This window comes from Streptomyces sp. NPDC045956 (assembly GCF_056430705.1).
This window is the reverse complement of sequence record NZ_JBWKKZ010000004.1, coordinates 108,569-164,917: the sequence shown is the minus strand read 5'-3', so window position 1 is coordinate 164,917 and position 56,349 is coordinate 108,569. Positions and strand designations below refer to the sequence as shown.

At 73.1% G+C, this 56,349-nt stretch carries 55 protein-coding genes (2 of these 55 only partly in view); 32 read left to right on the top strand and 23 right to left on the bottom strand.

The window, feature by feature from the left end:
• Positions 1-97, bottom strand: the 5' portion of a protein-coding gene (gene xylA, locus AC07FV_RS12935; protein ID WP_383637032.1) for a xylose isomerase. It extends 1,067 nt beyond the left edge of the window; only the first 97 of its 1,164 coding nucleotides appear in the window; it begins with the start codon at positions 95-97; its stop codon lies beyond the left edge, outside the window.
• 164 nt (positions 98-261) lie between these two features.
• Here xylA and xylB point away from each other — a divergent pair, with 164 nt between their 5' ends.
• From xylB to exaC, 5 genes are all read left to right on the top strand, one after another.
• The gene (gene xylB / locus AC07FV_RS12930) at positions 262-1,707 is read left to right on the top strand and encodes a xylulokinase (protein WP_479086883.1); all 1,446 of its coding nucleotides are present in this window, start codon (positions 262-264) and stop codon (positions 1,705-1,707) included.
• Positions 1,708-2,223: 516 nt separating this feature from the next.
• The gene (locus tag AC07FV_RS12925) at positions 2,224-3,432 is read left to right on the top strand and encodes an ROK family protein (RefSeq protein ID WP_383637039.1); all 1,209 of its coding nucleotides are present in this window, start codon (positions 2,224-2,226) and stop codon (positions 3,430-3,432) included.
• 346 nt (positions 3,433-3,778) lie between these two features.
• Entirely contained in the window at positions 3,779-4,384 is a 606-nt protein-coding gene (locus AC07FV_RS12920) for an N-acetylmuramoyl-L-alanine amidase (RefSeq protein ID WP_479086881.1), read from the top strand.
• A 144-nt stretch (positions 4,385-4,528) separates the two neighbouring features.
• Entirely contained in the window at positions 4,529-5,788 is a 1,260-nt protein-coding gene (locus AC07FV_RS12915; RefSeq protein WP_479086879.1) for a GAF domain-containing protein, read from the top strand.
• 135 nt (positions 5,789-5,923) lie between these two features.
• Positions 5,924-7,447 carry an acetaldehyde dehydrogenase ExaC gene (gene exaC, locus AC07FV_RS12910; RefSeq protein ID WP_479086878.1) on the top strand — a complete coding sequence of 508 codons (1,524 nt, stop codon included), beginning with the start codon at positions 5,924-5,926 and terminating at the stop codon, positions 7,445-7,447.
• Between the two features lie 4 nt (positions 7,448-7,451).
• On the opposite strand, the gene AC07FV_RS12905 is transcribed toward exaC, so the two are convergent.
• The 4 genes from AC07FV_RS12905 to AC07FV_RS12890 all read right to left on the bottom strand — a co-directional run bounded on the left by AC07FV_RS12905 (position 7,452) and on the right by AC07FV_RS12890 (position 12,866).
• Complete coding sequence (locus AC07FV_RS12905) at positions 7,452-8,489, bottom strand: porin PorA family protein (RefSeq protein WP_479086876.1); 1,038 nt, start codon at positions 8,487-8,489, stop codon at positions 7,452-7,454.
• A 47-nt stretch (positions 8,490-8,536) separates the two neighbouring features.
• Positions 8,537-9,013 carry a (2Fe-2S)-binding protein gene (locus AC07FV_RS12900; RefSeq protein WP_479086875.1) on the bottom strand — a complete coding sequence of 159 codons (477 nt, stop codon included), beginning with the start codon at positions 9,011-9,013 and terminating at the stop codon, positions 8,537-8,539.
• Positions 9,014-9,029: 16 nt separating this feature from the next.
• Positions 9,030-11,384: a molybdopterin cofactor-binding domain-containing protein gene (locus AC07FV_RS12895; RefSeq protein WP_479087359.1), complete on the bottom strand. Its 2,355-nt coding sequence runs from the start codon at positions 11,382-11,384 to the stop codon at positions 9,030-9,032.
• 258 nt (positions 11,385-11,642) lie between these two features.
• Positions 11,643-12,866 carry an oxygenase MpaB family protein gene (locus AC07FV_RS12890; RefSeq protein ID WP_479086873.1) on the bottom strand — a complete coding sequence of 408 codons (1,224 nt, stop codon included), beginning with the start codon at positions 12,864-12,866 and terminating at the stop codon, positions 11,643-11,645.
• 135 nt (positions 12,867-13,001) lie between these two features.
• On the opposite strand from AC07FV_RS12890, the gene AC07FV_RS12885 reads away from it, so the two are divergent.
• The gene (locus AC07FV_RS12885; RefSeq protein ID WP_479086871.1) at positions 13,002-13,685 is read left to right on the top strand and encodes a TetR/AcrR family transcriptional regulator; all 684 of its coding nucleotides are present in this window, start codon (positions 13,002-13,004) and stop codon (positions 13,683-13,685) included.
• Positions 13,686-13,899: 214 nt separating this feature from the next.
• Positions 13,900-14,934 carry a phosphotransferase family protein gene (locus tag AC07FV_RS12880; RefSeq protein WP_479086869.1) on the top strand — a complete coding sequence of 345 codons (1,035 nt, stop codon included), beginning with the start codon at positions 13,900-13,902 and terminating at the stop codon, positions 14,932-14,934.
• Positions 14,935-15,155: 221 nt separating this feature from the next.
• Here AC07FV_RS12880 and AC07FV_RS12875 read toward each other — a convergent pair whose 3' ends face one another.
• Complete coding sequence (locus tag AC07FV_RS12875) at positions 15,156-16,196, bottom strand: LacI family DNA-binding transcriptional regulator (protein ID WP_479086868.1); 1,041 nt, start codon at positions 16,194-16,196, stop codon at positions 15,156-15,158.
• Positions 16,197-16,428: 232 nt separating this feature from the next.
• Here AC07FV_RS12875 and AC07FV_RS12870 point away from each other — a divergent pair, with 232 nt between their 5' ends.
• From AC07FV_RS12870 to AC07FV_RS12850, 5 genes are all read left to right on the top strand, one after another.
• Positions 16,429-17,514, top strand: coding sequence for a DNA polymerase III subunit beta family protein (locus tag AC07FV_RS12870; protein WP_479086867.1), 1,086 nt, complete (start codon positions 16,429-16,431; stop codon positions 17,512-17,514).
• A 211-nt stretch (positions 17,515-17,725) separates the two neighbouring features.
• The gene (locus AC07FV_RS12865) at positions 17,726-18,760 is read left to right on the top strand and encodes a LacI family DNA-binding transcriptional regulator (RefSeq protein ID WP_479086865.1); all 1,035 of its coding nucleotides are present in this window, start codon (positions 17,726-17,728) and stop codon (positions 18,758-18,760) included.
• A gap of 224 nt (positions 18,761-18,984) precedes the next feature.
• Positions 18,985-20,124, top strand: a complete 1,140-nt coding sequence (locus tag AC07FV_RS12860; RefSeq protein ID WP_479086863.1) for a glycoside hydrolase family 12 protein — start codon at positions 18,985-18,987, stop codon at positions 20,122-20,124.
• A 190-nt stretch (positions 20,125-20,314) separates the two neighbouring features.
• The gene (locus AC07FV_RS12855) at positions 20,315-21,409 is read left to right on the top strand and encodes a lytic polysaccharide monooxygenase (RefSeq protein WP_479086862.1); all 1,095 of its coding nucleotides are present in this window, start codon (positions 20,315-20,317) and stop codon (positions 21,407-21,409) included.
• Positions 21,410-21,543: 134 nt separating this feature from the next.
• A complete protein-coding gene (locus AC07FV_RS12850) occupies positions 21,544-21,933 on the top strand; it encodes a luciferase domain-containing protein (RefSeq protein WP_479086860.1) in 390 nt (129 codons plus the stop codon).
• Positions 21,934-21,984: 51 nt separating this feature from the next.
• On the opposite strand, the gene AC07FV_RS12845 is transcribed toward AC07FV_RS12850, so the two are convergent.
• Complete coding sequence (locus tag AC07FV_RS12845; RefSeq protein WP_479086859.1) at positions 21,985-23,577, bottom strand: DHA2 family efflux MFS transporter permease subunit; 1,593 nt, start codon at positions 23,575-23,577, stop codon at positions 21,985-21,987.
• A 159-nt stretch (positions 23,578-23,736) separates the two neighbouring features.
• The gene (locus AC07FV_RS12840) at positions 23,737-24,207 is read right to left on the bottom strand and encodes a MarR family winged helix-turn-helix transcriptional regulator (RefSeq protein ID WP_479086857.1); all 471 of its coding nucleotides are present in this window, start codon (positions 24,205-24,207) and stop codon (positions 23,737-23,739) included.
• Between the two features lie 119 nt (positions 24,208-24,326).
• Here AC07FV_RS12840 and AC07FV_RS12835 point away from each other — a divergent pair, with 119 nt between their 5' ends.
• On the top strand, positions 24,327-24,695 hold the full coding sequence (locus tag AC07FV_RS12835) for a DUF779 domain-containing protein (RefSeq protein ID WP_479086855.1): 369 nt from the start codon (positions 24,327-24,329) through the stop codon (positions 24,693-24,695).
• 24 nt (positions 24,696-24,719) lie between these two features.
• On the opposite strand, the gene AC07FV_RS12830 is transcribed toward AC07FV_RS12835, so the two are convergent.
• From AC07FV_RS12830 to AC07FV_RS12805, 6 genes are all read right to left on the bottom strand, one after another.
• A complete protein-coding gene (locus AC07FV_RS12830; RefSeq protein ID WP_356606513.1) occupies positions 24,720-24,914 on the bottom strand; it encodes a hypothetical protein in 195 nt (64 codons plus the stop codon).
• Positions 24,915-25,071: 157 nt separating this feature from the next.
• The gene (locus AC07FV_RS12825) at positions 25,072-25,935 is read right to left on the bottom strand and encodes a phosphatidylinositol-specific phospholipase C/glycerophosphodiester phosphodiesterase family protein (protein ID WP_479086853.1); all 864 of its coding nucleotides are present in this window, start codon (positions 25,933-25,935) and stop codon (positions 25,072-25,074) included.
• Between the two features lie 183 nt (positions 25,936-26,118).
• Complete coding sequence (locus AC07FV_RS12820) at positions 26,119-27,207, bottom strand: acyl-CoA dehydrogenase family protein (RefSeq protein ID WP_479086852.1); 1,089 nt, start codon at positions 27,205-27,207, stop codon at positions 26,119-26,121.
• Positions 27,204-28,385, bottom strand: coding sequence for an acyl-CoA dehydrogenase family protein (locus AC07FV_RS12815; RefSeq protein WP_479086850.1), 1,182 nt, complete (start codon positions 28,383-28,385; stop codon positions 27,204-27,206). Before AC07FV_RS12815 ends, AC07FV_RS12820 begins: the two co-directional genes overlap by 4 nt.
• Positions 28,382-29,353 carry an NADPH:quinone oxidoreductase family protein gene (locus AC07FV_RS12810; RefSeq protein ID WP_479086849.1) on the bottom strand — a complete coding sequence of 324 codons (972 nt, stop codon included), beginning with the start codon at positions 29,351-29,353 and terminating at the stop codon, positions 28,382-28,384. The genes AC07FV_RS12815 and AC07FV_RS12810 overlap by 4 nt, the downstream gene beginning before the upstream one ends.
• Before the next feature lie 105 nt (positions 29,354-29,458).
• Positions 29,459-30,034: a helix-turn-helix domain-containing protein gene (locus AC07FV_RS12805; protein WP_479086847.1), complete on the bottom strand. Its 576-nt coding sequence runs from the start codon at positions 30,032-30,034 to the stop codon at positions 29,459-29,461.
• Positions 30,035-30,111: 77 nt separating this feature from the next.
• On the opposite strand from AC07FV_RS12805, the gene AC07FV_RS12800 reads away from it, so the two are divergent.
• The 6 genes from AC07FV_RS12800 to AC07FV_RS12775 all read left to right on the top strand — a co-directional run bounded on the left by AC07FV_RS12800 (position 30,112) and on the right by AC07FV_RS12775 (position 36,494).
• The gene (locus AC07FV_RS12800) at positions 30,112-31,107 is read left to right on the top strand and encodes an NAD(P)/FAD-dependent oxidoreductase (RefSeq protein WP_479086845.1); all 996 of its coding nucleotides are present in this window, start codon (positions 30,112-30,114) and stop codon (positions 31,105-31,107) included.
• Positions 31,108-31,304: 197 nt separating this feature from the next.
• The gene (locus AC07FV_RS12795; RefSeq protein WP_479086844.1) at positions 31,305-32,843 is read left to right on the top strand and encodes an ATP-dependent DNA ligase; all 1,539 of its coding nucleotides are present in this window, start codon (positions 31,305-31,307) and stop codon (positions 32,841-32,843) included.
• Positions 32,840-33,319: an NUDIX hydrolase gene (locus AC07FV_RS12790; protein ID WP_479086843.1), complete on the top strand. Its 480-nt coding sequence runs from the start codon at positions 32,840-32,842 to the stop codon at positions 33,317-33,319. The genes AC07FV_RS12795 and AC07FV_RS12790 overlap by 4 nt, the downstream gene beginning before the upstream one ends.
• 108 nt (positions 33,320-33,427) lie before the next feature.
• Positions 33,428-34,813, top strand: coding sequence for an NADP-dependent succinic semialdehyde dehydrogenase (locus AC07FV_RS12785; RefSeq protein WP_479086842.1), 1,386 nt, complete (start codon positions 33,428-33,430; stop codon positions 34,811-34,813).
• 25 nt (positions 34,814-34,838) lie between these two features.
• A complete protein-coding gene (locus tag AC07FV_RS12780) occupies positions 34,839-35,075 on the top strand; it encodes a DUF6213 family protein (RefSeq protein ID WP_030969080.1) in 237 nt (78 codons plus the stop codon).
• A gap of 198 nt (positions 35,076-35,273) precedes the next feature.
• Positions 35,274-36,494, top strand: a complete 1,221-nt coding sequence (locus AC07FV_RS12775) for a cytochrome P450 (RefSeq protein WP_479086840.1) — start codon at positions 35,274-35,276, stop codon at positions 36,492-36,494.
• 164 nt (positions 36,495-36,658) lie between these two features.
• On the opposite strand, the gene AC07FV_RS12770 is transcribed toward AC07FV_RS12775, so the two are convergent.
• A complete protein-coding gene (locus AC07FV_RS12770) occupies positions 36,659-37,885 on the bottom strand; it encodes an acyl-CoA dehydrogenase family protein (protein WP_356606491.1) in 1,227 nt (408 codons plus the stop codon).
• Positions 37,886-38,054: 169 nt separating this feature from the next.
• On the opposite strand from AC07FV_RS12770, the gene AC07FV_RS12765 reads away from it, so the two are divergent.
• On the top strand, positions 38,055-38,711 hold the full coding sequence (locus tag AC07FV_RS12765; RefSeq protein WP_479086838.1) for a TetR/AcrR family transcriptional regulator: 657 nt from the start codon (positions 38,055-38,057) through the stop codon (positions 38,709-38,711).
• Between the two features lie 88 nt (positions 38,712-38,799).
• Here AC07FV_RS12765 and def read toward each other — a convergent pair whose 3' ends face one another.
• The gene (gene def / locus AC07FV_RS12760) at positions 38,800-39,339 is read right to left on the bottom strand and encodes a peptide deformylase (RefSeq protein ID WP_479086837.1); all 540 of its coding nucleotides are present in this window, start codon (positions 39,337-39,339) and stop codon (positions 38,800-38,802) included.
• 168 nt (positions 39,340-39,507) lie between these two features.
• On the opposite strand from def, the gene AC07FV_RS12755 reads away from it, so the two are divergent.
• From AC07FV_RS12755 to AC07FV_RS12735, 5 genes are all read left to right on the top strand, one after another.
• Entirely contained in the window at positions 39,508-40,746 is a 1,239-nt protein-coding gene (locus tag AC07FV_RS12755) for a MurT ligase domain-containing protein (protein ID WP_383637136.1), read from the top strand.
• Between the two features lie 23 nt (positions 40,747-40,769).
• Positions 40,770-41,498 (top strand): type 1 glutamine amidotransferase, encoded by a 729-nt coding sequence (locus tag AC07FV_RS12750; protein ID WP_479086836.1) that lies wholly within the window; start codon positions 40,770-40,772, stop codon positions 41,496-41,498.
• A gap of 256 nt (positions 41,499-41,754) precedes the next feature.
• The gene (locus AC07FV_RS12745; protein WP_356606481.1) at positions 41,755-42,780 is read left to right on the top strand and encodes a 6-phosphofructokinase; all 1,026 of its coding nucleotides are present in this window, start codon (positions 41,755-41,757) and stop codon (positions 42,778-42,780) included.
• Between the two features lie 215 nt (positions 42,781-42,995).
• Positions 42,996-43,946 (top strand): cytochrome c oxidase assembly protein, encoded by a 951-nt coding sequence (locus tag AC07FV_RS12740; protein ID WP_479086835.1) that lies wholly within the window; start codon positions 42,996-42,998, stop codon positions 43,944-43,946.
• 91 nt (positions 43,947-44,037) lie between these two features.
• A complete protein-coding gene (locus AC07FV_RS12735) occupies positions 44,038-44,208 on the top strand; it encodes a membrane protein (RefSeq protein WP_019327487.1) in 171 nt (56 codons plus the stop codon).
• Positions 44,209-44,231: 23 nt separating this feature from the next.
• Here AC07FV_RS12735 and AC07FV_RS12730 read toward each other — a convergent pair whose 3' ends face one another.
• Genes AC07FV_RS12730 through AC07FV_RS12715 form a run of 4 tightly spaced genes read right to left on the bottom strand, consistent with a single transcriptional unit; the run spans position 44,232 to position 48,313 of the window.
• On the bottom strand, positions 44,232-45,437 hold the full coding sequence (locus AC07FV_RS12730; protein WP_479087358.1) for a sensor histidine kinase: 1,206 nt from the start codon (positions 45,435-45,437) through the stop codon (positions 44,232-44,234).
• A gap of 8 nt (positions 45,438-45,445) precedes the next feature.
• A complete protein-coding gene (locus AC07FV_RS12725; RefSeq protein WP_479086834.1) occupies positions 45,446-47,176 on the bottom strand; it encodes a sodium/solute symporter in 1,731 nt (576 codons plus the stop codon).
• 16 nt (positions 47,177-47,192) lie between these two features.
• Positions 47,193-47,552, bottom strand: a complete 360-nt coding sequence (locus AC07FV_RS12720; RefSeq protein WP_356606921.1) for a hypothetical protein — start codon at positions 47,550-47,552, stop codon at positions 47,193-47,195.
• A gap of 2 nt (positions 47,553-47,554) precedes the next feature.
• Positions 47,555-48,313 carry a LytR/AlgR family response regulator transcription factor gene (locus AC07FV_RS12715; RefSeq protein ID WP_479086833.1) on the bottom strand — a complete coding sequence of 253 codons (759 nt, stop codon included), beginning with the start codon at positions 48,311-48,313 and terminating at the stop codon, positions 47,555-47,557.
• A 77-nt stretch (positions 48,314-48,390) separates the two neighbouring features.
• Between AC07FV_RS12715 and AC07FV_RS12710 the strand changes: the two genes are divergently transcribed.
• The 3 genes from AC07FV_RS12710 (at position 48,391) to rocD (ending at position 51,088) form a co-directional block, all read left to right on the top strand.
• Positions 48,391-48,906, top strand: coding sequence for an Lrp/AsnC family transcriptional regulator (locus AC07FV_RS12710; RefSeq protein WP_383637148.1), 516 nt, complete (start codon positions 48,391-48,393; stop codon positions 48,904-48,906).
• 125 nt (positions 48,907-49,031) lie between these two features.
• A complete protein-coding gene (gene ddaH / locus AC07FV_RS12705; RefSeq protein ID WP_479086832.1) occupies positions 49,032-49,871 on the top strand; it encodes a dimethylargininase in 840 nt (279 codons plus the stop codon).
• On the top strand, positions 49,868-51,088 hold the full coding sequence (gene rocD, locus AC07FV_RS12700) for an ornithine--oxo-acid transaminase (protein WP_479086830.1): 1,221 nt from the start codon (positions 49,868-49,870) through the stop codon (positions 51,086-51,088). The genes ddaH and rocD overlap by 4 nt, the downstream gene beginning before the upstream one ends.
• A gap of 18 nt (positions 51,089-51,106) precedes the next feature.
• Here the strand turns inward: rocD and AC07FV_RS12695 are convergent, their stop codons facing one another.
• Complete coding sequence (locus tag AC07FV_RS12695; protein ID WP_479086828.1) at positions 51,107-51,562, bottom strand: RpiB/LacA/LacB family sugar-phosphate isomerase; 456 nt, start codon at positions 51,560-51,562, stop codon at positions 51,107-51,109.
• A 220-nt stretch (positions 51,563-51,782) separates the two neighbouring features.
• Between AC07FV_RS12695 and proP the strand changes: the two genes are divergently transcribed.
• A complete protein-coding gene (gene proP / locus AC07FV_RS12690) occupies positions 51,783-53,219 on the top strand; it encodes a glycine betaine/L-proline transporter ProP (protein WP_479087357.1) in 1,437 nt (478 codons plus the stop codon).
• Between the two features lie 121 nt (positions 53,220-53,340).
• Here proP and AC07FV_RS12685 read toward each other — a convergent pair whose 3' ends face one another.
• Positions 53,341-53,685 carry a GNAT family N-acetyltransferase gene (locus AC07FV_RS12685; RefSeq protein ID WP_479086826.1) on the bottom strand — a complete coding sequence of 115 codons (345 nt, stop codon included), beginning with the start codon at positions 53,683-53,685 and terminating at the stop codon, positions 53,341-53,343.
• Positions 53,686-53,707: 22 nt separating this feature from the next.
• A complete protein-coding gene (locus AC07FV_RS12680) occupies positions 53,708-54,694 on the bottom strand; it encodes a pirin family protein (RefSeq protein ID WP_479086825.1) in 987 nt (328 codons plus the stop codon).
• An 87-nt stretch (positions 54,695-54,781) separates the two neighbouring features.
• On the opposite strand from AC07FV_RS12680, the gene AC07FV_RS12675 reads away from it, so the two are divergent.
• From AC07FV_RS12675 to AC07FV_RS12665, 3 genes are all read left to right on the top strand, one after another.
• Positions 54,782-55,264, top strand: a complete 483-nt coding sequence (locus AC07FV_RS12675) for a carboxymuconolactone decarboxylase family protein (protein WP_479086823.1) — start codon at positions 54,782-54,784, stop codon at positions 55,262-55,264.
• A 127-nt stretch (positions 55,265-55,391) separates the two neighbouring features.
• Positions 55,392-56,114, top strand: coding sequence for a lysophospholipid acyltransferase family protein (locus AC07FV_RS12670; RefSeq protein ID WP_384690946.1), 723 nt, complete (start codon positions 55,392-55,394; stop codon positions 56,112-56,114).
• A gap of 67 nt (positions 56,115-56,181) precedes the next feature.
• A protein-coding gene (locus AC07FV_RS12665; RefSeq protein WP_479086822.1) for an NAD-dependent epimerase/dehydratase family protein crosses the window boundary here: on the top strand, positions 56,182-56,349 show its beginning. Its footprint extends 867 nt past the window's final position; only the first 168 of its 1,035 coding nucleotides appear in the window; the start codon lies at positions 56,182-56,184; its stop codon lies off the right edge, out of view.

Genomic DNA, 56,349 nt, shown 5'->3' with positions numbered 1-56,349 from the left:
CCCGCCGGGTGGCGTCACCGAAGGGGTCCCGGCCCTGCCAGCCGACCGTCCACAAACCGAACGTGAACCTGTCCTCGGGAGTGGGCTGGTAGTTCATTCCGCGGCTCCTCACTCGCTGCCGATCACTCGCTGCCGACTATTTCGTCATGGCGCTTTACAAATTAGTATGCACACACGCTCCTGGGAAGGGACAAGGTGTCCCCCGACGGGTACGAGCAGTCCGGTCGGACCCCGCGGAGCCGCGGAAGAGGGAGAAACCCGATGTCAGCAGCCGAGGGTCCGCTCGTCGTGGGTGTGGACACGTCCACCCAGTCCACGAAGGCACTGGTCGTCGACGCCGCCACCGGCCGGGTCGTCGCCAGTGGCCAGGCGCCCCACACCGTGTCCTCCGGGGCGGGCCGCGAGAGCGATCCGCGTCAGTGGTGGGATGCCTTGCGCGAAGCGCTGCACCAGTGCGGCGACGCCGCTCGCGAAGCGGCCGCGGTGTCGGTCGGCGGACAGCAGCACGGACTGGTCACCCTGGACGCCCAGGGGGATCCGGTGCGCCCGGCCCTGCTGTGGAACGACGTGCGTTCGGCCCCGCAGGCCCGTCGGCTGATCGACGAGCTGGGCGGCCCCGGGACGTGGGCGGAGCGCACGGGCAGCGTGCCGAGCGCCTCGTTCACGGTCACCAAGTGGGCCTGGCTGGCCGAGCACGAGCCGGATGCGGCCCGCGCGGTCAAGGCCGTTCGACTCCCCCACGACTACCTCACCGAGCGCCTCACCGGTGAGGGGACCACCGACCGCGGCGACGCGTCCGGAACCGGTTGGTGGGCCTCCGGTACGGAGGCGTACGACGAGGACATCCTCGCGCGCGTGGGGCTCGATCCGGCGTTGCTGCCCCGTACGGTGCGGCCCGGCGAGGTGGCCGGCACCGTGCGCGACGGTCACGACCTGCCGTTCTCCAGGGGCACCCTGGTCGCCGCGGGCACCGGCGACAACGCGGCCGCCGCTCTGGGCCTCGGGCTCCGCCCCGGCGTCCCGGTGATGAGTCTCGGCACGTCCGGCACCGTGTACGCCGTGTCGCGGCACAGGCCCGCCGACCCGACCGGCACCGTGGCGGGCTTCGCCGACGCACGCGGAGACTGGCTGCCACTGGCCTGCACCCTCAACTGCACGCTCGCCGTCGACCGCGTCGCTGCCCTGCTGAACCTGGACCGGGAAGCCGTCGAACCGGGCACCGAGGTCACCCTCCTGCCCTACCTCGACGGCGAACGCACACCGAACCTGCCGCACGCCTCCGGCCTCCTGCACGGCCTGCGCCACGACACGACCGCCGGCCAACTGCTCCAGGCCGCCTACGACGGTGCGGTGCACTCGCTGCTCGGGGCGCTCGACCTCGTCCTGGACTCCGACGCGGACACCTCGGCCCCCCTGCTGTTGATCGGCGGCGGCGCCCGCGGGAGTGCGTGGCAGCGGACCGTACGACGGCTGTCGGGCCGGCCCGTGCAGATCCCCGAGGCGAAGGAACTGGTCGCACTCGGCGCCGCCGCACAGGCGGCCGGCCTGCTGACCGGCGAGGACGCCGCAGCGGTCGCCCGGCGCTGGAACACGGCCGCGGGGCCGGTGCTGGACGCCGTGGAGCGGGACGAGGCGGCGCTGGCGAGGATCTCCGGGGTGCTTTCCGACGCCGCACCCCTGCTGGAGCGGACCGCGGAAACCCGCTGACGGCGCGCTGCACGTGGGCGCCGCCGACGAGCCCCCAGCCGTTTCCCGGCATGCGGCGCGCGCCCCGAGCCCGCCGGCGCAGGCCGTGCCCGCGGACGGCCACCGGCGGAGCCGCCCCACGGCCGACGGGCGGCAGGCGGCAGGCGACAGGCGACAGGCGACAGGCGGCAGGCGGCAGGCGGCAGGCGGCAGGCGGCAGGCGGCAGGCGGCAGGCGGCAGGCGGCAGGCGGCAGGCGGCAGGCGACGGGAGGTTCGCCGACGGGACGTTCGCCGACGGGACGTTCGCCGACGGACACATCGGACGATGGCGGGGATCACACAGACTGCCGTCGGTCCGCGGGCGCGGGCGTGTGACGATGACCGGACCGGCCGAGGACCGGCCGCTTCTGCCGAGCCCGGCCAGACCCACCGGACCGACCGAAATCCACTGGACCCGACCAAGGCTCAGCGGACCCGACCGCCCTCGACCGATACTGACAGGAACCGACCGGGACCGACCAAGGACTGACGGAGGCATGACCGCACCCCCGCACGAAGACCGTCCGGCACGCGCCGGGCGCCCGCTGCCGGACACCCAGCAGGGCATGCGTCGCCGCAACCTCGCCCGGGTGATGCACACCGTCAGTGCCGAGGGCCCGCTGTCCCGAGCCGCCGTCGCCTCACGCATCGGGCTCACGCGGGCCGCCGTGTCGACGCTGGTGGACGAGCTCATCCGCTCGGGCCTCCTGGAGGAGCTGGGCCCCGAGCGGCCCGGCCGGGTGGGGCGGCCCGGGTCGGCGCTCGCCGTCAGCGCACAGGGCCCGGCGGGCATCGGTGCCGAAGTCGGCGTCGACCACCTCGCGGTCTGCGCGGTCGACCTGCGCGGCCGGGTGCGGTCCCGGGCCGTGCGGTACGGCAGCAACCGGGGCCGTTCGCTGGAGCCGGTGGCCGAGCAACTCAACGGTCTGGTGCGGCAGGTCGTGTCGGAGGCCGAGTCGGAGGGGCTGTGGCCCGCCGGTCTCGCGGTGGCCGTGCCGGGTCTCGTGGCCCGGGACGCGCGGACCGTCGTACGCGCTCCGAACCTGGACTGGCACGACGCCGACCTGGGCGTTCTGCTCCCCGCCGACCTGCCGCTGACCGTGGACAACGAGGCCAACTTCGGCGCGCTCGCCGAGCTCTGGCTCGGGGGCGGCACCCCGCGGGACTTCCTGCACGTGTCGGCCGAGATCGGCATCGGTGCCGCGGTGGTCGTCGACGGGCGGCTGCTGCGCGGTACCCGTGGGTTCGCAGGGGAGCTGGGCCACGTCCCGGTCCGGCCCGACGGACCGGAGTGCGCCTGCGGCGGGCGGGGGTGCCTGGAGCAGTACGCCGGCGAGAAGGCGGTACTGCGCGCGGCCGGGGTGGAGCCGGGCGAGGACCGCGTGGGACTGCTCGCAGGGCGCGCGACGGAGGGCGACGAGGCCGTGCGGCGAGCCCTGAGCGACGCGGGCAGGGCACTCGGCATCGCGCTGACCGGCGCGGTGAACCTGCTGGACCCCGAGAGCGTGGTGCTGGGCGGGGCACTGGCCGGACTCGCCCCCTGGCTGCTGCCCTCCCTGCGCGACGAACTCGCCCGCCGCACGGCCGGACCGGCCTGTCCGGTCTCCGTGTCGGAGCTGGGCCCCCAGGGCCCGCTGCTCGGCGCCGCGCACTCGGTGGTACGGGCGGTCCTGGACGACCCGGCGGTGGTGGCGGAGCGGGCCTGAGCCCTATCCGAGAACGGGGCTCCCTCGCCGGCCCCGGCCCCCTGCTCCTGCGCCTGCTCCTGCGCCTGCTCCTGCGCCTGCGCCTGCTCCTGCGCCTGCGCCTGCGCCTGCGCCGACCCGACACAGGCCGCTCGCCCTCCCCGCCCCGTCCCGCGCCGCCCCGCTCAGCCGTCCCCCGCCACGCCCTCTTCACTCGATCGAGTGAGCGAGATGTCCACAAGGAGGCGTCCGTCCACGGAACGGCGCGGCGCTCTCCTGCGCAACCTCCGCCGCCCGTACGGTGATTCGCACCGACAGATCTCACACGGGGGCCGCGCTCGCCCCCACCCCACGAAAGGGCAGCCCCATGGAAAGGGAAAGGACCACACCTGTTCCGACCAGGCGGAGGCTCCTGAAGGGAGCCGCGCTCGCCACCGTCCCGTTCGCCCTGCTCTCCGGCACCCGGGCCGCCGCCCGACCCACCGCCGTCGACTACCCTGCCGCCGAGTGGCAGCCGGCGAGCACCTCCAACCACACCCCGTCGAGCCGGCCCACCACCTATCCCGTCGACTACGTGGTCGTCCACGTCACGCAGGAGACGTACGCCGACACCCTCTCCATCTTCCGCAACCCGGAGAAACAGGTCTCCGCGCACTACGTCGTCCGGTCCGCCGACGGGCACGTGGCCCAGTGCGTCCGTGAGGCGGACGTCGCCTGGCACGCGGGGAACTGGGACTACAACACCCGCAGCATCGGCATCGAGCACGAGGGGTGGGTGGACCGGCCCGAGTACTTCACCAACGCCCTGTACGAGGAGTCCGCCCGGCTCACCGCGGCGATCTGCACCAGGTACGGCATTCCCAAGGACCGCAGCCACATCATCGCCCACCACGAGGTACCGGGCAGCGATCACACGGACCCGGGGCCCCTGTGGGACTGGACCCGTTACATCAGACTGGTCAACTTCGCCTGACTCGGGCGCTGTTCGCCGCCTCGTCGCCACCTGTTCCGCGTCCGGTGTCCCCATCCGGGTGTGATGGCGCTGGTCGAAAAGGTTGTCCGCGCCTGCCCACGGAGTGACGATGTCCCCACCGCATCACTCCCCGGGGAGGCCGAGTTGACCGATTCGTGGCTGGCTCTGGAGCCGGGGGCCGACCCCGTCGAACGCGCGCGGGCGCTGCGGCGGGCGCACGCGACCTTCACCGAGGCGGGGACCGTGCCGCGTCCCGTGCGCCCGGTCGTGGCGGAGTCGTGGCGGCGCTCGGTCCGGGCGGGCGTCGGCCCGGACAGCAGCGCGCACGTGGAGCTCACGGACGGCGATCTGGGCGCCTACCGGGCCGAACATCCGCTGGCGCGGGTGATGCCGCTCATCCGCGAGCTGCTGGGCGCGTTCGCCTCCGACGGCGAGCATCTGCTCGCCGTGTGCGACGCGCACGGCAGGCTGCTGTGGGTCGAAGGTCATCCGGCCACGCGACGCCTGGCGGGGCGGATGAACTTCGTGCCCGGCGCCCGGTGGGCGGAGTCCGCGGTCGGCACGAACGCACCGGGCACGGCGGTGGCGGTCGGCCGTCCGGTCCAGGTCTTCGCGGCCGAGCACTTCGTCCGGCGGGTCCAGCCGTGGACGTGCGCCGCGGCTCCGGTGCACGATCCCCGCACCGGGCGGGTGCTCGGCGCGGTGGACATCACCGGCGGGGACGGCTTGGCGCACCCGCACAGCCTGGGCTTCGTCCAGGCGGTCGCCCGTGCCGCGGAGTCGCAGCTGGCGCTGCTGGCCCCGGAGCCACCGGAGGACCGGACGGCTCAGCTGACCGCGCTGGGCCGGGACGAGGCGCTGCTGAGCGCGGGAGGCCGCACCGTCCGGCTGAGCCGGCGGCACAGTGAGATGGTGCTGCTGCTGGCCCACCACCCGGACGGCCTGACCGGCGACGAGTTGCTGTGCGCGCTCTACCGGGACGAGGCGGTGCCGCCGGTGACCTTGCGCGCCGAACTGGCGCGGCTGCGTGCGCTCCTGGGGCCGGGTCGGCTGGCTTCACGGCCGTACCGGCTCACGATGCCCGTCGACTCCGACGCCGCCGTGGTCGAACGGCGCCTGCGGGCCGGTGCGGTGACGGCGGCCGCGACGGCGTACGCCGGGCCGCTCCTGCCCGGTTCCCAGGCCCCGGCGGTGACCCGGCTCAGGCGCCGGCTCGCCGACGGTCTGCGCGCCGCGCTGATCGCCTGCCGCGATCCCGACCTGTTGGCCGACTGGGCGCACGCGCCCTGGGGCGAGGACGATCTGGACGTCTGGCGGGCGCTGGTCGCGGCCCGGCCGACGGCCGCGGCCCTAGCCCGGCTGGCCGCGCTGGAGTCGGAGCTCGCGGCGCCCGGGGCGTGGTGAAACGCTCACCGGGCGCGGCGGGCCGCCGCCCTCGGAGGGAGTCGCCGCCGCGCAACGTCCCCGCAACGTCCCGCCTCCTAGCCTCACGGGCGGAGCTGTCCAACGGCGGGCAGCGCTGGACGAGGGAGGCACAGGATGACCCGTTACGCGGCGCCCGGCACCGAGGGCGCGATCGTCTCCTACCAGTCGCGCTACGACCATTTCATCGGCGGCGCGTACGTCGCGCCGGCGCGGGGGCAGTACTTCGAGAACCCCTCGCCGGTGGACGGCCGGCCCTTCACGGAGGTCGCGCGCGGTACGGCGGAGGACGTGGAGCGCGCACTCGACGCCGCGCACGAGGCCGCGCCCGGCTGGGGCCGCACATCGGTGACCGAACGCTCCGACATCCTGCTGCGGATCGCCGATCGCATGGAGGTGAACCTGGAGAGCCTGGCGGTCGCGGAGAGCTGGGAGAACGGAAAGCCGGTGCGCGAGACGCTGGCGGCCGACATCCCGCTCGCCATCGACCACTTCCGCTACTTCGCGGGCGCGGTCCGCGCCCAGGAGGGCTCGATCGGCGAGATCGACGACGACACGGTCGCGTACCACTTCCACGAGCCGCTGGGGGTCGTCGCGCAGATCATCCCGTGGAACTTCCCGATCCTGATGGCGGTCTGGAAGCTCGCGCCCGCTCTCGCGGCCGGCAACGCGGTGGTCCTGAAGCCCGCCGAACAGACCCCGGCCTCCATCCACTACTGGCTGAGCCTGGTCTCCGACCTGCTGCCGCCCGGCGTCCTCAACGTCGTCAACGGCTTCGGCGTGGAGGCGGGCAAGCCGCTCGCGTCCAGCCCGCGCGTGGCGAAGGTGGCGTTCACCGGGGAGACCACCACCGGGCGGCTGATCATGCAGTACGCGTCGGAGAACATCAAGCCGGTCACCCTGGAGCTGGGGGGCAAGTCGCCGAACATCTTCTTCGACGACGTCTGGGCGCGGGACGACGACTTCCGTGACAAGGCACTCGAGGGCTTCACGATGTTCGCGCTCAACCAGGGCGAGGTGTGCACCTGCCCGTCCCGGGCCCTGATCCAGCGCGGCAACTACGCCGACTTCCTCGAGGCCGCCGTCGCGCGCACCGAGCTGATCAGGCCGGGCCACCCCCTGGACACCGACACGATGATCGGCGCTCAGGCGTCCAACGACCAGCTGGAGAAGATCCTCTCCTACCTGGACATCGGCCGCCAAGAGGGTGCCAAGGTCCTCACGGGCGGCGAACGGATCGAGTACGACGGCGAGTTGAAGGGCGGCTACTACGTCCAGCCGACGATCTTCGAGGGCCACAACCGGATGCGGATCTTCCAGGAGGAGATCTTCGGCCCGGTGGTGTCGGTCACGTCCTTCGACGACTTCGACGACGCCGTCAGGACCGCCAACGACACCCTGTACGGGCTGGGTGCCGGCGTGTGGACCCGCGACATGAACACCGCGTACCGCGCGGGCCGCGCGATCCAGGCGGGCCGCGTCTGGACGAACTGCTACCACGCCTACCCGGCGCATGCCGCCTTCGGCGGCTACAAGCAGTCCGGGATCGGCCGGGAGAACCACAAGATGATGCTGGAGCACTACCAGCAGACGAAGAACCTCCTGTGTTCCTACAGCCCCAAGAAGCTCGGCTTCTTCTAGCACCTCATGTCGGGTCGCCGGGAGGGGCGTTCCCCTCGGCGCGGTGTCGGCGCCGGGCGAGAACGGCGGCGGTCGTGACGAGCGCGACCGCGACGGCGAGCAGGGTGAGCGGCGCCGTGACCGTCATCAGGGTCAGCAGCCGGCCGGCCGTGGACGCCTCGTCCGCGAGGTCCGCGGAACTGTCGGGGGTCACCTCGAAGGTGAGGGCGGACACCGGCAGCAGAGGCGCCGTCGTCGCGCCCGGTGTCCCGGTGGCCGCCAGGATCGTACGGTCGACGGTCTGGTCGATGGCTATCCCGGTCTGCCGGTCGATGTGGGCCACCAGCTTCGACCGGCAGACGTAGGTGAGGGGAACGGGGTCCGGCAGCGCGGCCAGGGCCTCGGGGGTGAGGCGGGCCCGGGCGGCGGGATCGAGCGCGGGCCCGAGGCCGGCGACGAGCTTCCTGGGCAGCGCCTTCGGCAGCGGTGCGAGCACTTCCGGGTCCTTGACGGGTGCCGAGACCGTGATCTCGTAGACGTTCACCGTGCGGCCCTCGCGCTGCGCGGAGCCCGTGTAGCGAACGGGCACGATCGAGCGTGTCGTGGAGTCGTAGTAGGTGTGGGAGTCGTCCCGCGCCGCGTCCGGCGGGAAGGCGGAACTCAACGCGCCCCGCGAGGGCTCGACGGGCGTCGCGGACGGTGGGGCCGTGCCCTCCCTGCTCCGCCGGTCCACGGCGTAGGTCTTCGAGCTGGGGAGGGACCGTCCGTCGGCGGTGACGGTCAGCGTGTCCTCGACGAGCGCGGTGTCACCGTGGGTGGAGACGGCGCGCACGCGCCGCTCGACGCTCACGGGGACGTCCGGTCTCAGCGCGTGCGCGGTGTCCCCCGTTCCCAGGGCCTCGGCGTCCAGCAGGGTGGCGCGGCCCGCGTAGTGGACCGTCTGGTCGGTGTCGTCGGGCAGTTTCGTCGCGGCGGGGGCGACGACGAAGCGCACGATCGCCGCCGCCGCGAGCAGTACGGCGGCCACGGTGACGAGTACGAGTGGTGTACGGCGGGCGGACACGGGGCCCTCCCTCTCTGTCGGGTCTCTGTCGGGTCTCCCGCTGCGGGTCACATGGCGCGGGCGCCTGCCCTGATCGCTTCACGGATGCGGGGGTAGGTGCCGCAGCGGCAGATGTTGCGGATGCCGTCCAGGTCTGCCTCGGTGACCGAACGGCCCTCCTCCCGGACGCGGCGGACCAGCGCGACGGCGGCCATGATCTGGCCGGGTTGGCAGTAACCGCACTGCGCCACGTCCAGGTCGATCCACGCCTCCTGCATGGGGTGCAGGTCCGCCCCCACCGTGGCGGGCAGGCCCTCGATGGTGGTGACCTCGTCGGTGGGCCGCAGGTCTTTCACGGGGATGGCGCAGGGGTTGGCGGCCCGGCCGTTGAGGTGGCTCGTACAGGCTTTGCAGACGTTGATGCCGCAGCCGTACTTCGGCCCGGTCACGCCGAGGATGTCCCGGAGGACCCACAGCAGCCGTTCGTCGTCCGCGGCCTCGACGGTGACCTGCTCGCCGTTGAGGAGGAACGTGTGCTCAGGCACGGGAACTCCCAGGGGTTCAGCGGACGTGGTCCAGGCCGTCGGTGGGTGAGGCCGGGACGGGCGGGACGGTGGGTTTGGGGACGAAGGAGAGCGTGCCGTGGTTGACGGGGAAGACCGTCGGCATCGTCCCGGTGGCGCGGCCGTACGCGCAGGCGACCGCGGCCGTCGAGGCGGCCACGCCGAGTTCACCGGCGCCGCCGGGCCGGTCGCCGGTGGCCGGCATCACGATCACCTTCAGCTCGGGGGGCGTGTTCCACTGGCGGGTGTAGAAGTAGTTGTCCCAGCTGGCCTCCAGGAAGGCGCCGTCGCGCAGGTGGAGGCTGGAGGTCAGGGTCAGCGCGATCCCGTCCATGAGGCAGCCCGTCATCTGGGCCTCGAGCCCGCGGGGGTTGACGGCCAGACCGACGTCGACGACGATCACCGCCTTGGTGACCCGGGGGCCGGTGACGCCGTCGCGGACAGGCCGCTCGACCGTCTCGGGGCGGCAGTCGATCTCGACGAGCACGGCGCTGGCGGAGTGGTACTCGGAGTGGAAGGCGATGCCCTGCGCCGTCCCGGCGGGCATGCTCCTGCCCCAGTCCCCCGCCTCGGCGGCCTGGTCCAGTACGGCGCGGGCGGCGTCGTCCCGCAGGAAGTCGCGGCGGAACCGGTAGGGGTCCTTGCCCATCCGGCCGGCCAGCCGGTCGACGAGGAGTTCGCGGGCGCAGGTGACGTCCGGGGAGTAGACGTTGCGCATGCTGCCGGTGTTGAAGCCCCTGTCCGTCTCGCTCAGCAGGCGGCTGTTGACGCCGAAGTCGTAGGGCATCGACTGGGAGAGCTGGAAGAAGGTCTCCGCGAAGCCGATGTCGCCCACCGGCAGTTGCGCGGCCAGGGCGGTGAAGATCTCCCCGAGGCCGTGGCCGAGGTCGGTGGCGACGCTGGTGTGCCGCTGCCGGTAGCCGAGCACGGTGCCGCCGAGGTAGGCGATGCGCACCCGTGAGGTCGCCATGGGGTGCGTCCGCCCCTGGCGGGAGTCGTCCGCGCGGTGCCACATGAGCTTCACCGGCTTGCGGATCCGCTGCGAGACCTCGGCGGCCTCCAGCGCGGCGTCGAAGAAGAGCTTGCGGCCGAACGAGCCGCCTCCCTCGGTGACGTGCACCTTCACCGCGCTCGGCGCCAGGCCGAGCCGGGCGGCGATGGCCTGCTTGGCGACGATCGGGGCCTTCAGACTCGACCAGATCTCGGCGCGGTCGGCGCGGACGTCGGCTATCGCGGCGTTCGGCTCCAGCGCGCTGTTGCTGCGGAAGTGGAAGGTGAACTTCTCTTCCACGTACGGCGTCAGCGGCGGTGGCCCGAGCGGCAGTTCGGCCGCCGCCAGCGACCTGAGCACGGACGCGTCGGACTTGCCCTCGGCGCTGCCGGGCCTCCACTGCACCCGCAGCGCCCGTACGGCGTCGATGCACCGGCCGAAGGTGGTCGCGCGCACCGCGACCCCGGTCGTGATCGCCACGACGTCGGTGACGCCGGGCAGGGCGAGGACCTCGTGCAGGTTGGACACCGTGCCGACCCTGCCGTTGATCGTCGGGGGCCGGCACACCATGGTCGGCAGGGCGTCCGGGACCTCCAGGTCCAGCGTGAACGTCTTGCGTCCGGTGACGGCCGCCAGGGCGTCGAGGCGGCCGTGCGGCTTGCCGATGACCGTGAACAGGTCGCGTGGCTTCAGGGTCACGGCGACCTGCTCGGTCCGCACGCCGGCGGCCTTGCGGGACAGGGGCCCGATGTCGGTGCTCCGGTTGCCGGGGCCGGTGACGCGTCCCCCCTTCAGGGTCAACCGGGACGCGGGGACCCCCCATTCCGCGGCCGCCGCCGCGAGCAGCCGGTTCCTGGCCAGGGCGGCGGCGACCCGGATCGGGGTGTAGGTGGAGAAGGTGGTGTTCGATCCGCCGGTGAGCTGGTTGAAGAGCAGTTCCGGCCGCGCGTCGGCCAGGGTGATGTGCACCTGTGCGAGCGGTACGCCGAGTTCCTCGGCGATCAGCATGGCCGTCGACGTGGTGATGCCCTGCCCCACCTCGGTCCGCGGCAGGGCGAAGGAGACGGTGGAGTCCTCGTTCACCTCGACCCTGATCAGGCCGGACGTCGGCAGGGCGGCGGCGGTCATCACGTCGTTCAGGTCGATCAGTTCCGTGATCTCGGGCGAGGGGATCCCGGGTGAGGGGGTCTCCCGGGAGGCGGCCGCCGGTGGCGGGGCGCCCGCCGCGCCGGCCCGGGGGGCGGGGACGAGGTGGGCCGCGGTCGTCAGGGTGGGCGCGGCCAGCACCCAGCCGAGGAAGCGCCTCCTGGCGAACGGCTGTGCCTCCGAGCCCTGCCGCGGCGCACGGTCGGCGGCGGTCACCGGCGGGCCCCCGCGCTCCGCGTCGACGGCCGTGCCCGCCCGCCGGCCCGGTCGGGGCGCGACCCGCACGTTCGGGTGGTGCGCGACCCGCACGTTCGGGTGGTGCGTGATGTCGTCATCGTCTCGACCCCGGATTCGTGGTGAGGAGTCACGCCGGCCCCCGAGTGGGGCGACCGGTGGCGGCGGACTCGGCGGTGGCCAGTGCGGTGGTGCGCGGGGAACGTCGCGACGACATGCCCCGCGCACCGGTGGTCAGGCTCAGGAAGGACGGTTGGCGTCGGGTATCTCCAGGTCGATGGGCCGCCCCTCGGAGAGGAAGAGCAGGACGAACTTGCGGATCGCCTCCTCCACGGCCCAGGCCGCCTGCGGGATCAGCGGCAGGGGGATGAGCCCCTCGCGGAAGGCCACCAGCAGTGGCCAGGCGCCGCTGATCACCGGCTGCCAGAACGGCTCCCGGTCCAGCCCGATCAGGTCCCCGGTCCGGTCGCCCAGCGTGTACCGGGAGAACGCGTTGATCAGCGGCCGGGTGAGGCCGGCGTCGAGTTCGGCGACGATGTCGAGGAGCACGTCGGTCAGCTCGATGCCCTCCGGCGTGGAGGCCAGGATCGGGTCCAGCACCTGCCGGGACTGGGCGTCGGCCTCGTCCCAGGACGCGGGGATGTACTCGTCCAGGACACCCAGCATGTGCGCGGTGACCTGCCACACGTGCAGGAAGCCGTCCGACTCCGCGGAACTGACCGGCACCCGCCAGTCCTTTAGCTTGCTCATGACAAACGTGGAGAGGCTGTGCCAGGTCACCATGATGTCGGCCTGGCTGATCGGGATCGTCTGCCCGCCGCTGGTACGGGACCAGCCGGGCGACTGCGGCAGCAGGTGCCGTACGGCCGCGTGCACCATCCGGGTCTTCACCGCGGTGACGATCATCCCGCCCCGCGGCTGGTAGGCGTCGAGGTCCCCGACGTCGTAGCCGAGCCGGGCGGTCTTCGCGATGCGGTCCTTCATGTCCGCACCGCCCTTGGAGTAGTAGACGGCGCGCGCCTCCCGCGGAATGGCCGTGCTCATCAGCCCGCTGCCGAGCCCGTACAGGGCGCCGGTGTAGATCCCCTTCTTCTTGGTGAACCGCGCCGCGGCGTCGAGCTTGCGCGGGTCGGTCCAGGACGGCAGCCGGCGCGCCTTCTCCATGAAGTCGCGCAGGTCCGCGGGGAGTCCGGGCGGCAGCGGCTGGTCGTTGCGCGTCCACTGCCGCAGCGCCGCGTTGACCTTGGGCACGTCGCCGCGGTCGATCACGGCGGCGAGGACCGGATCGGCCTCCTCGTCCCAGACCCACTCGGGATCGACACCTGCACCCTTCCCCGCGACCGAACCGCTGGGCGCCCAGGTCCACAGGGCCCGCGCCCGGGCCGGCGAGGCGGCTCCGACCGCCCCGAGCGCCCCGAGCCCACCTCCCATGATTAACATCTTGCGCCTGCTGAGATCGTCCATCGCTGCGAACTCCTCGAGTTCTGGGGGACCGACGTTCGGATTGATACGATGAAACAGTCAGTGCGTCGTTGTTGCATCAGGGGAGCACAAAGGCGCGTTGATCGCCAGAGGCTGCGCAGAATCGGGGAGGCGGCCGTGGAACCTGACCTGTTGGCCCTCATGGGGTCGCCCGGCGCTCCGTCCGTCCTGGAGAGCGCGTTCGCCGAGGCCGTCGAGGGGGCGGAGCGCGACGACGAGGTCTCCGCGCGACTGCTCGACGCGGCGTACGAGCAGTTCTGCCGCATGGGCGTCAAGCGCTCGACGATGGTGGACGTGGCGCGCCTGGCCGGTGTCTCCCGGATCACCGCCTACCGTCGTTTCGCCACCAAGGACCAGTTGGTGGCGCAGGTCGTACGGCGTGAGTTCAGGCGGTACTTCGACCGCTTCATCGTGGACATCCAGGAGGCCGAGACCGTCGCCGACCGAGTCGTCCTGGGCTTCGTGAGTTCCCTGCGCGCCTTCCGCGGCAACCGTCTCATCGGGGGCCTCATGACCGTCGAACCGGATGCCGTCGTCCCGTCGATGACCGGCGACGGCGGCCGCACCCTGGCCGTGGTGCAGCGCTTCGTCGCGTCGCGGCTGCGGCGGGAGCAGGCCGCGGGGCACGTCACCGACGACGTGGACGTCGGCCTGGTCGCCGAGATGATGGTCCGCGTCTCCGCTTCCTTCCTGGTCATCCCCAGCCAGGTGGTCGACCTCGACGACGAGGCGGAACTGCGCGCCGTGGCCCGGCGTTTCCTGGTACCGATGCTCGGACCACCGCCCCGGCCGACCCCGTAGCGCTCACCCCGGCCCACGAGGCCGTCGGGTCTCCGCGGTACGGAGATCTCGACGACGTCCCCGACCCTGGAGGCCGCCGTACCTTTCAGCCGGCACCCTGCTTCCGTGCACCCGCGATCAGCCGGGCGGGCCGTCCCGCCGCCTCCGTGCGGTGCCGCCCCACGGATCCGTACCGCGCCGTACCGCGTCCGGCGCCGCACCGAAGGACTCCTCCTTGGACACTCACGCGTCGGGCTCGGAGCCCGCTTCCGGCTCCCCCGCCCTCCTTCCCACCGTCCTGGCGTCCGCCGGCGTGTCCCGCGGCGACCTGGCACGGATCGTGCCCCTCGCCGGCGGCACCTACAACACGGTTCTGCGGGTCGTTCTGCACGACGGCCGGGACTGGGTGCTGAAGGTACCGCCACGCCGGGACACCCCGGGACTGCGGTACGAACGCGACCTGCTGCGTTCCGAGGCCGCCTTCTGCGCGGCCGCCCGCTCCGTGGGGGACACGCACGTCCCCGAGGTCGTACGGGCGGACCTCGTCCCCGGCCCCGCCGGCGGACCGTGGCTGCTCACGACCACGCGGCCGGGCACACCGTGGTCGGACCTCGCCGGAGACCTCACGGCGTCGGAGCACTCCCGGATGCGGGAGGAACTGGGCCGGGTGGTCGCCCGCCTCCACACCGCCACCGGACCCGGCTTCGGCTGTCCGAGCGGCGCCCTCGGCCCGCTCGCCCCCACCTGGCGCGAGGCCTTCACCGCGATGACCGACGCCGTGCTCGACGACGCGGCGCGCTACGGCGTCCGGTTGCCGCAGCCGCCGGAGCGGCTCCGGAAACGGCTGGCCGCGGTCGCGGACGTGCTCGACGACGTGGAACGGCCCGCCGCGGTGCACTTCGACCTGTGGAACGGCAACCTGCTCGTCCACGGCGCGCCGGGCGAACGGGCCGTCGGCGGCGTCGTCGACGGCGAGCGCATGTTCTGGGGAGACCCGGTCGCCGACTTCGTCTCGCTCGCACTGCTCGGCGACATCGAGACGGACCGGGACTTCCTGCGCGGCTACGCGGCGGCAGGGGGTGTCGCACGGTTCGACGCCTCGGTGCGTACGCGGCTGGCCATGTACCGCTGCTACCTGTACCTGATCATGCTGGTCGAGACGGTGCCCCGCGCCGCCTCGCCCGAGCAATGCGCCTGGGTCCGCGAGCATGTGACACCGTGTCTACTCGACGCCCTCGACGCCCTCGACGCCACGGAGGCCACCCCCTGACCACGGGCCCCTGACCACGGCCACGGGCCACGGGACCCGTCACCGGCCACCGGGGCGTGGTGCTCGGCGCGACCCCGTTCCCCCACGGCACCGGGCACGAGTTGTGCGGCGTCTGTCCGGCCTGCTGCCGGGCGGGCCGAAGAGGCTCTCCCGCTCCCCGCCTCCTCGTGCCGGCACGTCCGGGCCGCGGGCCACCGCACCCGCGGCAGCCCGCAGGCCACTCACGCGGACTCGCGCACCACGAGCTCGGGGTCGAAGATCACGGCGGTGGGCTCGGTGCGGGGCGCTCCCTCGATCTCCTCCTGGAGGAGCCGCGCCATGGTGGCCGCCATCTCCTCCAGCGGCTGGCGGACCGTGGTCAGCGGCGGCTGGGCGGCGACCGCCGCGCTGGAGTCGTCGAAGCCGATCACCGCCACGTCGTCCGGGATCCTGCGGCCCTGCTCCCGCAAGGCGTCGCAGGCGCCCCGGGCCATCACGTCGTTGGCCGCGAACACGCCGTCGACCTCGGGGTGCTCGGCGAGCAGCCGGGTCATCGCCGCCGCACCGCTGGCGGCGGTGAACCCGCCCTCCGCCACCGGGACGTCGGTCCGGCCGTGCCGTTCCATCGTCTCCCGGAACCCGGTCAGCCGGTCCTGCGCGGCAGGCAGGTCCAGCGGCCCCGTGATGGTGGCGACGCGCCGGCAGCCACGCGCCAGCAGGTGCTCGGCGGCCAGCCGGGCGCCCTCCCGGTGGGCCAGGTCCACGTAGCTGACGGGGACCGGTGAGCCGGGGCGCGCGAAGAGCACGCAGGGCAGCCGCTCGGCCGCCAGCAGCGCGGGCAGGGGGTCCTCCGCATGGGTGGAGAAGATCAGCGCGCCGTCCGCGCCGCCCTGCCGGAGGTACGCCGTCACCTCCCGCCGGGCGGCCGCGGTCTCGGCGAACATCAGGACCGGGTACATCGACCGGGGCCGCAGGAACCCGACGACCCCGCCGACGATCCGGCCGAAGAAGGGGTCGGTCAGCACGCGGGAGGCGAACGTCTGCTCGTCCCCGGCGTCGTCCGCCGCGCCGGAGATGACCAGGGCGATGGTCTGGGCGCGCCGGGTCACCAGGGCACGGGCGGCGCTGTTCGGCGCGTAACCGGTCCGCTCGATCGCCTCCCGGACCACTTCCTGGATGGCGGGGTCCACGTTGCGGATGCCGTTGACCACGCGGGATACGGTCGCGCGGGAGACACCCGCCTGCCTCGCGACATCCTCGAGTGTCGGGGGGCGTCTGATCATGCGGACACCCTACCGGCGCGTTCCGAGGCACGACCGGCGGCGGGCGGACCGGCTCCGGCGGGGCGTCACGACCCGGGACCGGGCACCTCGACGACGATGCGCAGGGGCAGCTTCGGGGAGCCGCGCCGGGGTGGCCCGGGGCGCGGGTGTGACCCAGGTCGTGGACGTGGATCGCGTCGAGGTTGACCCTCGACCTGGTCAAGGGCCCAAGGTCACGGATGTGGAGAACGAGATGCGCAGCATCGGGGAGACGGCCCGCGCCAGCGGCCTGGGCGTGAGCGCCCTGCGGTTCTACGACCGTGCCGGGGTGCTGGTCCCCGCCCGGGTCGATCCCGTGACCGGGTACCGCTGGTACGCCCCGGAGCAGACCGACGACGCCCGGCTGCTGGCCGGACTGCGCAGGGCGGGCATGCCGCTTGCGGACGTCCGCCTGGTGCTGGCCGGGTGGTCCGGCGCCGACACGGGCCTGGTGCGGGGCCTCCTGGAGGCGCACCTGCACCGCCTGGAACGAGGGCTGGCCGATGCCCGCGGCGAGATCTCCGCACTCCGAGCGCTACTCGACCAGAGGGAGAATCCCATGACCACGTCCTCGTCCACCGCCTCCGTGCGGCTGTCGGTCCCCGCCCCGGCCCTGGCCGCGGGGCTGGACGCCGTGCGGTTCGCCGCGGGCACCGACCCCGGCCTGCCCGTGCTCGGCGGGATCCTGTTCGACCTGGAGGGCGACGCGCTCCACCTCGTCGCCACGGACCGCTACCGGATGGCCGTCGCCCGCGTGGACGCCGGCACACACGACGCACCGCGCGTCCAGGCCGTCGTGCCCGTCCCGCTCGCCGACGCGATGCGTGCCCTGCTGGGCCGCGACGAGCCGGCCGGCCTCGCCGTGGACGGCGGCAGCGTGACGCTGGAGACGGCGGGTGGGCGCACCACCGGGCAGTGCCTCGCCCACGACTTCCCCGACTACCGCCGGCTCGTCCACCTGCCGGCCGGGCGGCGGACGCTCGTCGAGGTGCCGGCCCTCCGTGAGGCGCTGGAGTCCGGCCCGGTGCGCGCGGGCGAGGGGCGCGAGCAGGACGGCGCGCCGCGCGACGTCAGCGTGGTGCGGGTGGCCGACGACGGCACGGTGACCGTCCGCGGGGACGGTGACGACCACCCCGACGACGTCGCGGTCGACCGCGGGTATCTGCTCGACGCGCTGGCGGCCGGCGGCCGGGAGCGGCTGGCCCTGGAGTTCGGCGCTCCCACGGCGCCGCTCGCCATCCGCAGGCCCGACGACGAGTCGACGTTCTCGCTGCTGATGCCGGTCCGCCTGGACGGCTGACGGCCGGGCAGCCGACGCCCACGGGCGACGCCGGCCCGGGTGGCCCCCTCCGAGCGGGTGCGGTGAGCCCTCGGGCTCGGCGTGTCGCTCGCCGGACGGTCCCGCTCCACCCCGACCACCCCGCACGCTCTCCGGTCCACCCTCGCGATCGGCCCGCCGAACCCGAGCGGGTCGCCGTAGTATCGAACGATCTCGTGAGGGGGAGGCGGACGTGGGCAGGCAGCGACCCGGTACCCCGACGCTGGAAGAGGTGGCAGCGCTCGCCGGCGTCGGACGGGGCACCGTCTCCAGGGTCATCAACAACGCGGCCGGCGTGCGGGATTCGACACGCCGTGCCGTGCAGCAGGCCATCGTCGAACTGGGGTACGTCCCCAACCTCGCGGCCCGTTCCCTGGCCGGGCACCGTGCGGACGCCGTCGCGCTGGTCATGACGGAGCCGGACTGGCGGCTGTTCGGCGAACCGTTCTTCTCCGAGGTCGTCCACGCCGTGGGCGACGCCCTCACGGACACCCCGGTGCAGTTGCTGCTCACCCTCGTCCGTACGGACACCGAGCGGCAGCGCTTCGTGGAGTACGCCCGCGGTGGCCGGGTCGACGGCGTGCTGCTGATGTCCGTGCGCGCCGAGGACCCGCTGCCCGACCTGCTCGCCAAGGCGGGGCTGCCCACCGTCATGCTGGGGCGGCGCTCCGGCGACGAGAGCGTCACCTACGTCGACGCGGACAACGCCGGCGGCGCACGCGGCGCGGTCACCCACCTGCTGAACGGCGGCCGGACGACGATCGGCGCCATCAGCGGACCGCTCGACATGTACGTCGCGCAGTGCAGACTGCGCGGGTACCGGGAGGCGCTGGAGCTGGCGGGCGTGGAGGCCAGGGCCTCGCTCGTCGTCGAGGGGGAGGACTTCACGGAGGAGAGCGGCCGCCGGGCGACGGCCGACCTGATCGCCCGCCACCCCGAGCTGGACGCGGTCTTCGCGGCCTCCGACACGATGGCGGCCGGGGCGCTGAACGCGCTGCGCGCGGCGGGCCGGCGGGTCCCGCAGGACGTCGCCGTGATCGGCTTCGACGACTTCCATCCGGCCCGGCCCACCGATCCGCCGCTGACGACGGTCCGTCAGCCGCTGGAGGAGATCGGCCGCACCATGGTGAGGTTGCTGCTGGAGGAGATGGAGCAGCGCGAGGAGTCGTCCGTCGCCTGGCGGCACGTCATCCTCCGTACGGAACTGGTCCTGCGCGACTCCGCGTGACGCGGGTTGCCGGGAGCGCTCCCGGCAACCCGCTCCGGCCCACGCCTCCCACCTGCGGCTTCGAAAATCCTTCGACGGCTCCTGCGCGCACAGTCTTGTCAGGAACATGAACCGCTTCTACAGTCCCCAATCAACCGGTAAGTGGGAGCGCTCCCATCAGTGGGGAGTTGGGAGCGCTCCCGCCCCGGCCCTCCCTTCCCCCCGCACCCTCCGGAGAGGCCCCCATGCGACCGTTACGGCCCCAAGTACGCACCGCGCGCGGCCTTCTCGGCGTGGTCGTCGCGACTCTCGCCGTCGTCGCGTCCCTGGTGACCGCGGCGGCGCCGGCCCAGGCCGACACCACGCTGTGCGAACCGTTCGGGACGACGACGATCCAGGGACGGTACGTCGTCCAGAACAACCGCTGGGGTTCCAGCGCGACCCAGTGCGTCACCGCCACCGACACCGGCTTCCGGGTCGCCCAGGCCGACGGTTCGGTGCCGACCAACGGAGCGCCGAAGTCGTACCCGTCGGTCTTCAACGGCTGCCACTACACGAACTGCTCGCCGGGCACCAACCTCCCCGCCCGGCTCGACACCATCTCCAAGGCGCCCTCCGGCATCTCCTACGGCTATGTCGGCAACGCCGTCTACAACGCCTCGTACGACATCTGGCTGGACCCGACCCCCCGGACCGACGGGGTCAACCGGACCGAGATCATGATCTGGTTCAACCGGGTGGGCCCGATCCAGCCCATCGGCTCGCCGGTCGGCACGACCACCGTCGGCGGACGGACCTGGGAGATGTGGACGGGGAGCAACGGCGCCAACGACGTGCTCTCCTTCGTGGCCCCGTCGGCGATCTCCAGCTGGAACTTCGACGTCATGGACTTCGTCCGGGCGACCGTGGCCCGCGGGCTCGCCGAGGACGACTGGTACCTGACGAGCGTGCAGGCGGGCTTCGAGCCCTGGCAGAACGGCGCCGGCCTGTCCGTCAACTCCTTCTCCTCTTCCGTGGAGACCGGCGGCGGCCCGGGGAACCCCGATCCCGGCAACCCCGGCGAGCCGGTGGCGTGCGCGGTGACCTACGGGACCAGCGTCTGGCAGAACGGCTTCACCGCGGACGTCACCGTCAAGAACACCGGGCAGTCCCCCGTCGACGGTTGGCGGCTCGCCTTCACCCTGCCCTCCGGCCAGCGGGTCACCAACGCCTGGAACGCCTCCGTCACCCCGTCCACGGGCTCCCTGACCGCCACCGGCCTGGGACACAACGCCCGGATCGCACCCGGCGCGAGCCTGTCGTTCGGCTTCCAGGGCACCCACGGCGGGGCGTTCGCCGAGCCTGACGGTTTCCGGCTGAACGGCACCGCCTGCGCCGTGTCGTAGCGGCCGCGCCGAGGGCGCCCCACCGCCCCGCCCCACCGCCCCCCTCGCCCGTCCGGACGAAGCGCCTTCCCGGACGGGCGAGGGGCTCCACCGCGCCACCCCCGCGACGGCGGAACCGATCGGCACGCCCTGATTGTCATGCCCTGATCATTAACGACCGGAAGACTCGGCACCTGAAACAGGAGATTCCATGGCACTACGCAGCAGATACATCTCCCTTGCGGCGATCCTGGCCACCTTGCTCAGCGCGCTCGGCGTGACCTTCCTGCTCGGGCAGGGGCGGGCCGAGGCGCACGGCGTGGCGATGATGCCCGGCTCACGTACCTACCTCTGCCAGCTGGACGCCAAGACCGGCACCGGCGCCCTGGACCCGACGAACCCCGCGTGCCGGAGCGCCCTCGACCAGAGCGGCTCGACGGCGCTCTACAACTGGTTCGCCGTCCTCGACTCCAACGCGGGCGGACGCGGCGCCGGTTACGTGCCGGACGGCACCCTGTGCAGCGCCGGCAACCGGTCCCCGTACGACTTCCGGGGCTACAACGCGGCCCGTGCCGACTGGCCGCGGACGCACCTGACGTCCGGCCGGACGATCCAGGTGAACTACAGCAACTGGGCGGCCCACCCGGGTGACTTCCGGGTCTACCTGACCAAGCCCGGCTGGTCCCCCACGTCCGAGCTGGGCTGGGACGACCTGGAGCTGATCGAGACGGTGACCAACCCGCAGCAGCGGGGCTCGGCGGGTGCCGACGGGGGGCACTACTACTGGGACCTGGCACTGCCCTCGGGGCGGTCGGGTGACGCCCTGATCTTCATGCAGTGGGTGCGTTCGGACAGCCAGGAGAACTTCTTCTCCTGCTCCGACGTCGTCTTCGACGGCGGCAACGGCGAGGTGACCGGCATCCGCGGTGCGGGCGGCACGCCGAGCCCGACGCCGACGCCGACCACGCCTCCGACGACTCCCCCGCCCACGCACTCCGGTTCGTGCATGGCCGTCTACACCGTGCAGAACTCCTGGAGCGGCGGCTTCCAGGGCTCCGTGGAGGTCATGAACCACGGCACCGAGCCCCTGAACGGCTGGGCCGTGCAGTGGAAGCCGGGCAGCGGGACCACGCTCGGCGGCGTGTGGAACGGATCGCTGACCCGCGGCACCGACGGCACGGTCAAGGTCCGCAACGTGGACCACAACCGGGTCGTCCCACCGGACGGCAGTGTGACCTTCGGGTTCACCGCGACGTCCACGGGCAACGACTTCCCGGCGGGGACGATCGGCTGCGTGGCGCCGTAACACCTTCGGGGGAGGCACCGTACCCGGTCGTACGGCGTCTCCCCCGCACCCCGAACGTGCCGCACGACCTCACGTGCCGGTTACGAATCGCTCAACCTCTGGTTGCGGGGCGGTGATCGGGCGACGATGGGGTCATGACTCTGGCCCAGCGCGCCCTTGAGCGGCTGCAAGCCTGGCCCGACCTCACCGCGGGTCAGGCCAGTTGCGGAACCGGACGGGCGCTGCGCTCCGTCCGCGACGAGATAGTCCACTTCCACTCGGACCGGGACGTGGACCTCCACCTCACCCACCGGGCCATCCAACGGTTCCAGTACGACCTGGGCGGCTCCACCGCCATCCGCATGGTCCCCGGCTCCCGGTGGGTGACCGTGCACCTGGACTGCGACGCCGATGTCGACCTGCTGCTGAGCCTGGTGAGCATCGCGCTCAAGGCCCACCAGACCAGGCCGCCCTCGGACCAGCCCTCGGGCTGCAACTACCACCGGGTCACGGTGCTCCCGCGCACCGCGGCCGGGGACTTCTGAGACCACCGTCGGCGGCGCCCCTCGGCTCGCGGGGCACCGCCGTACCGTTCCTCAGTGCTCCGCCGGCCGCTCCGCGGTGCGCCGGACACCGGTCGCGGCGAGGACCGCGCCGAGCACGCAGAGCACGCCGGTGACGACCACCGCCACGTGCACGCCGTTCATGAAGGCCTGCCCGCTGCCCTCCACCACGGCCGCCCGCAGGCCGGCCGGCATGTCGCCGGAGACCGGCGCCACGCCCATGGCCACGGCGTCCTTCGCCTCCAGCAGACCGTGGGCCATGGCCGGGGGCACGCCCGCGCCGGTCAGTTCGCCGGTGAGGGTGGAGCCGACCTTGCCGCTGATCAGGGAGACCAGCACGGACGTGCCGAGCGCGCCGCCGATCTGGAGAGTGGTGGCCTGGAGACCGCCGGCCACACCGCCGTCCCGTACGGGGGCGTTGCCGACGATCGCGTCGGAGGACGCGGACATCACCATGCCGACGCCGAGACCGAGGGCGATGAACGGCGGCCACATCGTGGCGTAGGAGGAGTCGGTCTGCCAGGCGAGCATGCCGAAGCAGGACGCCGCCTGGAGCAGCATGCCCAGCGGCATGGTCAGCCGGGGTCCGAAGCGCTGGGTCAGGGCCGCGCCCAGGGGCGAGGCGACCAGCGAGGCGAGGCTGAGCGGGAGTGTCCGCACCCCTGCCTCGACCGGCGTGAAACCGCGTACGTTCTGCAGGTAGAGCATGACGAAGAAGATCACGCCGAGCATGACGAAGAAGTTCAGCGCGGTGATGATCGCGCCGATCGTCAGCGCGCGGTTGCGGAACAGGCGCATCGGCAGCAGCGGGTGCTCGACGCGGGTCTCGTACCAGCCGAACACGAGCAGGAGCACGAGGCCGGCGGCCACCGAGCCCAGGGTGCCGGCGGACGTCCATCCCCAGGTCTCGCCCTTGACGACGCCGAAGACGACGGCCGGCAGACCGAGCGCCAGCAGGACGAGGCCCGGGACGTCGAAGCGTTCCCGGCCGGCCGCGTTGCGGCTCTCCGGGAGGACCAGGGCGCCGAAGACGATGGCGACGATGCCGATGGGAGCGTTGATGTAGAAGACGGACTCCCAGTCGACGTGCTCCACGAGCAGACCGCCGACGATGGGCCCGAGCGCCGTCGCGACGGCGGAGACCATGGCCCAGATGCCCACGGCCATGCCGAACTTCCTCGGCGGGAAGACGGAGCGGAGCAGACCGAGGGTGTTGGGCATCAGCAGCCCGCCGAAGGCGCCCTGGAGGGCGCGGAAGGCGACGACGCCCTCGATCGACCCGGACAGGCCGATGGCTATCGAGGCGAGGGTGAAGCCGGCGACGCCCACGAGGTAGTAGGTGCGCCGGCCGAAGCGGTCGCCGAGCTTGCCGCCCAGGATGAGCGTGGCGGCCAGGGCGAGCAGGTAGGAGTTGGTCACCCACTGCAACTGGGCGGTGGACGCCTGGAGGTCGCTGCCGATGGCGGGGTTGGCGATGGCGACGACGGAGCCGTCGAGCTGGACCATGAACAGTCCGAATGCGACCGCGAGGAGGGTCAGCCAGGGGTTGGACCGCAGGCGGCCGGCCGCGGGCGGGGCGGGCGGGGCCGCGGGCGCGGCGGGGTGGTCCACGGACGTGGGCGGCATGGGTGTGCCTTCTCTTCCAGGTTCAGGGGTGGTGCGAGGGGCCGGAGCGGCCCGTTCAGCAGTGCCGCGGAGGGCCGGAACGGCCTTCGGGAGCACGGCGGGCCGGCCGCGGGCACGTCGGTGTGCCCGCGGCCGGCGGGAGCGGCCGGTACCGCCCGGTCAGCGGGCGGGGTGGAGGTGCCGCGTCAACGCGTCGAGTGCGTCCAGGGCGGAGCCGAGCGCGCCCTGCTGGCCCTCGGTGAGGGAGGTCAGGGCGTCACGGATGAACGCGGTCTCCAGGTCCCGCACCTCGGACAGCCGCTGCCGGGAGGTGGCCGTGAGGTGGAGGTGCGCGACGCGCTTGTCGGCGTCGTCCTGCCTGCGCTCCAGGTCCCCCCGGTCGGTGAGCTGGGAGACCAGGGCGCTGACGTTGTTGGGCTTCATCAGCAGGGCCTCGGCCGCCTCACGCACCGTGGCGCCTTCGCGCTGGGCGACGAACCGCAGCAGGGCGAGCTGGCTCTCCGAGGGCTTGGGATGCGGGTACCGCGCGGCGACCTGTCGGTCCAGCGCCCGGTGCAGCGCGGGAAGGCACGCCGCGAGCCCGGAGGCCACACGGTCGAGGTCCCGGCGAGGGGTGCTGGAGTCGGTCACCCGACAATATTAGCTATGGGAAAATAGGTATGTCAAAAGATGTAATCGGTTCGTGCGGGAGGGTCCGGGTGGGGCGGGCGCAACCCTCACGCAACCTTCGCCGTGCTGGCATGTGGGGCATGCCCGACACACACGAGGAGACGCCCCGCGTCGCCGTGACGCCCGACGCGGCCGTCCTGCTGCGGCGGCTGCGCGAGGCACACGGTCCGCTGATGTTCCACCAGTCCGGCGGCTGCTGCGACGGCAGCGCCCCCATGTGCTACCCGGCCGGCGAGTTCCGCACCGGCGCGGCCGACGTGCTGCTGGCGGAACTGGTGATCGACGGCGTCGAGGAACCGGTGGCGTTCTGGATGTCACGCAGTCAGTACGAGGCGTGGCGCCACACCCGGCTGACCGTGGACGTCGTCGCGGGCCGGGGCAGCGGCTTCTCGCTGGAGGCGCCCGAGGGGGTGCGGTTCCTCATCCGCTCCCGCGTCGTCGACGCCTAGCCGCCGCGGCGCCCGGCCCGTCCGTCACGGCCTGAGGCCGCTGACGATGTCCGCCGTCGCGGTCAGGCCGCTGTTGATGGTCGGCGCGATGCTCGTGCCGGCCAGGTAGAAGCCGAGCAGCAGGCACACCAGGGCGTGCGAGACCTTGAGCCCGCCGTTCCGCAGGAAGATCACCGCCAGGACGGACAGCAACAGCACCACAGAGATGGAAACGGCCATCGTCAACCTCCTCCGCCACGTCCGCTTCGCGGCGTTCGGCCGCAAGTGTGGCGTAGCGGAGGGTTCGTCCGGGCGGCTGACCTGTCCGCCGAACGAGTGGTGTCCCGCGGCGCCGACCGATGTCCCGGGCCGCCGGTCCCCCGGCCGCCCGGGCGTCCTAGGCGTCCCGGCGGGCGTCCAGGAACGCCTCCAGGCCGGCGAGGTCGTCGGTGTTGAGGTGGTCGACGCCGGCGGCGAGCAGTTCGGTCCACACGGCGTCCCGGGCGGGCCCCGCCAGATCGGGGGTGGCCCAGAACCGCACGCGCTGCCCGCGGGCGTGTGCCGCGCCGACGATGTCCCGCAGCCTGCGCCGCTCGGCGGCCGGGAAGGCGCCCACGCCCCGCCAGGTGAAGTGGACCGTCCAGTTGTCGCTGATCAGCGGTACGAGGGAGGCCGGCGCGGAGGTGCCCAGGTCGGTGAGGCGACCGTCGTAGAAGGCTAGGCGGGTGCGCTGCTCCTCCATCGGCGCGCGGGCCGCGCGGTCGCCCGAGATCACCGCGGTGACGGCGCCGTGGAACACCCGGCCGTGGGCGTACGAGGTGAACAGGTGCCGGTAGCGACCCAGCCGGCGGTCGAGTTCCCGGTACGTCGACGCCCCCTCGGTCTTGATGTCGATCAGGAGTTGCAGGGCCCGGCGGTCCCGTGGGTGGACCCGGCCGTGGTGCGCGCGGACCCGGGCGGCGAGGGGGTCGAGGTAGAGGGACTCCAGGGTCCTGCCGGGGTCGAGGTCCTCCGGGTCGTGGGCGACGAGGAGTTGACCGTCGACCAGGTGGATGTCGGCCTCGACGCTGCCGAAACGGTGGTCGAGGGCGTCCAGGAGGGGGCGCGGGTGCAGGTAGTCGTTGTGGGCGTGGGCCCGCCACAACGGGCGCGGTCCGCGCCCGCCTTCGCCGGCCAGCGCGGTGCCGGCGGGCAGGGCGACCGCCCCCGTGAGGGCGGCGCCGAGGGTGGTGAGGGCTCTGCGTCGGGTGGTGAGGGCCATGCTCTGCCTCCCTGGAAGGGCCGTACGGGACGCCTGTGAGTATGGGGTCCCGACACCCCCGGGAAGCAGGGCCCTGCGCGGAGTTGGCCGGACTGCCGCCGGTCGTTCACTTCGGCGGAGCGGTCGGTACGCGAACTGCCCGCCCCCGGAGGGGCGGGCAGGCCGTGTGCCGGACGGCAGGCGTCAGGGGGCTTGCAGCTCGACCAGCCCGGCGAGCGCCTCCCGGTGGGCCCCCGCCGTCCCGTACGCGATCGAGTCGGCCTTGGCCCGCTTCAGGTACAGGTGGACCGGGTGCTCCCACGTCATGCCGATACCGCCGTGCAGTTGCAGTGCCTCCTCCGCGGCGTGGACGGCGACCCGGCCGGCGTACGCCTGGGCCACGGCGACGGCGACGTCGGTGTCCGCACCGGTCGCCAGCGCGTCGGCGGCGTTGCGCGCCGCGGCGCGCAGGCCCGCGACCTCCAGCCACAGCCCGGCGAGCCGGTGCTTGAGCGCCTGGAAGCCGCCGACCTGCCGGTTGAACTGCCTGCGTTCCTTGAGGTAGCGGACCGTCTCGGTCAGCAGCCAGTCGGCGAGGCCCAGTTGCTCGGAGGCGAGCAGCCCGGCGCCCGTCCGCAGGGCCCGTCGCACCGCGTCCTCGGCGTCGCCGAGCCGGCGCCCGGTGGCGCCGTCGAGGGTCACGCGGGCGACCGGCCTGGTCAGGTCCAGGGAGGTCTGCGGGGTGACGGTCACCTCGGCGGCGCGGACCGCGTACAGGCCCCCGTCGTCCGCCGGGACCAGCAGGACGTCGGCGACGGCCGCGTCGGCGATTCCCGTCAGCTCGCCGCGCAGGACGCCCTCTTCGAGCCGCACCCGGTCGACGGCACGGCCGGGCGCGCCGTGCAGGCCGACGGCGAGCACGGCGATGGCCGTCGCGGACGCCAGCTCGGTGAGGAGGTCGTCGGCCCCGCAGGCGAGCAGGGCCTCGGTGGCGACCACGGCACTCGTCAGGTACGGCACGGGAGCGACCGCGCGCCCCAGCTCCTCCAGCACCACCGCGGCTTCCCGGTGGCCGGCACCCTGACCGCCCAGCTCCTCGGGGATCAGGAGGCCGGCGAGGCCCATCTGCCCGGAGAGCGCCTTCCACAGCGACACGTCGTGCGGTGCGGCCGACTCGGCGCGGGCGATGACACCGGCGGGCTCGCAGTGGTCGGTGAGCAGGTCCCGGACGGCGGCGCGCAGCGCCTCCTCCTCCTCCGAGTAGAGCAGACCGGGTTCCGACTGTGCGCTCATCGGGCGAGGTCCTTCCATGCGACGTCCTTGTCGGTGCGCGGCTCGGCGGGCAGGCCCAGCACGCGCTCGGCGACGATGTTCAGCAGGACCTCGCTGGTCCCGCCCTCGATGCTGTTGCCCTTGGACCGGAGGTAGCGGTACCCGGCCTCGCGGCCGGTGAAGTCCACCAGCTCGGGACGGCGCATGGTCCAGTCGTCGTACAGCAGGCCCTCCTCACCGAGGAGTTCGACCTCCAGGCCGCTGATCTCCTGGTTGAGTCGGGCGAAGTTCAGCTTCATGCCGGCGCCCTCGGGGCCCGGCTGGCCGGCCACCAGCTGCTGGCGCAGCCGTACGCCGGTGAGCCGTGCGACCTCGGCCTCGACCCACAGGCCGAGCAGCCGCTGGTGGAGGTCGTGGGTGCGCAGGTCGGGGCGGTCCCGCCAGGTGGCGGCGATCTTGCCGATCATGCCGCCCTCGCGCGGGATCGGGGTGCCGCCGATGGCCACGCGTTCGTTGTTCAGCGTGGTCTGCGCGACCCGCCACCCGTCGCCGATCTCGCCGAGGCGGCGGGAGTCGGGGATGCGGACGTCGGTGAGGAAGACCTCGTTGAACTCGGCCTCGCCGGTGACCTGGCGCAGCGGCCGGACCTCGACGCCGGGGTCGGTCATGTCGCACAGGAAGTAGGTGATGCCCCGGTGCTTGGGCACGTCCGGGTCGGTGCGGGCGATGAGGATGGCCCAGCGGGCGCTGTGCGCGCTGGAGGTCCACACCTTCTGCCCGTTGACGATCCAGTCCTCGCCCTCGCGCACCGCCCGCGTGCCGAGCGCGGCCAGGTCGGACCCGGCGCCCGGCTCGCTGAAGAGCTGGCACCAGACCTCCTCGCCGGTCCACAGCGGGCGCAGCAGCCGCCGCTTCTGCTCCTCGGTGCCGTAGTGGAGGATGGTCGGGGCGGCCATGCCGAGGCCGATGCCGATGCGCCGGGGGTCGTTGTCGGGGGCGCCCGCGGCCTTCAGCTCGGCGTCCACGACGGCCTGGAGGGAGCGGGGGGCGGCGAGTCCGCCGAGGCCCTCGGGATAGTGCACCCAGGCGAGTCCGGCGTCGAAACGGGCCCGGAGGAAGTCCAGGCGGTCGGTGGTCGCCGGCGGACTGGCGGCCAGCAACTCCTTGGTGAGACGGCGCAGTTCCGCTGCGTCGGTCATGCTGCGGCTCCCTTCTGAGGGACGACGGCCACCCGGCCGGTCGTCGTGCCGTCGGCGACGCGCTGGACGGCGTCCGCGGCCCCGTCGAGCGGTACCCGCTCGCTCACCAGGGGCTTGATCGCGCCCCGGGCGGCCAGCTCGGTGAGCTGCTCGTGGCAGTGCTGGACCAGCTTGGGGTCCTTGGTGTTGTACAGGCCCCAGTGCAGGCCGAGGACGGCGTAGTTCTTCACCAGGGCGTGGTTCAGCGCGGGGCTGGGGATGGTGCCGCTGGCGAAGCCGACGACGACGATCCGGCCCTCGAAGGCGACGACCTTGGCGGACTGGGCGTAGGCCTCGCCGCCCACCGGGTCGTAGACCACGTCGGCGCCCCGGCCGCCGGTGGCCTCCTTCACCGCGGCGATGACGTCCTCGCCGCGCCGGTCGACGACCACGTCGCAGCCCAGCTCGCGGGCGACGGCCGCCTTCCCGGGGCCGCCGACGACACCGATGACGGTGGCGCCGGCGGCCTTGCCGAGCTGCACGGCCGCGCTGCCGACCCCTCCGGCGGCAGCGTGGACGAGCAGCGTCTCGCCGGCCTCCAGCCGGGCCCGGCGGTGCAGGCCGAACCACCCGGTCTGGTACCCGATGTGCAGGGCCGCGGCCTCGGCGTCGTCCAGGGCGTCGGGGGCGGGCAGCAGGGCGCGGGCGTCGGCGACGGCGTACTCGGCGAAGCCGCCGTGCGGCAGCGCCGGGTTGGCGAGGACACGGCGTCCGTCCTCGGTCTCGCCGCAGATCTCCACGCCCGGCGTGAACGGCAGCGGCGGCCTGACCTGGTAGTGGCCCCGGCACATCAGGGCGTCCGGGAAGTTGATGTTCGCGGCGCGGACCCTCAGCAGCACCTGGCCCTCGCCGGGGGTCGGCGGCGCCACGTCCGCGAGGCGCATCACCTCGCGCGGCTCGCCGTTCTCGTGCACCTGCCATGCCTGCATGCGGGGCCTCCACCGACTGCGTCGTCCGTCCGGGTCCACCGCATACTAAGCGGTCGCTTGCCGATCAGGGAACAGGTGCGCGCGGTCGTCGCCCGTGGCCGCAGGTCAGGACTGGGACGGCCGCGCCCGGACGTGCATGCGCTCACCCTGCGGTCCGAACAGGCTCAGGAACTCGACCGGCCCCTCCCCCGTCGACCCGAACCAGTGCGGCACCCGGGTGTCGAACTCCGCGGCCTCGCCCGCCGACAGCACCACGTCGTGATCGCCGAGCACGAGCCGCAGCCGGCCGGAGAGGACGTACAGCCACTCGTACCCCTCGTGGGTCCGCGGGTCGGGTTCCTCCTTGCGCCGGGGCTCCAGCACCTTGAACGCCTGGAGTCCCCCCGGCTGGCGGGTGAGGGGCCAGTGGGTGCGACCGTGGCGTTCGATCGGCTTGGCCCGCACCCGGGGGTCGCCGACCGGCGGGGCGCCGACCAGCTCGTCCAGCGGCACCTGGTGGGCCTGGGCGATCGGCAGCAGCAGTTCGAGGCTGGGCCGGCGCAGGCCCGACTCCAGCCGCGACAGGGTGCTCACCGAGATGCCGGTGGTCTCGGAGAGCGCCGCCAGGGTCACCTCCCGCTCCTTGCGCACCTGGCGGAGCCTCGGTCCCACACCGGCGAGGACGTCGTCTGCAGTGGTCATGCACTTATTGCAGAACCGGCAAGTTCATTTGTCAATACCGACGGGTTCGAGGGACCTTGCGGGTGGAGGTGGTCACCATGACCCGGAACAAGGACCTGTCGGAGAAGCATCTGGCGGAGACGGCGGAGACGGCGCAGGAGGACCTGTCGGGCACGTACGACGTGGTCGTCGTCGGTGGCGGCGCGGCCGGGCTCTCGGCCGCGCTCGTCCTCGGCCGCTCGCGGCTGCGCACCCTGGTCGTCGACGCCGGTGAGCCGCGCAACGCGCCCTCGGACCACATGCAGGGCTACCTGACCCGCGACGGCATGCCGCCCGCCGAGTTCCTCGCGCTCGGCCGGGAGGAGATCGCGCGGTACGGCGTGCGGCTCGTGCGCGACCGGGCCGTGGACGTGACGCGGGGCGAGGAGTTCGCCGTGGAGCTGGCCGGTGGCCGGACCGTCCACGCCCGCCGGCTGATCGTCACCACGGGGCTCAGGGACGAGCTCCCGGCGGTGCCCGGTGTGGCCGAGCGGTACGGCCGGGACGTACTGCACTGCCCGTTCTGCCACGGCTGGGAGGTGCGCGACGAGCGCTTCGGCGTGCTCGCCACCAGCCCGCTCGGCGTGCACCAGGCGCTGATGGTGTCCCACTGGTCGGACGACGTGACGCTCTTCCTCGACACGGTCGCCGAGGCGGAGCTGTCCGACGAGGACCTGCGCCGGCTCGCCGCGGCCCGGGTGAAGGTGGTGCCGGGTGCGGTGGCCGGCCTGCGGGTCGAGGAGGACCGGCTCACCGGGGTCCGGCTGGCGGACGGCACGGTGCACGACCGCTCCGTGCTGTTCGTCGCGCCCAGGGCCGTACCGCAGACCGGCCTGATGGAGCGGCTGGGTGCGGAGCTGCGGGAGACCCCGTTCGGCGCCTACCCCGTGGTGGACCCGACCGGCCTGACGACCGTGCCCGGCGTGTGGACCGCGGGCAACGCGATGGGCTTCGCCGAGCAGTTCGTCCACGCGGCCAGCGGCGGCTACCGCGCGGCGACGGCCGTGGTCGGCGACCTGATCATGTCCCGCCTGGACGCGGCGATCGGGGGTTAGACCGGGCGGGCGGACGGGCGCGGGGCGGGCGGACGGGCGCGCAGTGACCGGACTTCCAGGGGTGGCCCGGACCACCCCGCGATGGCCGGCCCACCGGTGGCCGAACCGCCACCGGACGCCCCGGCCGGCCGGGTCCGCCGGACGGAGACCGGCGCCACCGGGGTGTGGCCCCGCCCTTCCCGGTGCACCATGACTGCATGCTGCTCGCCCGGTTGGCCCAGGTGTCCCGGGAGGTCGCCGCCACCTCGGCGCGGTCCCGGAAGACCGCCCTGCTCGCGGAGCTGTTCCGGGAGGCGGAGGCGGCGGACGTGCCGGTCGTCATCCCGTACCTGGCGGGACGCCTCCCGCAGGGCCGGATCGGCGTCGGCTGGAAGGTGCTGAGCCGCCCGGTCACGCCGGCCGCCGGGCCGACCCTGACCGTGCGCGAGGTCGACGACCGGCTGACGCGGCTCGCGGCGGTCTCCGGAGCGGGTTCGCAGGCCGAGCGGGCACGCCAGGTCGGCGAACTGATGGGCGCGGCCACCGAGGACGAGCAGCGCTTCCTGATCGGGCTGCTCACCGGCGAGGTCCGCCAGGGCGCCCTGGACGCGGCGGCCGTCGAGGGCCTGGCGGCGGCGACCGGCGCGCCCGCGGCGGACGTACGGCGCGCGGTGATGCTCGCGGGCTCCCTCCAGACGGTGGCCGAGGCCCTGCTCGCCGACGGCCCCGGCGCCCTGGACGGCTTCCGGCTCACCGTCGGGCGGCCGGTCCTGCCGATGCTCGCCCACAGCGCCTCCTCGGTCGCCGAGGCGGTCGGCAAGCTCGGTGCCGCGGCCGTCGAGGAGAAGCTGGACGGCATCCGCGTCCAGGTCCACCGCGACGGCGGTACCGTGGGGATCTACACCCGCACCCTGGACGACATCACCGACCGGCTCCCCGAGGTCACCGCGACGGCCCTCGCGCTGCCCGGGGAGCGCTTCGTCCTGGACGGGGAAGTGATCTCGTTCGACGAGGGCGGGCGCCCCCGCTCGTTCCAGGAGACCGCCGGACGGGTCGGCTCCCGCACGGACGTCGCCACGGCCGCGCAAGCGGTACCCGTCTCCGTCGTGTTCTTCGACGCGCTGTCCGTCGACGGCCGTGACCTGCTCGACCTGCCGCTCACCGAGCGGCACGCGGAGCTGGCCCGGCTGGTCCCCGAGCCGACGCGGGTGCGGCGCAGGCTGGTGCCGGGGCCCGAGGCAGCACGGGCGGCGGAGGAGTTCCTCGCCGAGTCGCTGGAGCGCGGCCACGAGGGCGTCGTGGTGAAGGGCCTCGACGCCGGGTACAGCGCGGGCCGGCGCGGCGCCTCCTGGCTCAAGGTCAAGCCCGTGCACACCCTCGACCTGGTCGTACTGGCCGCCGAGTGGGGCCACGGCCGCCGCACGGGCAGACTCTCCAACCTCCACCTGGGCGCCCGCACCGCGGACGGCTCCTACGCGATGCTCGGCAAGACCTTCAAGGGCATGACCGACGCCCTGCTGGCCTGGCAGACCGAGCGCCTCGGGGAACTGGCCGTCGAGGAGCACGGCTGGGGTGTGACCGTCCGCCCCGAACTGGTCGTCGAGATCGCCTACGACGGCCTCCAGCGCTCCACCCGCTACCCGGCCGGCGTCACCCTCCGCTTCGCCCGCGTGATCCGCTACCGCGAGGACAAGCGCCCCGAGGAGGCGGACACGGTGGAGGCGCTGCTCGCCGCGCACCCGGGGACGGCCCGTTGAGACGCAGCGCGGGCCTGCTCCTGCACCGCCCCGGCGCGGAGGGCCGCGAGGAGGGCCGCGAGGTGCTGCTCGGACACATGGGCGGCCCCTTCTACGCCCGCCGGGACGCCGGCGCGTGGACCGTCCCCAAGGGCGAGTACGGCCCCGCCGAAGAGGCCTGGGACGCGGCCCGGCGCGAGTTCGAGGAGGAGCTGGGGCTGCCGCCGCCCGAGGGCGAGGCGGTGCCGCTCGGCGAGGTGCGGCAGGCGGGCGGGAAGGTCGTCACGGTATGGGCCGTGGAGGCCGACCTGGACCCGGCGACGGTCGTGCCCGGCACCTTCCGCATGGAGTGGCCGCCGCGGTCGGGCCGGATCGAGGAGTTCCCCGAGCTGGACCGGGTGGCGTGGTTCCCGGTCGACCGGGCGCGCGAGGTGATCGTCAAGGCGCAGGCCGCGTTTCTCGACCGGCTGGCTGAGCACTCGCACGGACGGAAGTGACGAGGAGCGACGAGAAGCTCGGGCGGCGCCCGCGGGGCCCGTCCGCGTTGCGGCACCCCGCGCCGCGCGCCAAGGTCGAAGCACGAGACCGCACCAGGGAGGTCGGCCATGCCCATCGCGACGGTGAACCCGGCGAACGGCGAGACGCTCAAGACGTACGAGGCCATGGGCGAGGAGGAGATCGAGCGCCGGCTCCAGCTCGCGGAGGCCACCTTCCGCACGTACCGGACGACGGGCTTCTACGAGCGGGCCGGACTGCTGCGCCGGGCCGCCGACCTCCTGGAGGCCGATCAGAACGAGATCGGCGAGGTCATCACCACCGAGATGGGCAAGCCGGTCAAGCAGGCCCGCGCGGAGGCCGTCAAGTGCGCCAAGGCGATGCGCTGGTACGCCGACCACGCGGCGGAGCTGCTCGCCGACGAGGAGCCCGCCCCGTCGGACGTCGAGGACTCCGGCGCCTCCCGGGCTCTGGTCCGCTACCGGCCGCTCGGCCCGGTGCTCGCCGTGATGCCGTGGAACTTCCCGCTCTGGCAGGTGATCCGCTTCGCGGCGCCCGCGTTGATGGCGGGCAACGTGGGGCTGCTCAAGCACGCCTCGAACGTGCCGCAGACGGCCCTGTACCTGGAGGACCTGTTCCACCGGGCGGGCTACCCCGAGGGCTGCTTCCAGACCCTGCTCGTCGGCTCGGCGGCGGTGGACGACATCCTGCGCGACGAGCGGGTGCGGGCCGCCACCCTCACCGGCAGCGAGCCGGCCGGCCGCGCGGTGGCCGCCACCGCCGGAGAGATGATCAAGAAGACGGTGCTGGAGCTGGGCGGCAGCGACCCGTTCGTCGTGATGCCGTCGGCGGACGTCGACCGGGCCGCCGAGGTCGCGGTGACCGCACGTACCCAGAACGCCGGGCAGTCCTGCATCGCCGCCAAGCGGTTCATCGTGCACACGGACGTCTACGACGCCTTCGCCGAACGCTTCACCGAGGGTATGCGGGCGCTGAAGGTCGGCGACCCGATGGACGAGGGGACGGACGTCGGCCCGCTCTCCAGCGAGCAGGGCGTCGAGGACCTGGTGGAGCTGGTGGAGGACGCGGTACGCGGTGGCGCGACCGTGCTGTGCGGAGGCGAACGCCCGGAGGGCCCCGGCTGGTACTACCCGCCGACGGTCCTCGCCGGTGTCACCCGGGAGATGCGCATCCACCGCGAGGAGGCCTTCGGCCCGGTCGCCACGCTGTACCGCGCGGCCGACCTGGACGAGGCCGTGCTGATCGCCAACGACTCCGACTTCGGGCTCAGTTCCAACGTGTGGACGCGCGACGACGCCGATGTGGACCGTTTCGTGCGGGATCTGGAGGCGGGCGGCGTGTACGTGAACGGCATGACGGCGTCCCATCCGGCGTTCCCCTTCGGCGGGGTCAAGCGGTCGGGGTACGGCCGTGAGCTGTCCGGGCACGGAATCCGGGAGTTCTGCAACATCACCACCGTATGGCACGGAGCGTGAGCCTTCCGCGACTACGATCCCCTTTGTGAACCGCGAAGTGACCCTGCCTCTGATCGTCGACGACCGCGGTACCTTGCAGGTCGCCGCGTCCGACGTGAGCAAGCTGCTGCGCACGGTGGGCGGGAGATGGCTGCGGCTGGTGGAGGCCGGCGAGGAGAGTCTGGACGAGGACACGGTCGCGGCCCTCACCATCGAGCTGGCCAAGCTCGCCGACCGGATCGACGTGGCCTGCATCGCCCACAGCAGCGGTCAGTCCTCCTGACCCCACGCCCACCGGCCACCGGTCACCAGCCACCGGCCACCGGCCGGGGTTCCCCGGGACGGAGCAGCCCGGCGGGAGATCGCCGCTCCGGTGAGTGATCGTGGGTGAGCACCCCTGGGAACGGCGGGCGAGCGCCCCGCCCGCCCGCGTGCGACGGGTCCCGGCCCGCTGGCCGGGGCAGAACGGCGTGAGGCGAGCGTGAGCGAAGAGACCCTCGACCGGGCCGGGAGCGCCCCGCCGGTCCGCGACTGGCCGGCTCTCGACCTGCCCGGCACCGACTTCGACCCCGTCCTGCGCGAGCTGATGCGCGAGGGGCCCGTCACCCGCGTCTCGCTGCCCGACGGTGAGGGCTGGGCCTGGCTGGTGACCCGCCACGAGGACGTCCGCATGGTCGCCACCGATCCCCGGTTCGGCCGTGCGGCCGTCGTGGACCGGCGGGTCACCCGGTTCACCCCGCACTTCGTCCCGGCGCGCGGCGCGGTCGGTTTCCTCGACCCGCCGGACCACACCCGGCTGCGCGGGGCGGTGGCCGCCGCGTTCACGGCCCGGAGCGTGGAGTGCCTGCGCGACCGGGCGCGCGGCGTGCTCGGCGAACTGGTCGACGCCCTGCTGCGGGCCGGTCCGCCGGCCGACCTCACCGAGGCGGTGCTGAGGCCCTTCCCCGTGGCGGTGCTCTGCGAGCTGATGGGCATTCCCGGCGCCGACCGGCCCGGCATGCACACCTGGACCGGGCTGGTCCTCTCCGCGTCGCACGGCGCGGAGGTCAGCCAGCGGGCCAAGCAGGAGATGGGCGCCTACTTCGCCGACCTGATCGGAGCCCGGTCCGACGGCGCCGGCGAGGACGTCACCTCGCTGCTGGGCGCCGCCGTGGGCAGGGGCGGGATCACGACCGAGGAGGCGGTGGGGCTGGCCGTGGCGCTCCAGCTCGGCGGTGAGGCGGTCACCCACAACAGCGGACAGATGTTCTACCTGCTGCTGACCCGGCCCGGACTCGCCGAACGCCTGCGCACGGAACCGGAGATCCGGCCCGGGGCCGTCGACGAGCTGCTGCGCTGGATCCCCCACCGCAACGCGGTCGGGCTGTCCCGGATCGCCCTGGAGGACGTGGAGACCAGGGGGGTCAGGATCCGGGCGGGCGACGCGGTGTACGTGTCGTACCTGGCCGCCAACCGCGACCCGGCGGTCTTCCCCGACCCGGACACGATCGACATCACACGTGCCCCCGGCCCGCACGCGTCCTTCGGTCTCGGCCCGCACGCCTGCCCGGGCGGCGCGCTGGTCCGGCTGGAGTCGGAACTGCTGGTCGGCACGGTCCTGGACCGGCTGCCGGGCCTGCGGCTCGCGGTGGCGCCGCCGGACGTGCCCTTCCGGAAGGGCACCCTGATCCGCGGCCCCGAGGCGCTGCCGGTGACCTGGTGAGCGACCGCCGGGCCGCCCGTGCCGCCGCCAAGGAACCGACGGGCGGGCCCGCCGGGATGTCCTCCCCGGCGGGCCCGCCCGCGGCCCACGACGCCTTCGGCCCTCCGGGGCCCGGCTGACGGCTCCCCGCCCGCCGGGCGACGACGCACGGTGTCCGGCGGGCCCTAGCGGATCGGCATCCCCGCCAGGGTCCGCGCGATGACCAGCCGCTGGATCTCGCTCGTGCCCTCGAAGATGGTGTAGATCGCGGAGTCCCGGTGCATCCGCTCCACCGGGTACTCCCGCGTGTAGCCGTTGCCGCCGAGGATCTGGATCGCCTGGGCGGTCACCTTCTTGGCCGTCTCGCTCGCGAACAGCTTGGACATCGACCCCTCGGCCGCCGTGAACGGCTTGCCGTTGATCGCCATCCACGAGGCCCGCCACACCAGCAGCCGCGCGGCGTCGATGGACGTCCGCATGTCCGCGAGCTGGAAGGCGACGCCCTGGTTGTCGATGATCGGCCGCCCGAACTGCTCGCGGGTCTGCGCGTACTCCAGGGCCACCTCGTACGCGGCGCGGGCGGTGCCCACCGCCATCGCGCCGACCGCCGGACGGGAGGCCTCGAAGGTGGCCATGGCGGCGTTCTTGACCCGCTCGCCGCCCTTCCGGGCCTTCTCGCGGGCCCGGGCCAGCCGTGCGTCGAGCTTCTCCTTGCCGCCGAGCAGGCAGTGGCCGGGGACCCGCACGTTCTCCAGGACGACCTCGGCGGTGTGCGAGGCGCGGATGCCATGCTTCTTGAACTTCTGCCCCTGGGACAGTCCCGGGGTGGCCGGCGGGATGATGAAGGAGGCGTGGCCCTTGGAGCCCAGCTCCGCGTCGACGACCGCGACCACGACGTGGACGTTGGCGATGCCGCCGTTGGTGGCCCAGGTCTTGGTGCCGTTGAGCACCCACTCGTCCTTGGCCTCGTCGTACACCGCGCGCGTGCGCATGGAGGCGACGTCGGAGCCGGCGTCGGGCTCGGAGGAGCAGAAGGCGGCGACCTTCACGTCGTTGGCGTCGCCGTACATCTGGGGGATCCAGGTGCCGATCTGCTCCTCGGTGCCGTTGGCGAGGACGCCGACGGCGGCGAGGCCGGTGCCGACGATGGACAGGGCGATGCCCGCGTCGCCCCAGAACAGCTCCTCCATCGCCATGGGGATGCCGAGGCCGGTGGAGTCGAAGTACTGCTGGGCGTAGAAGTCGAGGGAGTAGATGCCGACCTTGGCGGCCTCCTGGATGACCGGCCAGGGAGTCTCCTCGCGCTCGTCCCATTCGGCGGCCGCGGGGCGGATGACGTCGGCGGCGAAGCCGTGCAGCCAGTCCCGGACCTCCTTCTGTTCGTCGCTCAGCTCCATGGTGAACTCGGCCATGTCCCCTCCAGTGACGCACCTGCGTGTTACTTGCGGTAACACGAGTCTGTTACCGACGGGTAGGAAAAGTCAACTCCCGGGGACCCGTCGCCCTCCCGTTCGATGCGCGGTGTCCCGTGGGTGTTAGTTTGCGCAGGCGTCACCGAACCAGCACGGGTGGGGAGAGCACATGAACACCACGCAGCGCACCGATCAGCAGCGGTCCGCCGACCGCAGACGGCGCGAGCTGCTGGAGGCCGCCGACCGGGTGGTGCTGCGCGACGGCCCGCAGGCCTCGATGAACGCCATCGCCGCCGAGGCCGGGATCACCAAGCCGATCCTCTACCGCCACTTCGGCGACAAGGGCGGACTCTACGCCGCCCTCGCGCAGCGGCACACGGACGCCCTCCTCTCCTCGCTGCGGGCCGCCCTGGACGCTCCGGCGGACCGCCGGGAACGCGTCGAGGCCACGCTGGACACCTATCTGGCGGCCATCGAGGCACGCCCGCAGGTGTACCGCTTCCTGATGCATCCGGCGGAGGGGGCCACCGCGCCGGGCGACCAGGCCGAGCAGGGTTTCGACGTCGGCAAGCACTCGGCGCCGCTCCTGCGCCGCATGGGCGAGGAACTGGGCACGGTCATCGAGGAGCGCCTCGACATGGGGCCGGACAGCCGGCAGCTGTCCCGCGTGTGGGGGCACGGCATCGTCGGCATGATGCACGCGGCCGGCGACTGGTGGCTGGGCGAACGCCCCTGTTCCCGCGCCGACTTGGTCCGCAGCCTCGCCGACCTGCTGTGGGGCCGGCTGGCTGCGGCCGGCGACAAGGTGGGCGGGCCCGGCTTCTGAGGTCCCGCGACCCCGCCGGGACGGTCCGCGGCCGCGGAGAGCACGGCCGGGACCGGCGGGCGGGGCCGGGGAAGCCCGCCCGGACGCTTCAGCGGCTCCAGGACGCCCGGGCCGCCTGCCGGAGCACCTTGCGCCTGCGCCACCCCGTGAGGCGGTCGACGTAGAGGCCGCCCTCCAGGTGGTCGCACTCGTGCTGGAGGCACCGGGCGAAGAACCCCGTCCCGCGCACGGTGACCGGCTCCCCGGTCGCCGTGAAGCCGGCCACGACCGCCTCGTCGGCGCGTTCCGTGCCCGCCTCCAGCCCGGGCAGCGACAGACAGCCCTCCGGCCCGCGCACCACCACCCCGCCGGTCTCGACGAGCCGGGGGTTCACGATGTGGCCGAGGTGGCGCTCGTCCTCGTCGTCCGGGCAGTCGTACACGAAGACGCGTAGCGGCTCGCCGATCTGGTTCGCCGCCAGACCCACTCCGTGGGCGGCGTACATGGTCGCGAACAAGTCCTCCACGAGCGCCGCGAGTTCCGGGCCGAAGTCCGTCACCTCCTCGCAGGGAGCGTGCAGGACGGGGTCGCCGAGGATGCTGAGGGGCCGGACGCGCCCGTGGGCGCCCGGGATGGAGCCGTGTCGCATGGCGGCAAGAGTAAGGTCCCTGTGTCCCCCGGCGGCTCGCGCCCACCGCCGGAACCCGTGGCCGGTGCCGCGATTCGGGAGTGCGAACGGATCTCGATAGGCTGAGGTCCACACCACGTGGCCGTCAGGCTTCAGGCGCGGCGCGTACGCAAGGAGGATCGAGAACTGATGGCAGGCAACTCGGACCCGCTCACGCCCCGGGCCAAGATCGCCGTGACCGCGGGCAAAGCGGTCGCGGCGGCTTCGCGCGCCGCGGGGCGCGGCAGCGGTTCGGTGATCGGCGGCAAGGTCGCGCTGAGACTCGATCCCGATCTTCTCGCCCGGCTCGCCCAGCACCTTGATGTGACGCTGGTCTCGGCGACGAACGGCAAGACCACCACCACCCGGCTCATCGCCGAGGCGCTCAAGGCGGCCGGTCCGGTCGTGTCCAACGCGCTCGGCGCCAACATGCCGGCCGGCATCACCTCGGCGCTCGCGGGCGGTTCGGAGGCCCGGTTCGGTGTCATCGAGGTCGACGAGAAGTACCTCGCGGGCGTGGCCCGGGACACCGACCCCAAGTGCATCGCCCTGCTGAACCTCTCCCGCGACCAGCTCGACCGCGCCGCCGAGACCCGGATGCTCGCCGAGAACTGGCGCGAGGGCCTCGCCGGTTCGAAGGCCGTGATCGTCGCCAACGCCGACGACCCGCTGGTGGTGTGGGCCGCGTCCTCCTCCCCCAACGTCATCTGGGTCGCCGCCGGGCAGATGTGGAAGGACGACGCCTGGTCCTGCCCGTCCTGCGGCGGTGTGATGCAGCGTCCGGGCGACGACTGGTTCTGCGGCGAGTGCGGCTTCCGGCGTCCCACGCCGAGCTGGGCCCTGTCCGGCGACCACGTCCTGGACCCGCACGGCTCCGCCTGGCCCATCCACCTCCAGCTGCCGGGCCGCGCCAACAAGGCCAACGCCGCCTCCTCGGCCGCCGTCGCCGCCGTCTTCGGGGTGCCGCCGCAGGTCGCGCTGGAGCGCATGTACCAGGTGCAGGCGGTCGCCGGACGCTACGACGTCGTGCAGTTCCAGGGGCGCGACCTGCGTCTGCTGCTCGCCAAGAACCCGGCGGGCTGGCTGGAGACCTTCTCCCTGATCGACCCGCCGCCCACCCCGGTGATCCTCTCGGTGAACGCGCGCGGCGCCGACGGCACCGACACCTCGTGGCTGTGGGACGTGGACTACACCCGGCTCACCGGTCACCCGATCTGCGTGATCGGCGACCGCAAGCTGGACCTCGCGGTGCGGCTGGAGGTCGCGAACCAGCAGTTCCAGGTGTGCGAGAACCTCGACCAGGCGATCCAGCTGTGCCCGCCGGGCCGGATCGAGGTCATCGCCAACTACACCGCCTTCCAGGACCTGCGCCGCCGCGTCGGCAACTGACCGCGAGACTTCAGGGGACTTTCGTGAGCGACAACCAACTGCGGATCGTCTGGATCTACCCGGACCTCCTCAGCACCTACGGCGACCAGGGCAACGCCCTCGTCGTGGAGCGCCGGGCCCGCCAGCGCGGCCTCGACGTGGCCCGGCTCGACGTGCGCAGCGACCAGCCGATCCCGACCTCCGGCGACATCTACCTGATCGGCGGCGGTGAGGACCGTCCGCAGCGGCTGGCGGCCGAGCGGCTGCGCCGGGACGGCGGCCTGCACCGGGCGGTGGGGAACGGCGCGATCGTCTTCTCCGTCTGTGCCGGGTACCAGATCCTGGGCCACGAGTTCATCAACGACCTGGGCCAGCGCGAGCCGGGCCTCGGCCTGCTGGACGTGGTCTCCACGCGCGGTGAGGGCGCGCGGTGCGTCGGCGACGTCCTCGGCGACATCGACCCGCGCCTCGGTCTGCCCCCGCTGACCGGCTTCGAGAACCACCAGGGCGTCACCCATCTGGGCCCCGGTGCCCGTCCGCTCGCCCAGGTCCGCTTCGGCAACGGCAACGGCACGGGCGACGGCACCGAGGGCGCGTACAACGACACGGTCTTCGGTACGTACATGCACGGCCCGGTGCTGGCCCGCAACCCGCTGATCGCGGACCTGCTGCTGAAGCTGGCCCTCGACGTGAACGCACTGCCGCCGACCGACGACCGCTGGTACGAGGCGCTCCGCAACGAGCGCATCGCGGCGGCGCAGCAGCCTGCGTAGACACCGCGGCGCGGCAGCCTGCGTGAGCACTGCGGTGCGGCAGCCTGCGTGAGCACTGCGGCGCGGCAGCCTGCGTGGGCACACGGCGCCGGGACGGTGCGGAAGGCCCGTCTGATGGGTCATCCGCACAGGTGAGCGGGCACGTCCAGTAGGCGGACGCACGGTTCGGTCCCGCCCTCCGATGCCGCTAGGGTGGCGGGGATCGAGCCGGACAGCGCGGTCCGGACCCGTGCCACTTGAGAAGGTATTTCGGGCTATGCGCATTGGTGTCCTCACGTCCGGCGGCGACTGCCCCGGCCTGAACGCCGTCATCCGGTCCGTCGTGCACCGCGCCGTCGTCGACCACGGCGACGAGGTCATCGGCTTCCGGGACGGCTGGAAGGGCCTCCTGGAGTGCGACTACCTCAAGCTCGACCTGGACGCGGTCGGCGGCATCCTGGCCCGTGGCGGCACCATCCTCGGCTCCTCCCGGGTCCGTCCCGAGCACCTGCGGGACGGTGTGGAGCGCGCCCGGGGGCACGTCGAGGAACTGGGCCTGGACGCGATCATCCCGATCGGCGGCGAGGGCACCCTGAAGGCGGCCCGGCTGCTGTCCGACGGCGGCCTGCCGATCGTGGGCGTGCCGAAGACCATCGACAACGACATAGCGGTCACCGACGTCACGTTCGGCTTCGACACGGCCGTCACCGTCGCCACCGAGGCCCTGGACCGGCTGAAGACCACCGCCGAGTCCCACCAGCGGGTGCTGATCGTCGAGGTCATGGGGCGTCACACCGGCTGGATCGCGCTGCACTCGGGCATGGCGGCGGGCGCCCATGCCGTCGTCGTCCCGGAGCGGCCCTTCGACATCGAGGAGCTGGCCGCCAAGGTCGGCGAGCGCTTCTCGGCGGGCAAGCGGTTCGCGATCGTGGTGGCCGCGGAGGGCGCCAAGCCGAAGGCCGGAAGCATGGACTTCGACGAGGGCGGCAAGGACGTCTACGGTCACGAGCGCTTCGCCGGGATCGCCCGCCAGCTCTCGATCGAGCTGGAGGAGCGGCTCGGCAAGGAGGCCCGGCCGGTGATCCTCGGGCACGTCCAGCGGGGCGGGACGCCCACCGCCTACGACCGGGTGCTGGCGACCCGGTTCGGGTGGCACGCGGTGGAGGCCGTGCACCGCGGGGAGTTCGGGATGATGACGGCGCTGCGCGGGACGGACATCACGATGGTGCCGCTCGCCGACGCGGTCGAGTCGCTGAAGACGGTGCCGGACGCGCGGTACGCGGAGGCGGAGTGCGTGCTGTGATCGCCGGGCGCCGCTGAGAGCTCGGGTCCGCCGGTTCGTCGCGGGCTGCGGGTCGTGTGTGGGTGCTCGCGCTCACGCGGCGGAGCCGCATATTGATACAGCCCCGCGCCCCTGACGGGGCGCTGTGCCGCCCCCGGTGACGGAAGTCGCCGGGGGCGGTTCTAGTCTTGCTTCGGACAGACGGCGCTCAACCCCCACGAAACAGGAGCCGGCGGATGGATCACAGCGGGCACGGCATGACGATGGATCTGCCGCCGTTCACGCTGGGGCGAGGGCTCGCCTGGTCGGCGGACCCCTTCTTCCTCGTCGCCTGCCTCCTGGGGCTCGCGCTGTACGGCTGGGGCGTGCTGCGGCTGACCCGGCGCGGCGACAAGTGGCCGGTGGGACGGACCGTGTCCTTCGTCGTCGGTGTGCTGAGCATCGGGCTGATGATGTGCACCAAGCTGAACGACTACGGCATGGTCATGTTCAGCGTGCACATGGTGCAGCACATGATGATCAGCATGGTGTCGCCGATCCTGCTGCTGCTCGGGGCTCCGATCACGCTGGCCCTGCGCGCGCTGCCGACGGCCGGCCGCGGCCGCAAGGGGCTCCGCGAGCTGCTGCTGATGCTGCTGCACAGCCGCTACATGCGGATCATCACCCACCCCGCGTTCACCATCCCCCTGTTCATCGCGAGCCTGTACGCGCTGTACTTCACCCCCCTCTTCGACTTCCTGATGGGCTCCCAGGCCGGGCACATCGCGATGATGGTGCACTTCCTCGCCGTGGGCGTGGTCTTCTTCTGGCCGATCATGGGGGTGGACCCGGGCCCGCACCGGCCGGGCTACCTGATGCGGATGCTGGAACTGTTCGCGGGCATGCCGTTCCACGCGTTCTTCGGCATCGCGCTGATGATGGCGTCCTCGCCCATGGTCGAGACCTTCCGCAATCCGCCCGCCTCACTCGGCATCGACGCGCTCGCGGACCAGAACGCGGCCGGCGGCATCGCCTGGGCCTTCAGCGAGGTGCCCTCCGTGCTCGTGCTGCTCGCCCTGCTGTTCCAGTGGTACGCCTCGGAGGAGCGGCAGGCCCGGCGCACCGACCGCGCCGCCGACCGCAACGGCGACAAGGAGCTGGAGGCGTACAACGCCTACCTGGCCTCGCTGAACACCCGCGGCGGCTGAGTCCGGGACGGACACCTTTCTCGCCGTCCGAGTCCCCTTCGGCCCGAACCGGGGCACCATGGAGGGAACGGACCATGAGGAGGGTGTCGCGATGCCCGGTTCCACGGACAGTTCCACGAAGACGATGGGGGCGCTGACCATCGGCGGCCTGGTCGCGGTGACGGCCTACACGGTGGCGCTCGGGAGCAACGGCTGGCTGTGGTTCGGCTGGGTCGTGCTGGGCCTGATCACCGTGGGGATGGTGGCCACCCGCAGCGCCTGAGCCCCGACGGGGCGCAGGACGACTCACTCGCGGCCGAGCCGGCCCGCCGAGTGCACGCCCGGCTGGTACTTCGGCAGCCGGACGGTGATCTTCATGCCCGCGCCGACGGCCGTCTCGATGACGAGGCCGTGGTCGTCTCCGTAGACCTGGCGGAGGCGGTCGTCGACGTTGGACAGCCCGATGCCGCCCGACGGGCTGACCTCGCGCGCGAGGATGCGGCGCAGCAGGTCGGGGTCCATTCCGGCGCCGTCGTCCTCGATGACGACCAGGGCCTCCGCGCCCGCGTCCTGCGCGGTGATCTGGATGCGGCAGCGGTCGGCCTTGCCCTCCAGTCCGTGCTTGACGGCGTTCTCGACGAGGGGCTGGAGGCAGAGGAAGGGCAGGGCGACCGGCAGCACCTCGGGCGCGACCTGGAGGGTGACGGCGAGCCGGTCGCCGAAGCGGGCCCGCACCAGCGCCAGGTAGTGGTCGATGGCGTGCAGCTCGTCGGCGAGGGTGGTGAAGTCGCCGTGCCGGCGGAACGAGTAGCGGGTGAAGTCGGCGAACTCCAGCAGCAGCTCGCGGGCGCGCTCGGGGTCGGTGCGGACGAAGGACGCGATCACCGCGAGCGAGTTGAAGATGAAGTGCGGGGAGATCTGGGCCCGCAGCGCCTTGATCTCGGCCTCGATGAGCCGGGTGCGGGACTGGTCGAGGTCGGCCAGTTCCAGCTGGACGGAGACCCAGCGGGCGACCTCGCCGGCCGCCCGGGCCAGCACGGCGGACTCGCGGGGCGCGCAGGCGACCAGGGCGCCGTGCACCCGGTCGTCGACGGTGAGCGGGGCGACCACCGCCCAGCGCACCGAGCAGTCGGGGGTGTCGCACGAGAGCGGGAAGGCCTCCCCGCGGCCGGTCTCCAGCGGACCGGCGAGGCGCTCCATGATCTCGGCGCGGTGGTGGGCGCCGACGCCGTCCCAGACCAGCACCTCCTCGAGGTCGGTCAGGCACAGCGCGTCGGTGCCGAGCAGGGAGCGCAGCTTGCGGGCCGACTTGCCGGCCGTCTCCTCGGTGAGACCGGCCCGCAGCGGGGGTGTGGCCAGGGAGGCGGTGTGCAGGGTCTGGAAGGTGGCGTGCTCGACCGGCGTGCCGAGCCCGCCGAGGTGCTGCGTGCGGGCCGTGCGCCGGCCCAGCCAGAAGCCCGCGGCCAGCAGGGGCAGCACGGCGACGGCCAGTCCCGCCAGGAAACCGCTCACGGAGCCGCTCACGGGGTCGCCTCCTTGCGCAGTCCGTCGGCGTGCAGCTCTTCCGGCAGGTGGAAGCGGGCCAGGATCGCCGCCGTCCCGGCCGGCACCCGGCCCGGGGTGGCCAGGGACACCAGCACCATGGTGAGGAAGCCCAGCGGCACCGACCACAGCGCCGGCCAGGCCAGCAGCGCGTGCAGCGCCCCGCCGCCGCCGGGGAAGCCGCCCATGGTGGCTGCGACGGCCAGCAGCGCGGAGCCGCCGCCCACCAGCATCCCGGCCGCCGCGCCGGGCGGGGTCAGGCGCCGCCACCAGATGCCGAGGACGAGCAGCGGACAGAACGACGAGGCGGACACGGCGAAGGCGAGCCCCACCGCGTCGGCCACCGGCAGCCCTCCGACCAGTGCGCTCGCCGCCAGCGGGACGGCCATCGCGAGGACGGTGCCGAGCCGGAAGTGCCGTACCGCGCGGGAGGGCAGCACGTCCTGGGTGAGGACGCCGGCGACGGCCATGGTGAGCCCCGACGCGGTGGACAGGAACGCGGCGAAGGCACCGCCCGCGACCAGGGCCCCGAGCAGGTCGCCGCCCACTCCGCCGATCACCCGGTCGGGCAGCAGCAGGACGGCGGCGTCGGCGTCGCCGGTGAGGGTCAGCTCGGGTGCGTACAGGCGGCCCAGGGCGCCGTAGACGGGCGGCAGCAGGTAGAAGGCGCCGATCAGACCGAGGACGGCGACGGTGGTGCGGCGGGCGGCGACGCCGTGCGGGCTGGTGTAGAAGCGGACCACGACGTGCGGCAGGCCCATGGTGCCCAGGAAGGTGGCGAGGATCAGGCCGTAGGTGGCGTACAGCGGGCGTTCCGTGCGGCTCTCGGCGCGGGAGGGCGACAGGGCGTCGTCGGCGCCGCGTCCGGCGGCCGGGACGGAGGTGCCGCGGGCGAAGGTGAGGCGGGTGCCGGCCTCGATGTGCCGGGTGCCGGCGGGCAGGACGGTCCGGGTGCCGTCGTGGGCGCGGCCGTCGACGGTGCCGTCCACGGTGACGGTCAGCGGCTCGTCGAGCTTGAGGGTGAGGCTGTCGTCGACGCGGACGGAGCGCTGCTCGCGGAAGGCGGCCGGTTCCTCGAAGGGGTGGCCGGGGGCGCCGTCGCCCTGCCAGGCCAGCACCAGGAAGAGGGCGGGGACGAGCAGGGCGGTGAGCTTGAGCCAGTACTGGAAGGCCTGGACGAAGGTGATGCTGCGCATGCCGCCGGCGGCGACGATGGCCGTGACGACGACGGCGACGATCACCCCGCCGAGCCAGTCGGGCGCGTCGCTGAGCACGGTCAGGGTCAGTCCGGCGCCCTGGAGCTGGGGCAGCAGGTACAGCCAGCCGACGCCGACGACGAAGGCGCCCGCGAGACGCCGTACGCCCTGGGAGGCGAGCCGGGCCTCGGCGAAGTCGGGCAGCGTGTAGGCGCCGGAGCGGCGCAGCGGGGCGGCGACGAAGAGCAGCAGGACCAGGTAGCCGGCGGTGTAGCCGACCGGGTACCAGAGCATGTCGGGGCCCTGGACCAGGACCAGGCCGGCGATGCCGAGGAAGGAGGCGGCGGAGAGGTACTCGCCGCTGATGGCGGCGGCGTTGAGGCGGGGGCCGACCGTGCGGGAGGCGACGTAGAAGTCCGAGGTGGTGCGGGAGATGCGCAGGCCGAAGGCGCCGACGAGGACGGTCGAGACGACGACGAGGGCGACGGCGGGTATGGCGTAGGTGCTGTTCACGGTTCCTCGGGGACGGTCAGCGGTCCTCGACGAGGCGCACGAAGTCGCGTTCGTTGCGCTCGGCGCGGCGGACGTACCAGCGGGCGAGGAGGACGAGCGGGGCGTACAGGCCGAAGCCGAGGACGGCCCATTCCAGGCCGTGGGCGTCCGGCATCGCCGCGAACAGCAGGGGCAGCGGCCCGACGAGGAGCCCGAGGACCGCGAGGGCGGCGAGGCCGGCGCGCAGCTGGCTGCGCATGAGGGAGCGGACGTAGGTGTGCCCGAGGGTGGTCTGCTCGTCGATCTCGGTGCGCGGGCGGTAGTAGCCCGAGGCTCCGGGGGCGCGCCGGGGTGGTCCTGTGACGGTGACGCGGCGGTCGGTGGGGTCCTGGGGCACGGTCACGGCCTCCGCATGAGCAGGTCCCGCAGTTCGCGGGCGTGGCGCCGGCTGACCTGGAGTTCCTCGGTGCCGACCAGGACGCTGACGCTGCCCGCGTCCAGGCGCAGCTCGCCTATGTGGTGCAGGGCGACGAGGTGGCGGCGGTGGATGCGGACGAATCCGCGGGCGCGCCAGCGTTCCTCCAGAGTGGACAGGGGGATGCGGACCAGGTGGCTGCCCCGGCCGGTGTGCAGGCGGGCGTAGTCGCCCTGGGCCTCGACGTGCGTGATGTCCTCGACGGGGACGAAGCGGGTGACGCCGCCGAGTTCCACCGTGATGTGGCCGGGGTCGGGTTCGTGCACGGGCACGCGCGGGGCGGTGGCCGGGGTGCCCCGCTGTTCCGCGGCGCGGCGGACCGCCTCGGCGAGCCGTTCCCGGCGGACGGGCTTGAGGACGTAGTCGACGGCCTTGAGGTCGAAGGCCTGGACCGCGAAGTCCTCGTGCGCGGTGACGAAGACGACCAGCGGCGGCCGGGCGAAGCCGGTCAGCAGCCGGGCGAGGTCCAGCCCGTCGAGGCCGGGCATCTGGATGTCGAGGAAGACGACGTCGATGGCGTCCGGACCGTCCGGGCCCGACTCCAGGGCCCGGTTGATGCGGCGCAGCGCCTCGGTCGCGTCGCCCGCGCCCTCCGCCGTACCGATGCGGGGATCGGCGTTCAGCAGGTACACGAGTTCCTCGAGCGAGGGGCGTTCGTCGTCGACAGCCAGGGCGCGCAGCATGAGGCTGGAGTGTAGGGGTGATCCGTACGCCTGAACACGGGCCCGACAGGGACGTACCCGCTGGATACAGTGCCCGCATGAGCAGCAGGCCCACCCCGTTCGACGAACTCGACCGGAAGATCGTCACCGCCCTGACGGCGAACGCCAGGTCGTCCTTCGCCGAGATCGGGGCGGCGGTCGGCCTGTCCTCGACGGCGGTCAAACGCCGGGTGGACCGGTTGCGCGAGACCGGCGTGATCACCGGGTTCACCGCGACGGTGCGGCCCTCCGCGCTGGGCTGGCGGACCGAGGCGTACGTGGAGGTGTACTGCGAGGGCGCGGCGCCGCCGCGGCGGCTGGCGGAGGTGGCGCGCGGCTATCCGGAGATCACGGCGGCGATGACGGTGACCGGGGGTGCGGACGCCCTGCTGCACGTGCGGGCGCGGGACGTGGAGCACTTCGAGGAGGTCCTGGAGCGGATCCGGGCCGAGCCGTTCATCCGCAAGACGATCAGTGTGATGGTGCTGTCCCACCTCATCCCGGACAGTCCGGAGGCCGGCGCGGGCCTGCCCGCCGCACAGGACGCGGCCGAGGACGCAGCGGACATGCGCTGACCGGTGGGACAACGCAGCATTGCTGCGGAAGCGCGCAGCTTTCCGCGCTTGTCGGGCGGGCTCGCCACTTCCTACCGTGGTGTCAACCCCTCGTCACACACCGTGAGGAACGGAGGTACCCCTCTGTGCCCGACTCCCGTGTGCCGCGCCGGCGGCGCTTCCTGGTCTGCGAACCCAGACACTTCGCCGTGCAGTATGCGATCAACCCGTGGATGAGCACCGGCCGGCCCGTCGACGTCATCCGCGCCCTGGACCAGTGGCAGGCGCTGGTGGACGCCTACCGCGCGCACGGCCACGCCGTGCACACCGTGCAACCGGTGTCGGGCCTGCCCGACATGGTCTTCGCCGCGAACTCCGCGGTCGTCGTGGAGGGCCGGGTGTTCGGCTCCCGGTTCCACGCCCCCGAGCGCCGTCCCGAGTCCGTGCCGTACGCGGCGTGGTTCAAGTCGGAGGGCTTCGAGGTGCACCAGCCCGAGGCGGTCTGCGAGGGCGAGGGGGACCTGGTGCCGGCGGGCCGCTGGATCCTGGCCGGTACGGGTTTTCGCACCACGCGGGAGGCGCACCGCGAGGCGCAGGAGTTCTTCGGTGTGCCGGTGATCTCGCTGACCTTGGTGGACCCGTACTTCTACCACCTGGACACGGCACTGTTCGTGCTGGACGACGCGGGCGACGGAGGCGGCGGGAACGTCGCCTACTACCCCGGGGCGTTCTCGCCCGGCAGCCGTGAGGTGCTGGAGCGGCTCTACCCGGACGCGGTGCTCGCGACCCGCGAGGACGCCCTGGCCTTCGGGCTCAATTCCGTCTGCGACGGACGCCACGTGTTCATCTCGCCCGGGGCGCGGGGACTCGCCGATCGGCTGGCCGGCCTCGGTTACGTCCCCGTCCCCGTCGACCTGTCCGAGTTCCACAAGGCCGGAGGCGGCATCAAGTGCTGCACCCAGGAGATCCGGGAGATCCGCTCATGACCGCACCCGCCCGCACCCGCGGCTCCGAGGAGCTGATCCGCGCCGAGGAGCCCGTCCTCGCGCACAACTACCACCCGCTGCCCGTCGTCGTGGCCCGCGCGGAGGGCGCCTGGGTCGAGGACGTGGAGGGGCGCCGCTACCTGGACATGCTGGCGGGGTACTCGGCGCTCAACTTCGGCCACCGCCACCCGGCGCTGGTCGAGGCGGCCCACCGCCAGCTGGACCGGCTCACGCTCACCTCGCGGGCCTTCCACAACGACCGGCTCGCCTCCTTCGCCGAGCGGCTGGCCGCGCTCACCGGCACGGACATGGTGCTGCCGATGAACACCGGCGCCGAGGCGGTGGAGAGCGGCATCAAGGTGGCCCGCAAATGGGCCTACGACGTGAAGGGCGTCCCGCGGGACCGGGCGACGATCGTGGTCGCCGCGGACAACTTCCACGGCCGTACGACGACGATCGTGGGCTTCTCCACGGACGAGACGGCCCGCGCGGGCTTCGGCCCCTTCGCCCCCGGTTTCCGGATCGTGCCGTACAACGACCTGGCGGCGCTGGAGGCGGCGGTCGACGAGACGACGGCGGCCGTGCTGATCGAGCCGATCCAGGGCGAGGCGGGGGTGAACATCCCGGACGACGGCTACCTGGCCGGTGTGCGGGAGCTGACCCGGCGGGCCGGGTGCCTGTTCGTCGCGGACGAGATCCAGTCCGGTCTCGGCCGTACGGGGCGCACGCTGGCCGTCGAGCACGAGCCGGTCGTGCCGGACCTGGTGCTGCTCGGCAAGGCGCTGGGCGGCGGGATCGTGCCGGTGTCGGCGGTGGTCGGCAGCCGGGAGGTGCTCGGGGTGCTGCGTCCGGGCGAGCACGGGTCGACCTTCGGCGGCAATCCGCTGGCCGCCGCGGTCGGCACGGCGGTGGTGGAGCTGCTGGAGACCGGCGAGTTCCAGCGCCGGGCGACCGAGCTGGGCGCGGTGCTGCGCGAGGGCCTCGCCGCCCTGGTCGGCAAGGGCGTCGTCGGTTTCCGTGCGCGCGGGCTGTGGGCGGGCATCGACGTGGACCCGGCGCTGGGCACCGGGCGTGAGGTCAGCGAGCGGCTGATGCGCGAGGGCGTCCTCGTCAAGGACACGCACGGCTCGACGATCCGCCTCGCCCCGCCGCTGACCGTCACCCGCGCGGAGCTGGAGGGGGCGCTCGGGACGCTGGAGAAGGTACTGACCTCCTGAGCGACGCGCCCGGCCGGGTCAGGGAGTGGTTCGACCCTCGTCGAGCCGCTCCACCTGCGTCACACCGTCCCGGTCCTCGGCGTCCTCGCTGGGCGCGCCCGCGAACCAGGCGTCGAGGATCTCGCCCAGCAGCGGCCCCGAGGTCAGCCGCAGGCTGAGGGCGAGGACGTTGGCGTCGTTCCAGCGGCGGGCGCCGTCCGCCGTGCCGGCGTCGGTGCACAGGGCCGCCCGTACGCCCGGCACCTTGTTGGCCGCGATGGACGCGCCGGTGCCGGTCCAGCAGCACACCACCGCCTGGTCGGCCGTGCCGTCGGCGACCTCGCGCGCCGCACGCGCGGAACACACCGCCCACCGGGCGTCGGCGCCCGGGCTCAGGGCGCCGTGCGCGAGCACCTCGTGGCCGCGTCCGCGCAGCTCCTCGACGAGGAGCCGGGCGACGGGTTCGTCCATGTCGGAGGAGACGGAGATCCGCATGGGCGAAGCCTATCCAGCACGCCCGCTCACCTCATCGGCCCAACCGCATGACCGAGGTCACGGCCATACGCAGCATGATCGGGGGAACGGTACGACCTGAGAATCGTACGACCGAGCAGTTTCCCCGCCCGGGGTTCCTGCGTGGAAAAGGGAGGCCGCCACGTCCCCCAACGACAACGGCCAGGAATCCGACGCCGCGGCGGTCCGCCGCCACCCCGCCCTGTTCCGGGCCATCAGACGTCGGCAGAACCCCCGACTGCGCCGGTCGGACATCACCGTCACCGACGAGGCCGCGGTCAAGCGCGCCGTGAAGGCCGCCTCGCTGGGCAATGCCATGGAGTGGTTCGACTTCGGCATCTACGCCTACCTGGCGGGCACCATCGGCCGGGTCTTCTTCCCGTCGGGGAGTGACACGGCGCAGCTGCTCTCCTCGTTCGCCACGTTCGCCGTGGCGTTCCTGGTGCGTCCGATCGGCGGCATGGTCTTCGGGCCCATGGGTGACAAGATCGGCCGCAAGAAGGTGCTCGCGCTGACGATGATCCTCATGGCGATCGGCACGGCCGCCATCGGGCTCATCCCGAGCTACGACTCCATCGGCTTCTGGGCCCCGGTCCTGCTGATCGTCTTCCGCCTGCTCCAGGGCTTCTCGACCGGCGGCGAGTACGGGGGTGCCTCCACCTTCATCGCCGAGTACGCGCCCGACAAGCGGCGCGGCTTCTTCGGCAGCTTCCTGGAGCTGGGCACGCTGGCCGGGTACACCGGCGCCGCGAGCCTGGTGACCGCGCTGACGGCCTGGCTCGGCAGCGACACCATGGACGCCTGGGGCTGGCGCATCCCGTTCCTGGTCGCCGCTCCGCTCGGCGTCGTCGGCATCTACCTGCGGATGAGGCTGGACGACACCCCCGCGTTCCTGAAGCTGGAGGACTCCAACGTCCACGTGTCGGAGGCGGCGACCGCGGTGGAGACGACCGCACGGGGCGACCTCGCGAAGATCTTCCGCACGCACTGGCGGGCGCTGCTCCTGTGCATCGCGCTCGTGGGCGCGTACAACATCACGGACTACATGCTGCTGTCGTACATGCCGACGTACCTGTCGGACGAGCTGCACTACAGCGAGAGCCACGGACTGATGATCCTGGTGGCCACCATGGTGCTGCTGATGCTGATCATCAACCAGGTGGGCCGGCTGTCCGACCGCTTCGGCCGCAAGCCCCTGCTGATGACCGGCATGATCGGCTTCTTCGTCCTGTCCGCGCCGGCCTTCGTGCTGGTGCAGGAGGGCAGCCTGCTCGCCGTCTCGGCCGGCATGCTGATGCTCGGCCTGTCCCTGGTGTGCCTGCTGGGCACCATGTCGGCGGCGCTGCCCGCGATGTTCCCGACGAACGTGCGGTACGGCTCCCTCTCGGTCGGCTACAACCTGTCGGCGTCCCTGTTCGGCGGCACGACCCCGCTGGTGATCACGGCGCTGATCGGTGTGACCGGCTCCGACATGATGCCCGCCTACTACGCGATGGCCGCGGCCCTGGTCGGCATCGTGGCGGTGGCCTGCATGAAGGAGACGGCCCAGCAGCCCCTCGAGGGCTCCCCGCCCTCGGTGCAGACCGACGAGGAGGCGGCGGAGCTGGTGGAGGCGCAGGCGCCGACGCCGAAGTTCTGACGCTCCGAACGGCCCGCGCGACGGCCGTGCCGCCCCCGGCCAGGGGTGCGGCACGGCCGTCGCCGTGTCCGTGCGCGCCGCCCGGCCCGAGGTTCCCCGTCGGCCGCGGCCCGGGCGGGCCTCAGCGTCCGAGCCGGCCGTCCAGCCAGGCGCGGATCTCGGGGGTCACGGGGTCGGTGATGTCGTCGAAGTCGTGGTGCTTGGTCAGGTACTTGGCGACGTAGGGGCAGACGGGCACGATACGCAGTCCCTGGGCGCGCACGTCGGTGAGGGCCTGCCGGACCAGCTGTCCGGCCAGGCCCTGTCCGGCGTAGGCGTCGTCGATCTCCGTGTGGAAGAAGACGCGCTGCTCGCCGCGGTCGCGGTAGGCGGTCAGGCCGGCCTGCCGCCCGTCGACCAGGATCACGTAGCGGTGGCGTGCGTCGATCCGCTCGACGGTGGGCGCGGGGGCGGGCTGGTCGGTCACGGGGTTCCTCTCGTGGGAGCGGTCAGCGGCGCGGCGGGTTGCCGCGCGGGGTGAGGGACGCGTTGGGCAGGGCGGGAGCGGGCAGCCGCTCCCCCGGATAGCCCTCGACGGCCCCGAAGCGGTCGGAGGCGTTCTGCCAGTCGGTCCGGGCCCGGACGATGTCCTCGTGGCTGCGGCCGATGAAGTTCCACCACATCACGATCTCCTCGTCGAAGGGGGTGCCTCCGATCAGGACCGCCCGGGCCGGGGTGCCGGACTCGTTGACGAGGGTCAGGGTGTCGCTGCCGGCGTCGAGGAAGCCGAGGTGGGCCGGGCGCAGCACCGTGCCCGCCATGCGCACCTCGCCCCGGTCGATCAGGAGGCCGTGCTCGAAGCCCGGGTCGACGTCGAGCGTGACCGCGGCCCCCGGCGCCAGCGCGATCTCCGCGCCGAGGAGGGGTGAGAAGGTCTGCACGGGCGAGGTGGAGCCGGCCAGGGAGCCCAGGAAGACCCTGATCTCCGCGCCGTCCAGGGCCACCGGCTCGGGGGCGTGGTGCTGGAAGTCCCGGGGGGCGTTCCGGTGCTCCCGCGGCAGCGCCACCCACAGCTGCACGCCGTGCAGGACGGTGGTCCGCGGGGTGGAGACCTCGGTGTGGCTGATGCCGTGGCCGCCGGTCATGAGGTTCAGTTCGCCGGGCCGGACGAGGGCGTGGCTGCCGAGGCTGTCGCGGTGCTCGATCTCCCCGCTGAAGAGCCAGCTCACCGTCTGCAGCCCGGTGTGCGGATGGGGGGCGACGTCCATGCCTCCGGTGTCCGCCACGTCGTCGGGGCCGTAGTGGTCGGCGAAGCACCAGGCCCCGATCAGGGTCCGGGAACGCTGCGGCAGGGTGCGGCGCACGGTCATGGCGCGCGGTCCGCCCAGGGGCACGTCGCGCGGCGCGAGGACGTCCACGTGCTGGGCGCCCGGGGAACCCGCGCCGGCAGCGGGTCCGCACCGCACCGCGACGGGGTCCGTCTCGACGTTGCTCATCGGCAGCCTCCTGCACCCTCATGGTAGTTTCAACTTCAACAATACGCCGTGATCATAGACGTCCACGGCCTCACGAAGGAGCGTCGGGTGACCACTCCCGCCCCGGAACCCGCCGCCCGGCGGCTCTACATCGACAAGCGGAGCCCGGCCGCGTACCGCGCGCTGGTGCAGACCGCCGAGGCGGTCCGCGCGGTCACCGCCGAGGCGGGCCTCGACCGGACCGTCGCGGAGCTGGTCAACCTCCGTGTCTCCCAGCTCAACGGCTGCGCCTCCTGCCTGGACGTGCACACCCGGGCCGCCCAGCGCCTGGGCGAGACCCCGCGGCGCCTGGGCGTGCTGGCCGCCTGGCGGGACACCGAGCTGTTCACCCCGGTGGAGCGGGCCGCCCTCGCCCTCGCGGAGGCGACCACCGCGCCGGCCGACACCGCCGCGCGGGACGCCGCCCACGCCCTGGCCCGGGAGCACCTGACCGACGACCAGATCTCCGCGGTGATCTGGGTGGCCGTCACCATCAACGCGTTCAACCGGGTCTCGGTGATGAGCCGGCACCCGGTACGGGCCGACCACTGAACGACGGGTCCACCGGCCCCGGCACGCGGGACGCCGGTCGGGGGGCTCGTCCGACGCCCGGGATATCCGTAGGCTGACCTGGGAAGACGCTGCCGCGAGACCGACCGGGCGGAATGAAGGGCGAGTCGTGTTCTACTACGTGCTCAAATACGTGCTGCTGGGACCCCTGCTGAGACTGCTCTTCCGTCCCCGGATCGAGGGCCTGGACCACGTACCGGCGTCCGGGGCGGCCATCATCGCGGGCAACCACCTCTCCTTCTCGGACCACTTCCTGATGCCGGCGGTGCTCAGGCGCCGCATCACCTTCCTGGCCAAGGCGGAGTACTTCACCGGCCCGGGTATCAAGGGCCGGCTGACCGCGTTCTTCTTCCGCAGCGCCGGGCAGATCCCCGTCGACCGCTCCGGCAAGGAGGCGGGCCAAGCGGCGATCCGCGAGGGGCTCGGTGTGCTGGGCAAGGACGAACTGCTCGGCATCTACCCCGAGGGCACCCGCTCGCACGACGGCCGGCTGTACAAGGGCAAGGTGGGCGTCGCGGTGATGGCGCTGCGGGCCGGGGCGCCGGTGGTGCCCTGCGCGATGATCGGCACCTTCGAGGCCCAGCCGCCGGGCCGGAAGATCCCGAAGCTGCACCCCGTGGTGATCCGTTTCGGCGAGCCCCTGGACTTCTCCCGCTACGCCGGGATGGAGGGCGAGAAGGCCGTACTGCGTGCCATCACCGACGAGATCATGTACGCCGTCCTGACGCTGTCCGGACAGGAGTACGTCGACCGGTACGCGGCCGACGTCAAGGCCGAGGAGGCCCGGACGGCGGCCAAGGGACCGAGGTTCCCCCGGCTGCCGCACCGCTAGCGGGCCGCTGTCTGCCCTCGGCAGAAGAACGTGGCCGGGGAGCGACCGGTCCGCCTACCGTCGCCGTATGACGCGAGCTGTGGTGATCGGGGCGACGGGACAGATCGGGCGCCCGACCGTGGGAGCGCTGGCCCGGGACGGCTGGGAGGTGACGGCCGTGTCGCGGGGCGGAGAGCGGGACGGGGACTGGCCCGGCAACGTGCGGGTGGTGCGGGCCGACCGGGAGGACGACGCG

Coding starts and splice junctions, on each gene's coding strand:
- AC07FV_RS12795 (WP_479086844.1), top strand. CDS start 31,305: ATGCTGCTCGCCCGGTTGGCCCAGGTGTCCCGGGAGGTCGCCGCCACC.
- AC07FV_RS12680 (WP_479086825.1), bottom strand. CDS start 54,694: ATGAGCAACGTCGAGACGGACCCCGTCGCGGTGCGGTGCGGACCCGCT.
- AC07FV_RS12845 (WP_479086859.1), bottom strand. CDS start 23,577: ATGCCGCCCACGTCCGTGGACCACCCCGCCGCGCCCGCGGCCCCGCCC.
- AC07FV_RS12810 (WP_479086849.1), bottom strand. CDS start 29,353: ATGCAGGCATGGCAGGTGCACGAGAACGGCGAGCCGCGCGAGGTGATG.
- xylB (WP_479086883.1), top strand. CDS start 262: ATGTCAGCAGCCGAGGGTCCGCTCGTCGTGGGTGTGGACACGTCCACC.
- AC07FV_RS12745 (WP_356606481.1), top strand. CDS start 41,755: ATGCGCATTGGTGTCCTCACGTCCGGCGGCGACTGCCCCGGCCTGAAC.
- AC07FV_RS12890 (WP_479086873.1), bottom strand. CDS start 12,866: ATGGACGATCTCAGCAGGCGCAAGATGTTAATCATGGGAGGTGGGCTC.
- AC07FV_RS12710 (WP_383637148.1), top strand. CDS start 48,391: ATGAGCAGCAGGCCCACCCCGTTCGACGAACTCGACCGGAAGATCGTC.
- AC07FV_RS12860 (WP_479086863.1), top strand. CDS start 18,985: ATGCGACCGTTACGGCCCCAAGTACGCACCGCGCGCGGCCTTCTCGGC.
- AC07FV_RS12875 (WP_479086868.1), bottom strand. CDS start 16,196: ATGATCAGACGCCCCCCGACACTCGAGGATGTCGCGAGGCAGGCGGGT.
- AC07FV_RS12850 (WP_479086860.1), top strand. CDS start 21,544: ATGACTCTGGCCCAGCGCGCCCTTGAGCGGCTGCAAGCCTGGCCCGAC.
- AC07FV_RS12695 (WP_479086828.1), bottom strand. CDS start 51,562: ATGCGGATCTCCGTCTCCTCCGACATGGACGAACCCGTCGCCCGGCTC.
- AC07FV_RS12740 (WP_479086835.1), top strand. CDS start 42,996: ATGGATCACAGCGGGCACGGCATGACGATGGATCTGCCGCCGTTCACG.
- AC07FV_RS12715 (WP_479086833.1), bottom strand. CDS start 48,313: ATGCTGCGCGCCCTGGCTGTCGACGACGAACGCCCCTCGCTCGAGGAA.
- exaC (WP_479086878.1), top strand. CDS start 5,924: ATGACCCGTTACGCGGCGCCCGGCACCGAGGGCGCGATCGTCTCCTAC.
- AC07FV_RS12920 (WP_479086881.1), top strand. CDS start 3,779: ATGGAAAGGGAAAGGACCACACCTGTTCCGACCAGGCGGAGGCTCCTG.
- AC07FV_RS12820 (WP_479086852.1), bottom strand. CDS start 27,207: ATGAGCGCACAGTCGGAACCCGGTCTGCTCTACTCGGAGGAGGAGGAG.
- AC07FV_RS12770 (WP_356606491.1), bottom strand. CDS start 37,885: ATGGCCGAGTTCACCATGGAGCTGAGCGACGAACAGAAGGAGGTCCGG.
- AC07FV_RS12785 (WP_479086842.1), top strand. CDS start 33,428: ATGCCCATCGCGACGGTGAACCCGGCGAACGGCGAGACGCTCAAGACG.
- AC07FV_RS12830 (WP_356606513.1), bottom strand. CDS start 24,914: ATGGCCGTTTCCATCTCTGTGGTGCTGTTGCTGTCCGTCCTGGCGGTG.
- rocD (WP_479086830.1), top strand. CDS start 49,868: ATGACCGCACCCGCCCGCACCCGCGGCTCCGAGGAGCTGATCCGCGCC.
- AC07FV_RS12755 (WP_383637136.1), top strand. CDS start 39,508: ATGGCAGGCAACTCGGACCCGCTCACGCCCCGGGCCAAGATCGCCGTG.
- AC07FV_RS12805 (WP_479086847.1), bottom strand. CDS start 30,034: ATGACCACTGCAGACGACGTCCTCGCCGGTGTGGGACCGAGGCTCCGC.
- AC07FV_RS12735 (WP_019327487.1), top strand. CDS start 44,038: ATGCCCGGTTCCACGGACAGTTCCACGAAGACGATGGGGGCGCTGACC.
- AC07FV_RS12825 (WP_479086853.1), bottom strand. CDS start 25,935: ATGGCCCTCACCACCCGACGCAGAGCCCTCACCACCCTCGGCGCCGCC.
- def (WP_479086837.1), bottom strand. CDS start 39,339: ATGCGACACGGCTCCATCCCGGGCGCCCACGGGCGCGTCCGGCCCCTC.
- AC07FV_RS12800 (WP_479086845.1), top strand. CDS start 30,112: ATGACCCGGAACAAGGACCTGTCGGAGAAGCATCTGGCGGAGACGGCG.
- AC07FV_RS12765 (WP_479086838.1), top strand. CDS start 38,055: ATGAACACCACGCAGCGCACCGATCAGCAGCGGTCCGCCGACCGCAGA.
- AC07FV_RS12835 (WP_479086855.1), top strand. CDS start 24,327: ATGCCCGACACACACGAGGAGACGCCCCGCGTCGCCGTGACGCCCGAC.
- AC07FV_RS12870 (WP_479086867.1), top strand. CDS start 16,429: ATGCGCAGCATCGGGGAGACGGCCCGCGCCAGCGGCCTGGGCGTGAGC.
- AC07FV_RS12815 (WP_479086850.1), bottom strand. CDS start 28,385: ATGACCGACGCAGCGGAACTGCGCCGTCTCACCAAGGAGTTGCTGGCC.
- AC07FV_RS12855 (WP_479086862.1), top strand. CDS start 20,315: ATGGCACTACGCAGCAGATACATCTCCCTTGCGGCGATCCTGGCCACC.
- AC07FV_RS12925 (WP_383637039.1), top strand. CDS start 2,224: ATGACCGCACCCCCGCACGAAGACCGTCCGGCACGCGCCGGGCGCCCG.